Origin of the sequence: Humidesulfovibrio sp., assembly GCF_031082295.1 — a bacterium.
GTDB lineage: Bacteria > Desulfobacterota > Desulfovibrionia > Desulfovibrionales > Desulfovibrionaceae > Humidesulfovibrio.
Window position 1 is genome coordinate 1 of sequence record NZ_JAVHLD010000012.1, and the last position, 56258, is coordinate 56258.

Annotated in this window: 51 protein-coding genes, 1 tRNA gene and 1 other RNA gene (1 of these 53 running past the window's edge); 20 read left to right on the top strand and 33 right to left on the bottom strand. The window is 64.5% G+C overall.

The annotated features are described in order from the left end of the window. Nucleotides 1-1674 (top strand): recombinase family protein (locus RDU24_RS08205; protein ID WP_308735274.1); only part of this gene is annotated, 1674 nt, incomplete at its 5' end. Nucleotides 1675-1850: 176 nt separating this feature from the next. On the opposite strand, the gene RDU24_RS08210 is transcribed toward RDU24_RS08205, so the two are convergent. Then, on the bottom strand, nt 1851-2768 hold the full coding sequence (locus tag RDU24_RS08210; RefSeq protein ID WP_305571538.1) for a hypothetical protein: 918 nt from the start codon (nt 2766-2768) through the stop codon (nt 1851-1853). A gap of 551 nt (nt 2769-3319) precedes the next feature. On the opposite strand from RDU24_RS08210, the gene RDU24_RS08215 reads away from it, so the two are divergent. The 5 genes from RDU24_RS08215 to RDU24_RS08235 all read left to right on the top strand — a co-directional run bounded on the left by RDU24_RS08215 (nt 3320) and on the right by RDU24_RS08235 (nt 7339). Then, nucleotides 3320-3766, top strand: coding sequence for a hypothetical protein (locus RDU24_RS08215; RefSeq protein WP_305571536.1), 447 nt, complete (start codon nt 3320-3322; stop codon nt 3764-3766). Between the two features lie 1371 nt (nt 3767-5137). Next, nucleotides 5138-5377, top strand: a complete 240-nt coding sequence (locus tag RDU24_RS08220) for a hypothetical protein (RefSeq protein ID WP_305571534.1) — start codon at nt 5138-5140, stop codon at nt 5375-5377. Nucleotides 5378-5379: 2 nt separating this feature from the next. Continuing rightward, entirely contained in the window at nt 5380-6435 is a 1056-nt protein-coding gene (locus tag RDU24_RS08225) for a hypothetical protein (protein WP_305571532.1), read from the top strand. A 19-nt stretch (nt 6436-6454) separates the two neighbouring features. Next, the gene (locus tag RDU24_RS08230) at nt 6455-6862 is read left to right on the top strand and encodes a hypothetical protein (RefSeq protein ID WP_305571530.1); all 408 of its coding nucleotides are present in this window, start codon (nt 6455-6457) and stop codon (nt 6860-6862) included. Nucleotides 6863-7168: 306 nt separating this feature from the next. Next, complete coding sequence (locus RDU24_RS08235) at nt 7169-7339, top strand: hypothetical protein (RefSeq protein ID WP_308735275.1); 171 nt, start codon at nt 7169-7171, stop codon at nt 7337-7339. A gap of 224 nt (nt 7340-7563) precedes the next feature. Here RDU24_RS08235 and RDU24_RS08240 read toward each other — a convergent pair whose 3' ends face one another. Both RDU24_RS08240 and RDU24_RS08245 read right to left on the bottom strand, forming a co-directional pair. Further along, on the bottom strand, nt 7564-9513 hold the full coding sequence (locus RDU24_RS08240) for a hypothetical protein (protein ID WP_305571526.1): 1950 nt from the start codon (nt 9511-9513) through the stop codon (nt 7564-7566). A 12-nt stretch (nt 9514-9525) separates the two neighbouring features. Further along, the gene (locus RDU24_RS08245; RefSeq protein ID WP_305571524.1) at nt 9526-9879 is read right to left on the bottom strand and encodes a TraR/DksA family transcriptional regulator; all 354 of its coding nucleotides are present in this window, start codon (nt 9877-9879) and stop codon (nt 9526-9528) included. 595 nt (nt 9880-10474) lie between these two features. Between RDU24_RS08245 and RDU24_RS15970 the strand changes: the two genes are divergently transcribed. Then, entirely contained in the window at nt 10475-10693 is a 219-nt protein-coding gene (locus RDU24_RS15970; protein ID WP_371133099.1) for a transposase, read from the top strand. Nucleotides 10694-10935: 242 nt separating this feature from the next. On the opposite strand, the gene RDU24_RS08250 is transcribed toward RDU24_RS15970, so the two are convergent. The 5 genes from RDU24_RS08250 to phnC all read right to left on the bottom strand — a co-directional run bounded on the left by RDU24_RS08250 (nt 10936) and on the right by phnC (nt 15068). After that, nucleotides 10936-11349, bottom strand: coding sequence for a DUF6326 family protein (locus tag RDU24_RS08250; RefSeq protein ID WP_305571522.1), 414 nt, complete (start codon nt 11347-11349; stop codon nt 10936-10938). A 207-nt stretch (nt 11350-11556) separates the two neighbouring features. Next, complete coding sequence (locus RDU24_RS08255; protein ID WP_305571520.1) at nt 11557-12573, bottom strand: phosphonate dehydrogenase; 1017 nt, start codon at nt 12571-12573, stop codon at nt 11557-11559. Further along, nucleotides 12570-13367 (bottom strand): phosphonate ABC transporter, permease protein PhnE, encoded by a 798-nt coding sequence (gene phnE / locus RDU24_RS08260; protein ID WP_308735276.1) that lies wholly within the window; start codon nt 13365-13367, stop codon nt 12570-12572. Before phnE ends, RDU24_RS08255 begins: the two co-directional genes overlap by 4 nt. Nucleotides 13368-13369: 2 nt before the next feature. Further along, on the bottom strand, nt 13370-14227 hold the full coding sequence (gene phnD, locus RDU24_RS08265; RefSeq protein ID WP_305571518.1) for a phosphate/phosphite/phosphonate ABC transporter substrate-binding protein: 858 nt from the start codon (nt 14225-14227) through the stop codon (nt 13370-13372). 40 nt (nt 14228-14267) lie between these two features. Further along, entirely contained in the window at nt 14268-15068 is an 801-nt protein-coding gene (gene phnC, locus RDU24_RS08270; RefSeq protein WP_305571516.1) for a phosphonate ABC transporter ATP-binding protein, read from the bottom strand. Between the two features lie 236 nt (nt 15069-15304). Here phnC and RDU24_RS08275 point away from each other — a divergent pair, with 236 nt between their 5' ends. The 3 genes from RDU24_RS08275 to pstA all read left to right on the top strand — a co-directional run bounded on the left by RDU24_RS08275 (nt 15305) and on the right by pstA (nt 18115). Further along, nucleotides 15305-16159, top strand: coding sequence for a PstS family phosphate ABC transporter substrate-binding protein (locus tag RDU24_RS08275; RefSeq protein ID WP_305571514.1), 855 nt, complete (start codon nt 15305-15307; stop codon nt 16157-16159). Nucleotides 16160-16288: 129 nt separating this feature from the next. After that, nucleotides 16289-17179: a phosphate ABC transporter permease subunit PstC gene (gene pstC / locus RDU24_RS08280; protein WP_308735277.1), complete on the top strand. Its 891-nt coding sequence runs from the start codon at nt 16289-16291 to the stop codon at nt 17177-17179. A 120-nt stretch (nt 17180-17299) separates the two neighbouring features. Then, nucleotides 17300-18115, top strand: a complete 816-nt coding sequence (pstA, locus tag RDU24_RS08285) for a phosphate ABC transporter permease PstA (RefSeq protein ID WP_308735330.1) — start codon at nt 17300-17302, stop codon at nt 18113-18115. A 359-nt stretch (nt 18116-18474) separates the two neighbouring features. Here the strand turns inward: pstA and phoU are convergent, their stop codons facing one another. The 7 genes from phoU to RDU24_RS08320 form a co-directional block, all read right to left on the bottom strand. Further along, nucleotides 18475-19140 carry a phosphate signaling complex protein PhoU gene (phoU, locus tag RDU24_RS08290; RefSeq protein ID WP_305571510.1) on the bottom strand — a complete coding sequence of 222 codons (666 nt, stop codon included), beginning with the start codon at nt 19138-19140 and terminating at the stop codon, nt 18475-18477. Between the two features lie 8 nt (nt 19141-19148). Beyond that, nucleotides 19149-19907, bottom strand: coding sequence for a phosphate ABC transporter ATP-binding protein PstB (pstB, locus tag RDU24_RS08295; protein WP_308735278.1), 759 nt, complete (start codon nt 19905-19907; stop codon nt 19149-19151). Nucleotides 19908-20138: 231 nt separating this feature from the next. Next, the gene (locus RDU24_RS08300; RefSeq protein WP_305571506.1) at nt 20139-20825 is read right to left on the bottom strand and encodes a response regulator transcription factor; all 687 of its coding nucleotides are present in this window, start codon (nt 20823-20825) and stop codon (nt 20139-20141) included. Nucleotides 20826-20953: 128 nt separating this feature from the next. Continuing rightward, on the bottom strand, nt 20954-23302 hold the full coding sequence (locus RDU24_RS08305) for a GGDEF domain-containing protein (RefSeq protein WP_308735279.1): 2349 nt from the start codon (nt 23300-23302) through the stop codon (nt 20954-20956). Nucleotides 23303-23599: 297 nt separating this feature from the next. Then, nucleotides 23600-24871, bottom strand: coding sequence for a magnesium transporter MgtE N-terminal domain-containing protein (locus RDU24_RS08310; RefSeq protein WP_305571502.1), 1272 nt, complete (start codon nt 24869-24871; stop codon nt 23600-23602). Between the two features lie 24 nt (nt 24872-24895). Next, a complete protein-coding gene (locus RDU24_RS08315; protein WP_305571500.1) occupies nt 24896-25075 on the bottom strand; it encodes a hypothetical protein in 180 nt (59 codons plus the stop codon). A 15-nt stretch (nt 25076-25090) separates the two neighbouring features. Then, complete coding sequence (locus RDU24_RS08320) at nt 25091-26359, bottom strand: NRAMP family divalent metal transporter (protein ID WP_305571498.1); 1269 nt, start codon at nt 26357-26359, stop codon at nt 25091-25093. 393 nt (nt 26360-26752) lie between these two features. Between RDU24_RS08320 and RDU24_RS08325 the strand changes: the two genes are divergently transcribed. From RDU24_RS08325 to rsgA, 4 genes are all read left to right on the top strand, one after another. Then, nucleotides 26753-28333 carry an alkaline phosphatase gene (locus RDU24_RS08325; protein ID WP_305571496.1) on the top strand — a complete coding sequence of 527 codons (1581 nt, stop codon included), beginning with the start codon at nt 26753-26755 and terminating at the stop codon, nt 28331-28333. A gap of 427 nt (nt 28334-28760) precedes the next feature. Next, nucleotides 28761-30065: an ABC transporter permease gene (locus tag RDU24_RS08330; protein WP_308735280.1), complete on the top strand. Its 1305-nt coding sequence runs from the start codon at nt 28761-28763 to the stop codon at nt 30063-30065. 11 nt (nt 30066-30076) lie between these two features. Next, on the top strand, nt 30077-30799 hold the full coding sequence (locus RDU24_RS08335) for an ABC transporter ATP-binding protein (RefSeq protein ID WP_308735281.1): 723 nt from the start codon (nt 30077-30079) through the stop codon (nt 30797-30799). A 441-nt stretch (nt 30800-31240) separates the two neighbouring features. Continuing rightward, nucleotides 31241-32296, top strand: coding sequence for a ribosome small subunit-dependent GTPase A (gene rsgA, locus RDU24_RS08340; RefSeq protein WP_308735282.1), 1056 nt, complete (start codon nt 31241-31243; stop codon nt 32294-32296). Nucleotides 32297-32474: 178 nt separating this feature from the next. Here rsgA and RDU24_RS08345 read toward each other — a convergent pair whose 3' ends face one another. From RDU24_RS08345 to RDU24_RS08370, 6 genes are all read right to left on the bottom strand, one after another. Next, nucleotides 32475-33692: an ABC transporter permease gene (locus RDU24_RS08345; RefSeq protein ID WP_308735283.1), complete on the bottom strand. Its 1218-nt coding sequence runs from the start codon at nt 33690-33692 to the stop codon at nt 32475-32477. Nucleotides 33693-34180: 488 nt separating this feature from the next. Further along, entirely contained in the window at nt 34181-34900 is a 720-nt protein-coding gene (locus RDU24_RS08350; RefSeq protein ID WP_308735284.1) for a hypothetical protein, read from the bottom strand. 96 nt (nt 34901-34996) lie between these two features. After that, nucleotides 34997-37885, bottom strand: a complete 2889-nt coding sequence (locus RDU24_RS08355) for a nucleotidyltransferase domain-containing protein (protein WP_308735285.1) — start codon at nt 37883-37885, stop codon at nt 34997-34999. Nucleotides 37886-37904: 19 nt separating this feature from the next. Further along, the gene (locus RDU24_RS08360; protein WP_308735286.1) at nt 37905-38243 is read right to left on the bottom strand and encodes a P-II family nitrogen regulator; all 339 of its coding nucleotides are present in this window, start codon (nt 38241-38243) and stop codon (nt 37905-37907) included. 37 nt (nt 38244-38280) lie between these two features. Then, nucleotides 38281-39486 (bottom strand): ammonium transporter, encoded by a 1206-nt coding sequence (locus RDU24_RS08365; protein WP_308735287.1) that lies wholly within the window; start codon nt 39484-39486, stop codon nt 38281-38283. Nucleotides 39487-40201: 715 nt separating this feature from the next. Then, on the bottom strand, nt 40202-41383 hold the full coding sequence (locus tag RDU24_RS08370) for an SEL1-like repeat protein (protein ID WP_308735288.1): 1182 nt from the start codon (nt 41381-41383) through the stop codon (nt 40202-40204). Between the two features lie 335 nt (nt 41384-41718). Between RDU24_RS08370 and RDU24_RS08375 the strand changes: the two genes are divergently transcribed. Further along, nucleotides 41719-41976, top strand: a complete 258-nt coding sequence (locus tag RDU24_RS08375; RefSeq protein WP_308735289.1) for a hypothetical protein — start codon at nt 41719-41721, stop codon at nt 41974-41976. Between the two features lie 89 nt (nt 41977-42065). On the opposite strand, the gene RDU24_RS08380 is transcribed toward RDU24_RS08375, so the two are convergent. Both RDU24_RS08380 and RDU24_RS08385 read right to left on the bottom strand, forming a co-directional pair. Continuing rightward, entirely contained in the window at nt 42066-42437 is a 372-nt protein-coding gene (locus RDU24_RS08380) for an Hsp20/alpha crystallin family protein (RefSeq protein WP_308735290.1), read from the bottom strand. A gap of 28 nt (nt 42438-42465) precedes the next feature. Next, nucleotides 42466-42909 carry an Hsp20/alpha crystallin family protein gene (locus RDU24_RS08385; protein ID WP_308735291.1) on the bottom strand — a complete coding sequence of 148 codons (444 nt, stop codon included), beginning with the start codon at nt 42907-42909 and terminating at the stop codon, nt 42466-42468. 535 nt (nt 42910-43444) lie between these two features. On the opposite strand from RDU24_RS08385, the gene RDU24_RS08390 reads away from it, so the two are divergent. The 5 genes from RDU24_RS08390 to RDU24_RS08410 all read left to right on the top strand — a co-directional run bounded on the left by RDU24_RS08390 (nt 43445) and on the right by RDU24_RS08410 (nt 47991). Further along, complete coding sequence (locus RDU24_RS08390) at nt 43445-43810, top strand: hypothetical protein (protein ID WP_308735292.1); 366 nt, start codon at nt 43445-43447, stop codon at nt 43808-43810. 31 nt (nt 43811-43841) lie between these two features. Beyond that, entirely contained in the window at nt 43842-44966 is a 1125-nt protein-coding gene (locus RDU24_RS08395; RefSeq protein ID WP_308735293.1) for a DUF362 domain-containing protein, read from the top strand. Nucleotides 44967-45058: 92 nt separating this feature from the next. Next, entirely contained in the window at nt 45059-45592 is a 534-nt protein-coding gene (locus RDU24_RS08400) for a CBS domain-containing protein (protein WP_308735294.1), read from the top strand. A 69-nt stretch (nt 45593-45661) separates the two neighbouring features. Further along, on the top strand, nt 45662-47008 hold the full coding sequence (radA, locus tag RDU24_RS08405) for a DNA repair protein RadA (RefSeq protein WP_308735295.1): 1347 nt from the start codon (nt 45662-45664) through the stop codon (nt 47006-47008). Nucleotides 47009-47046: 38 nt separating this feature from the next. After that, nucleotides 47047-47991: an ACP S-malonyltransferase gene (locus RDU24_RS08410; protein WP_308735296.1), complete on the top strand. Its 945-nt coding sequence runs from the start codon at nt 47047-47049 to the stop codon at nt 47989-47991. Between the two features lie 335 nt (nt 47992-48326). On the opposite strand, the gene RDU24_RS08415 is transcribed toward RDU24_RS08410, so the two are convergent. The 10 genes from RDU24_RS08415 to RDU24_RS08460 form a co-directional block, all read right to left on the bottom strand. After that, nucleotides 48327-49211 carry a radical SAM protein gene (locus RDU24_RS08415; RefSeq protein ID WP_308735297.1) on the bottom strand — a complete coding sequence of 295 codons (885 nt, stop codon included), beginning with the start codon at nt 49209-49211 and terminating at the stop codon, nt 48327-48329. Nucleotides 49212-49215: 4 nt separating this feature from the next. Next, nucleotides 49216-50478, bottom strand: a complete 1263-nt coding sequence (ispD, locus tag RDU24_RS08420) for a 2-C-methyl-D-erythritol 4-phosphate cytidylyltransferase (RefSeq protein ID WP_308735298.1) — start codon at nt 50476-50478, stop codon at nt 49216-49218. Nucleotides 50479-50555: 77 nt separating this feature from the next. Further along, nucleotides 50556-50938, bottom strand: an RNA gene (gene rnpB / locus RDU24_RS08425) — RNase P RNA component class A. Nucleotides 50939-50947: 9 nt separating this feature from the next. Next, nucleotides 50948-51676, bottom strand: a complete 729-nt coding sequence (locus RDU24_RS08430) for a zinc ribbon domain-containing protein (RefSeq protein ID WP_308735299.1) — start codon at nt 51674-51676, stop codon at nt 50948-50950. Nucleotides 51677-51733: 57 nt separating this feature from the next. Then, nucleotides 51734-52774: a Nif3-like dinuclear metal center hexameric protein gene (locus RDU24_RS08435; RefSeq protein WP_308735300.1), complete on the bottom strand. Its 1041-nt coding sequence runs from the start codon at nt 52772-52774 to the stop codon at nt 51734-51736. Nucleotides 52775-53004: 230 nt separating this feature from the next. Beyond that, a tRNA-Ile gene (locus tag RDU24_RS08440) sits at nt 53005-53080 on the bottom strand. A gap of 88 nt (nt 53081-53168) precedes the next feature. Then, on the bottom strand, nt 53169-53675 hold the full coding sequence (rfaE2, locus tag RDU24_RS08445; RefSeq protein WP_308735301.1) for a D-glycero-beta-D-manno-heptose 1-phosphate adenylyltransferase: 507 nt from the start codon (nt 53673-53675) through the stop codon (nt 53169-53171). A 4-nt stretch (nt 53676-53679) separates the two neighbouring features. Then, a complete protein-coding gene (locus RDU24_RS08450) occupies nt 53680-54465 on the bottom strand; it encodes a YkgJ family cysteine cluster protein (protein WP_308735302.1) in 786 nt (261 codons plus the stop codon). After that, nucleotides 54462-56213 carry a glycosyltransferase gene (locus RDU24_RS08455; RefSeq protein ID WP_308735303.1) on the bottom strand — a complete coding sequence of 584 codons (1752 nt, stop codon included), beginning with the start codon at nt 56211-56213 and terminating at the stop codon, nt 54462-54464. The genes RDU24_RS08450 and RDU24_RS08455 overlap by 4 nt, the downstream gene beginning before the upstream one ends. After that, nucleotides 56198-56258, bottom strand: partial view of a glycosyltransferase gene (locus tag RDU24_RS08460; protein ID WP_308735304.1) — the final stretch only. 2123 nt of this gene lie beyond the right edge of the window; 61 of the gene's 2184 nt are visible here — the last part of the coding sequence; its start codon lies beyond the right edge, outside the window; its stop codon occupies nt 56198-56200. Before RDU24_RS08460 ends, RDU24_RS08455 begins: the two co-directional genes overlap by 16 nt.

Sequence of the window (56258 nt, forward strand, 5' to 3'; positions counted from 1 at the left end):
GCCAAAGCATACGCTTACATCCGCCTCTCCTCGCAAGCGCAAGCCGCTGGCGACGGCGAACGCCGGCAACGTGAATCCGCGCAGCAGTTCGCTGGTCGGCACGGGTACGAGGTTGTCGAGTACCTCCAGGACATCGGCAAGTCCGCGTTCCGCAGTTCGAATGCCTTACATGGCGAATTGGCCGAGTTCCTCAAGATAGCGCAAAAAGGTACACTCGAGAAGGGAACGCTCCTGATTGTCGAGTCGGTGGACCGCCTGTCGCGAGACGAACTTCAACCCTCCATACGGCTTTTACTCAACATTTTCGACTACGGCCTTTTGCTCGGCATCATCTCCGAGGACAAAATCTTCAGCGAAATCAACTTCGATGATTTCCTGCAACTGCTCAACGACATGGCGCGCTCAAACAAAGAGAGCGCCATGAAGTCCGTGCGATCCCTCGAAAATTGGAAGACAAAGCGGGAGAAAGCCAAGAAGGGAATCCCTGTCACCAAACAATGTCCTCACTGGATGAAAGTCAAAAACGGCAAGTTCAAACTGATCCCAGAGCGCGTCGAGATCGTCAAACGGATATTCGCCTGGTACTCGGAGGGCAAGGGGCAGGGCAAGATCGCCGACCTGCTGACGGAGAATGGCGTGCAGGCTTGGAACAAACGCAAGCCCGTCTGGCACCAAAGCTACATCTTCAAGTTGCTTCATAACCGGGCTGTCATCGGCGAATACCTGCCAGAAGTGACCACAGCGGGCGGCAGGAAAATCATCGAGACCATCGAAGGCTACTACCCGGCTATAATCGATAGGGACACATTCGAGTTGATCCAGGATAAAACCCGGCTTCGGCGTGAGAACCACGCCGGGAGGAAGGGCAAAAAATACGCGAATCTTTTCCAAGGCATGACCCGCTGCGATGTATGCGGCGCGCGGATGCGCTACCTTAACCATACAAAAGATGTCACGAGGAAAAGTGGTCTGCGGCCTTGGGCGCTCTATCTGGCATGTTCAAGCTCTCTCAAGAAAAGCGGGTGCAAGAACAAACAGTACTACAGCTACTTGCATATGGAAAACTTCATCCTGTCCGGCGTCCTGTCCGATATCGACATCATCGAGGCCGCCGGTATGCACGTCGAGCGGCAGAAGCAGAATCAGGAGCGTGTGAAGGAGCTGGACGCGCAACTCATCCGGGTAAAGGCCACCATTGGCCGCATGATCGAGACGCTGGAGAACGACGACCTCGGGGACATGCCCGAACTCATTCAGGCGCTAGCGAAGAACCGCAAGCGGCGCACAGAACTGGAGGAGCAGCTTGCTACGGCGCGCGCCGGCGCGGCTGAAGCTCGCGAGGCCGCCCAATCTGCGGGTCTGTTCCGCCTCGTGGAGGAAGCCTACGGCGAGAAGATGCCAGAAGGCATCGACATGTCTGAAGAGGCCGTCTACTCCCGCCGGGTGCGCATCGCGGATCAGATGCGCGCTGTCATCGAGGATGTCGCGTTCCACGAGGATCACATGATCCGCATCAAGACACGCGCTGGCACCGTCTACGAGCTTGTGAAGCGCGAATGGACGCGCATCGAAAAGAGCAAGCGCATCGGCGCCAAGGGCACCCTGACTGCCCGAAGCTACGCAGGCCGCGCCGTCATGCAGCTTGGAACCGAAGATGACGAGGAGGCAAAGTAGCCACTAGCCTCCTTTCCTTCTCCATTTCCTTGTCCCGTCCTTTGCCTTCGCTTCCTTCTTTCTTGCCCCCATTCCTTGCTTCCTTGCATTGTCAGGCTCCCAAACGTAAGCCGCCGGACAACAAGCCCGGCGGCAACACTTCGCAACGCCCCGTCCGGGTCGTCACAATTTCCCTGCTATCGCACCGTCAGCGACGCGGAGTTCCCGCAGTCCTTGGTCACGAAAAGGTGCCGGAGGCCGGGGTCGTCGTTCGAAACCAAGACTCCAGAGCGGTTGTGACCATTGCGCCAGCGAGGCGATCCGGCGGGATGCCAGATGGCGCAGTCGTGCCACCATTCGCCCAAGTCTTCGACGGGCTTCGTCTGCGCGGCTTCGCGAAGAAGCTCGGTCGTAAGCGGCACATGGGGCCGCGGCTTGTACTGCGCAGCCATAAGTTCCGCGGAGCGACGGTTCGCGTCTGTTGGTGCTTCGGGCTCCCATGCTTCGCCCCATGCCGTTCTGTTGCGGACGATGACCTTGGCGGCCAACTCGAGCGGATACTTTGCTGCGAAGAGCACGCCGGGGCGGCGGGCAAACGACAGCACGAGCGAGCCGCTTGGCCTCGCGAAATCGCCGTGGGGCCACAAATGGCCTATCTGGCGGAACGGCGGAATGACGGAGTCCGTCGCCGAGATGAGCATGCCACAAATGGGACGCAGCATGGCTGTGATGTCACCGCTGGGCGACGGCCACGCGCCGATGAGTTCCACCGCATCCCTGCTGCCAAGTGAAACGAAGGTGTAGGGTGAGCCGGAGCCGTCAAGGGAGAACGCAGCGGGCGGGAGCGCATCGAGTTCGCGCCAGACGCGGCCCGCGCCGCCCAGCGCTTCCGCGTGAAGGACGAGTCGACGTTGCACGGAGAGCACGTCTCGGACCGTCGTGCGGTGCACACGGCCCTGCGAGTCCAAACAGCCGACCAAGTGGGGGTTGCCCGCCGCTTCGGCGAGCAGCAACTGCCGGGTGATGGAGGAACGGCACGGCTTGCCGGTCCTCCGCGACAAGCAAGGCAGCACTATTGCTTGGGCCAGTGTTGTGAGCGTGAGTCTCGTGGTCATGATCCCTCCTGGTTTTGGTGAAAGGGATCACGATCTCTCGAATTCTCGCTGAAAAATCTAGATCAGAAATTTGCGAAATGACGATTTCAAAGTCTTGACTTCAGCATCGTGCCACAGCGGTCCAGGCAATAAATTTCCTTCATTCCTTCGGCTAGACCATCGCTACACGCACGTTAGCACGAGCGCGCCGTGCGGCAAGGCGACCCCATTCGGGGGCGGCTACGCCGCGCCTTGCCCCACGCCGCTTGCTCGTGCAGCGCACAGCTATGGGGCGACGGTCGAAGATGTCTCGCCGCCGGTGGGGGGCTCGGGTCATAGATGTTGTAGGGAGGGCGTACCGGCCCGCTTTGAAAGGGTGAGGTCATCTTCCTCAAGGTTTGTGAGCGCTGAAAGGCAGCGGAGTACCTACGCGCTTGCGCCCAGTTCTGGACGGCTAGCCAACTCGTACACGATTTTCATTAAACACCTGAAGTCGATCACTTTTTCCTGGGCTCTTCTCTCGGTTTGTGCTATAGATTGATTCCCAAAACGCACAAAACCAAGGAGAAAATATGGACGGAATCTTCATCTGCACAGCGCTGCTCATCGCCATCGTGCTCCTGCGTCAGCGTGGGCAGGAGTCGGACGCGTTAGCTTACGCGCCGGTTCGCGTGGCCCCGGACGACACCGCCACCGCTGCTGTCATCTGCGGCAGCGGCCTCATGACGCATGAGGGCTCGCTCCTCTTCAGCGACGACGACTGGCCGACAAACAGCGCGACGGACGACAGCACCATATCCTTCGGCTACGAGTCGGATACGAGCCGATGGACTGACCCGACGTATGCGTACGAGCTGGATAATATCTATCACGGTACGCTCGTTGACCCGACGTACCATGACGACAGCTTCACCAACTCATCCACCTTTGACGACTCGTTCTCATCGAGTAGCTTCGATGACAGTTGTTCAAGTAGCAGCTTCGACGATTCCTTCTCATCTAGCAGCTTCGACGACTAGCTGACAGAGACTCTTGCCGTACCGAGACGGCACAGCAAAAGGGGGCCTTGCGGCCCCCTTATCATTTGATGATCCATGATTCGGAATCCTGCCTTGACCGACCTAGTCTCCTTTGCCCGGACGCATTTCCTCGTCCCGTCTGCCCTTCGCTTACAGCTCGGTAGCCAACCGATACCTGCCACGGATTGTTTGTCCGTGGTCGGGCGCAGACGTTGCCTTTGCAGGGGGTTACTATGAGACCTCTGTGTCCTGCACGCCGAATCGGCGTACAGGGTACATCCTCGATTCCATTGAAACGGCACTTTCCAAGCCAGTTGATAGCCAGCTAGTATCTTGTCAGTACGCCGCCGTGGGCTTTTACCCCACATGCCGATATCAACCGCCTTAGGCGCTATCTGTGCTCATGATTTCACCGCCAGGGCATTCTTCCTGGCATCTGCTTCTTTCGGCCCCCGAGGTGTCACAGCGGGGCGGTACTCCAAGGCTAGTACATGAGTTTTATAGCGATAGTTCCTCTCGTCGCCGTAGCGGTGCGGGTCGGGCTTTCGCCCTTTAGCATGGCTGCTCTAGCCGCATCGTGCTTATTTCCGGTTGCCAGCCGGTTTCGTCACGCGCAGCCGCCATGCCCCTTCCACGTCACGATCCAAGCCCGTGAGGGCGTAGGTGTCGTCCCGTGACCTGGGTTTCCCAGGTTTGCAGCATTCAACGTATCCAAGCGCACCAACTCGTTGATAGCCATGATCTCAACGACACTTCACACCTTCTGCTAACGCAAAAGTAGCTTGTGCCGCTGGATCCCGAACCGTACAGGCGCGTTTCCGTCGCATACGGCTCTCCGGTTGCGAGCAAACTTGATGAGACCGTCGCTGGCTAGACGATGGCTACTGGTTGGCTACCAGAAGTTTGCTCTCGATCAAAACGGCAGGGTTAACGATTCCGATTGGCATGGCGAAGACGAGCGCCTGGATTGGGAGCGCACGTCTCCTGGTCTGTTGTTCCTCCTCTGTACGGGTTTGCGCATCCCTTCTTGCGGCACGTGAGTGACGTCCACTGCGGGCCGTGTCGGTGTGAGGGCCGACGGGGTAGAATGCGGGGCTGCGCACAGCATACCACGTCGGTGCCGGCGATGCGCAAGGGCAGCGGGCAGGAAAGGCTCGAAGTCAGTCCACCTCAATGATGAAGCCATTTACACTTTATGTTTCAGAATATTGCGTGTCATCGAATGCGCTAGACGCGGCATGCCGGCCGCGATTGTGAAAAAAGTAATTTCGACCAACCCCGGATTTCACGTTGACGGATTTCCCTCAAGCAGTCAGCCGTGATTTGATGGCCCCCCTTTCCGCAACCTTTAACCCGTATACGGAGGTATACATGGCCATTATCAAAAAGGCGACGAAGTGCGACAAGCAGCTCAACATCAAGATTACCGTGCAGGTTCATGCCCGCTATGAAGCGGTCAAGAAGGCTTGCCTAGCGAAGAGCTGGGTGTTCACTCTCCAGCCGGACTTCGAGTCTTGGTTGAACACGCAGCTTGACGGTGCGGAAAAGGAGCTTGCCGCTCACGACAAGACGTTGGCGAAGCAGGCGACCGAGACCGGTGTCGGCGCGTAGCCGTGGGCATCATAAAGGAATACCAGCGGCCCGGGCCGGGGGACGTTGCGCTCGTGCGCCGAGCGCAACGCTCCCTTGCCTTGGCTGGCCGACATCACGATCTGATGCGGTACCTCGAGCGTGACAGTTTCCAGAATGTCGCCGGGGCGCTTGTCGAGCGCTACATGCCGCGCTCCAGCCGGAAGCAGCTTGAGATAGCCGAGGTCTTCGGTGAGCTCTACGCTGTCTGGTTCGTGCTCGCGCCCATCGCCAATGGCGCACAAGGCTACTGGCGCCCGTGGTGGTGCCCCGGCGTCTTCACAAGCTGGATGCGTATCGAAGCGAATCGCTTTCACCGTTGCTGGCTCGGGCATGTCGGCTACGACTGGACAACCACGCAGATAGCGCCCGGTGCGGCGGCGGCACGAATCACCGACGAGGCGTTCATCGCCCACGTGCAGTGTCTGCTTGACCATGCGGCCGGGGGTACGCTGCGCGCCAGCTTCGCCCGGTACGTCCTGGGCAGCCTTGCTTGGCGGCATCTGGCAGAGACTACTCTGTCCGTAGCCCGCGAGTACCGTGCGGGCATGATGTGGAACGAAGACGGCTGTTGGCTCATGTCGGCGAAGCCGTTCGAAGGTGTCGGCGCGGTGTGGACCGACCTGCGCGAGCAGCCGGCGAAGGTTCTCGCTTGGGAAGCGCACGTAGCCAAAGGCTTACTGTACGCTAGGATGCATGACGTGTCCGTGCAGCGCCTGAAAGAGAGCGTGCGCACGGCGCTGGCCTCCGACGCCTCTCCCGAGCACAAACTCCGGCGCATCAACGCCGCGGCGCGTAGCTTTTACCACTTCGCGCGCTACGCGTTTGACGCTCGGCAACAAGCGCAAGAGCTTGAGGCCTGGATATGGCGGCGCGTGAACCGGCACATCGTTCAGACTACGCCGCCGCTTACCGGCCGGTACTTCAATCTGCGCCACGTCCCCTGGGACACGCGGCTGCACTTCGAAAGGAAGTCGTATCTGCTGGATAAAGACGTGTCCGAAGAGCAGTGGATCAACCTGTGGAACCCGCACCGGTAGCGGGAAGGTAGGAGTATAGATGTCGCTCACGTACGACAAGGATGGCTTCAAGCTCTCCATCACCGCCGGTGTCGCAGACGAGGCGAAGGGCAAGCGACGCTGGACTAGGGTGGCAGCCAACTTCATGGGGTATTCATGCTCTGATCTGGAGAGCCTGGCCACGCTCAAGGCATGTCTCGACTGCTTCCGTCGGGGCCAGCTCGCCCGTGGCAAGCCGCAGCCATGTCTGGGGACGGAAGCGGATGGCGTACTGTTCGCCGTTCGGCAAAAGGACAAAGTGCTGTACCTGCAGATGCAGCGCATGGTCGACGGGCGCATGACCGAGGAGACATATCTCGCGCAGCTCGACGCAGCCCGGCTTGAGATAGCCGTCGGAAAAGCCTTTCAGGCCCTGTCGCCCGTAACCGTGTGGGGACCGGAGCCATAACAACAAGCAAAGCAACAGGGGCGGACACGCAAAACCACTCACAGTGCATCCCACTAACCTGCTACTAAGTCTGGTGGGTACGGTTCAGCTAACGGATGGCACATTCAGCAAATTTGAGGAAAACATGATGAAGAAACAGATGCTTGTCATGCCCACTTACACTACAATCTACAAGGATGGCAGGTAGCTGCGGCTCCCTGCTGCTGTGGAGAAGATCGGCTTGCCTCTGCGCACGTTCCGTGCTTGGCGCAATAAGTACCGCTTAGATTCCAATAGCTCGGGATTGTTCGCGAAGTCGACAAGTTCGTGTTTTTCGATCTGAACGCCTGGGCTCGCTATCTTGAACGTATCCAGATGGCGGCTGTCAAGGATGCGAAGGCGCGGCAGAACCGCTTCTGCCTCGTCCTTTTCTTTCCTGCCGCAGCCATCGCGATGGCCATCGCCGCAGCGTTGCTCCGAGACGGGTGCAAATGTTAACCGGCGAGTTCCTTCTTCCTTTGTCTTGGCATGAGATAGATGCGGGAAATCATCAACCCAGCGGCACTTCGGCTCTTCGTTACCATAGGGGCCAATCAATGATCAGAGCAAGTCTGGCGACGGCCAAGAAGGCCTTCTCATTTGCCTTCACAACAGTCCCCACTCTTTGCCAGTGCCCAGCACGGAACTCTCCTTCGGAAGACGCATCAAACACGAACACACGGCTAGGCAGCTGAGCGCAACACAGCGGGCTTGAGCGAAGCCACATCCTTGTCGCCGCGGGCATGCTCACCCGGATCTTCGCCCGCATCCGCGCGGATCTCGTCCACGATGCCCGCGAGGTTGCGCGCCTGCTGGGCCAGCTCGCTCACGGCCCGGGCGCTCTCCTCCATGACCTGGCTCGTCTCCTCGCTGATGCGCCGCATGTCCTCCATGGACTGGCTCACCTCGCGCCCGGACTGGGCCTGCTCCCGCGCGGACTGGGCGATGCCGCGCACCTCCCCGGCGGCGCGGGAGGCCAGCTCCACGATCTCCGCCAGGGCGTAGACGGGAATCTTCAGGATGCGGGCGATGGCCAGCCCGGCCAGGCCCATGGGGCCCGGCGTGGCCGTGAGGATGCAGTCGAAGTCCTGCTCGAAGCACCAGGCCAGCATCTTCAGGAACGGCGGATAGGCCAGGGTCAGCTCCGGATATTCCGGCATGGCGAAGGAGCCCACGGGCTCGAAGTTCTTGGCCCCCTCCATCGGCGCGCCCCTGGTGCAGGTCACGCAGGTCATGTCCTTGCCGTATTTTTTGGCCAGGGCGATCTGCTGCTGGATGGTCAGGGCCACCCCGTTGATCTCTGCGAAGGTGTCCGTAAAATGCGCCACCCGCAGTTCGCCGCCGCTCCGATTCTGCCGACGCACGCCGAAGGTCTCCATGCACATGCCGGTGAAGCTGCGTTCCCTGGCGAACAGTTCGCTTGAGAGGAAATAGGGCGAGAGCAGCGCGTAAAGTGAGCCCGCCGAGGCCACGTCGTGGAACAGCTGAAAGATGTTGGCGCTGCGCACCGAGGCCAGCATCTTGTCGGCGAAGCGCGACAGGAGCCGGTCCGAAACGCGCCGCACGAAGCGCCGCCACAATTCCTCGGGCGGCACGCTGCGGGTCACGCTGCCGCGCGCAGCGGCGGCCAGCTCCGGGTCGGCCTGGATGGTGCGCGTGGCCTCGGAGAGCAGCATGGCCTGGGGCGAATCCTTGTCGGCCAGGCGCTCGTACAGGGCGGTGCGCACCCGGTCCTTGAGGCGCTCCAGAGGTGTGGCGCGGACCTCGCGCCCGGCCCTGGCGGGGTCGAGCAGAATGTCCGCGAGGCGCATGCAGGCGTGGCTGCGGGGCAGCCGTCCGGCGCGGCTTTTGTAGAACTGGTAGGCGATGCCGTAAAGATTGTGGGCCATGGCCCAGGGCGTGGCCGTGCCGCCCAGCACCCGGCCCCGGCCTTCGCGGATGCCGTCAAGCAGGTTCGCCAGCGTGGCCGGGCCGTCGAACTCGGTGTGCCTGCGGGCGATGGACAGAGACGAATGGTCGTCGCTGCCGCCCACCAGGCTCTTGATCCAGGGCGCCGGACCAGAGGGCTCGATGCCATGCCTTTCGGCAAGACGCTCAATGTCCGCAGGCCGCAGCGCCTCCACCACCTGGCGCAGGAAGGCGTTCTGGGACTCGTCGCGCGAGCCGTTCAGCTCGAAGATGTTGAACAGCAGCAGGCACTGCTCGAAATGCGCCGGGGTCAGACGGTCATTGACCGCGAACAGAGGATGCGCCAGCACGTGCACGATGCCTTCCTCGCGCAGGTAGGGCACAAGGTCGAAGACGTTCTCGCGCAGGCGCTGGAACTCCGCGTGCTGGGCCTCGGTGATGTCGTAGGCCAGCACGTGCAGCTTGCAGCGGTCCTCGGGAAAGTATGTGGTGATCTCCTCGCTGACGAAGGCCCCTGGCAGGTGCGCGATCTCAAGCGAGCCGCTGATCGTGTTGTGGTCGGTTATGGTGACCATGCCCATGCCCCGGGCACGCGCGATCTCGTAGATGCGCATGGGCTCGGTGAAGCTTTCCGGGCACCCCATGCGCTGCAGGATCCATTGGGAGGGACGCGTTGAAAACTTGGAGTGGACGTGCAGATCGATACGAAAGGCGTCTGGGATCACAGAGCCTCCTGGTCATGCGCAACGGCGCAACCGGCCGCGTTCATTGTCGGCCTGGCAATGCACGCAAAGCTGGGCGGTAGGGTTGGCCATGAGCCGCGCAAGGCCGATCTCCTCGCCGCATTCCTCACAGTCGCCGTAGCAACCGGTGTCCATCCGCTTGAGGGCGGCCTCAATCTCGCCTCGGCGCTCCTCCAGCCTGCGCCGCAGGGCGATCTGCATGCCCACCTCCACCACGCGCGAGGCAAATTCGTTCTCATCGGCGCAGGCGTCGAGCCGGGGTTGCTCGTCCAATTCGGCGTCGGGGCAGGGCCGCACGCGGCAGCCATCGAGGGCATCAAGCAGGCGTTTGCGCAACATCTCCAGCATGGTCTCCTCCGTAGGTAGCGGTTGAGCCGGTCTTTTCCGGTGTGCAGAGAATGTCTAGCATGACGTTTGCGCGGGCAGGTTTCCTCTGTGTGACGCCAGCGGAACAAATTGTCCTCTTTATGGGGGCACCGAATAGTGAGGGGCGGCTGAAATGAAGTTTGCCGAGCCAAGAACTTATCCGTAATCAAATGGCACTGTATTCTTTTTTTCCTATAATTCAGAGCGGATGTGCATCATGGAAAGTCCGTTCATGGCGAGGTGTCTGATGAGTTCTGGGGGCATGTTGGACCGCTGATGCCTGCGCGTAAGGGTCTGGACGAGGGAAGCGACAATCGCAGGCAAGACGGGGAAATAGTCGATGGACCCCCGTAAAAGGCATGAGGGCATCGTGTTCGTGTTTCGCAGAAGGCTACCAGTAGAAAGCTCCTCCCAAGGAGCAGTTTGGCAACGCAAGTTCGGTGCGCAAACACTTCCGAAAGTAGCTCAACGCTGGATTATTCTTGCAGCTCTGGCAAGTTGGGCTAGCAGAGTACGACGACATGGAAAGTGTCGCCAGGGTGTGGCAAAGCATCAAAGGCTCAATGGTTAGGCTCTTTTGGCTCAAGAATCCGTCGGGCGAAATCAAAGGACCGGGTGGAGAAATGGAAGCAAGCGGCAGGTGTTGGTGGACGAGAGTGGAACCCCACTGTCGATCATCGTAACCGGAGCGAACAGGCATGAAGTAACCCAGCTTACACGACTGATGGTAACGGTAATTTTAACTACGGCAGGCAAAGGCATGGTATGCCTCTATGCCGACAAGGGCCACGATTGAGATCCAGCGCAAAGAGCAATCGCTGAGAGGGGATTCATGCCATGTTTCTTCTGGAAGAAACATGGCCTGGGCGTTCGTGAAAGAATCGATGTTGGGTGTTCGAGGTGACGCACTCTTGGCTCAATCGGTTCAGGAAGCTCCTGGTTCGATGAAAATAGTTAGCGGATAGCTTCGAGGCCTTGCTTCACCTGGCCGCAGCAAAAACTTGGTGGGGAAAAGTGACAGCAATTTACGGTTAGGTTCTAGGTCTGCGCCGTCTGGCACTGGTCGGGCTCGCGCCACGACCACGCCAGCCAGACGATGAATACTGTGCATGCGATTTCGATGGCGCTGAAGAAGATATAGTAAAGAGAAGGTGTCGTCCCAGTAAAGAGCGTCGCAGACTGGACGCCGGTCATAAGCGTCCCGGAGAAGAGGTTGGCTAGGCGGTTCATCTTGTGCCGCATAACTTTCGTCAGGATGGTCATGGCGATGGGGATCTCCATCAATATGGCTGCCCCGAACAGGAATTCCCTGGTGATTGGCGTTCCGTCAACACGGCCAGATAAAAACTGCTTCAGGATGTCATTGTCCATAAGCATCACAACGTCGCAATAGAGGTAATTGAACATTACGAATATCCACAACCCCGAAAGAGTTGATTCCACGCTTCGCATCTGCTGCCCTCGCGATACAGGGTTGGTGGTTCAGATAAATACTGTCGCACTGTGCCTGATGCGATGTGACGAGGCAACATATTGTACGCACTGAAAATGACGGAGGTGGCGAAAAATGCGCCAAGTTCCCAAAAGCCCCCGGCATTTCTTCACCTGGCCGAAGCAATCGTTTGGTTGAGAAATGTAACAACTATTCACGGATAGGCTCTAAGCCCCGACAGACACATGTATGGGGGAATTGACCGCGCCGTGGGGTCTGAGGCCTTGAAGGGCCTCCACAATATTCTCAGCCGCCTCCATGGCGATTTCCAGGCGGACATGCTCCACGGCCGAGCCAAGGTGCGGAGTGAACACTGTTCGCAATTCCGAATCAAGTAGGGCCAAGTTCACTGCATTTGGACGTCCCGGCAGAGCCCAGTCCTCGAACTCAAAGACGTCCGCCGCGTATCCCGCCAGTCGGCCTTGGCGTAGCGCCGCCGCCACAGCGGCCTCGTCCACGCAGGAGCCTCGTCCGGCGTTGATGAGCAGACAGTCTGGCCGCACAAGGGCAAGCTTTTCCGCGCCGAGCAGGTGCCGCGTACCAGGGGCCAACGGGGTAAGCAGAACGACGAAGTCCGACCTGCGCAGCAAGTCATCCAGCCCGGTCTGCTCCACGTGGAGCTCCGCAGCCCGGTCCGGCCCAAGAGGGCAGACATCGTGCCCCAGCAGCCGGGCACCCCAGCCCTGGAGCCGCCCCGCCACAGCCTGCCCGAGCCTGCCCATCCCAATGAGGCCGACGGTTGATCCCTGTATCCCTGTGCCGTAGAGAGTGGGCCGCCAACCGTGAAAGTTCCCGCCCATGACTATCTGGTCCCCTTGACGGAAATTGCGTCCAAGCGAGAGCATGAGCCCGATGGTCAGCTCCGCTGTGGGCACAGTAAGCAGGTCCGGCACGTTGGTGAGCCATACACCGCGCTCGGTGATGGCCTCCACGTCGTAGTTGTCAAAGCCTTTGAGCGCCGCCCCGATGACCTTGAGTCTTGGGGCGTGGTTTAGGAGCTCCTGGTCCACCCAGTCAGGCATGAACATCATGGCTGCATCCGCTTGGGCCAACCGCAAGAACAATTCCTTTCTGGGTAGGCTTTCGCGGGTGTCGTTCAGCAGGAGGCGGCAGTGTTGCGTCAGATACTCGGTCACTTCGGGGTGTATCCAGTGCGTGATGACGGTGAGCGGTTTTTCCTTCATGCGAATTTCCCCCTGAGCCAAGAGCCCAGCGCATCGACAAGTGTCACCATGACAAGCATGACAAGCAAGAGCGCGGCCACCTCCTGGTACTGCATGAGGCGCAGCGAACCCATGAGCTGGAAGCCTATGCCCCCTGCGCCGACCATTCCCATGACCGTAGACGCCCGAAAGTTGTATTCCCAGCGGTACACGGCAATGTCGGCCATTTGGGGCAGCACCTGCGGAAGCATGCCGTGGAGCATGACCTGCATGGGAGTGGCGCCTGTGGCCCGGATGGCCTCCACCGCACGCTTGTCGCAGTGCTCCACGGATTCGGCAAAGAACTTGCCCACCATGCCCACGGAATGTAGCCCCAGTGCCAGCACACCCGGGAGCGCCCCGAACCCCACAGCCGCCACGAACACGATGCCCATGATCAACTCCGGCACTGAACGCAGGAAATTAAGCACCCCCCTGGCGAGGCGGTGGACCACGGGATGCGGCGAGGCGTTTGCGGCCGCCAGAAAGCCCAGGGGAATCGACAGACACACGGCCAGGAAGGTCCCGGCCACGCTCATGGCCAGTGTGTCCAGCAGCGGCATGCCCCAATTCGCCCAGTTGCTGAAATCCGGGGGCATCATTTCGCCCAGGAGGTCCGCCAAGGCCGGGCCAGCCTCCATGAGCCTTTGGGCGTCGAACAGACCGGAATGCGCAAGGCAAGCCCCAACCGCCAGCATGCCCAGTCCGGCCTTGGCGAGGCTTGCCAGGTATTCCCGCCTCAGTTCACCGATGGTGAATTCATATGTTTTGGACATTGCTACATCTTGGCCAGGTCGAGGTTGAGAATCTTGGCCAGGTCACGCACCACATCGTAGTCTTTGTCCGTGATGGCAACGAACCCGTCAGCCTTGAAGGGCTTGAGCACTGCCGGATCGTTCAAGCCGGTGAAGGCGGCCCTGATCTTTTCCTTGAGGGCGGGGGCAAGGTTGGAGCGCATGACCCAGGGGTATTCGGGAAACTCCTTGGACACGGCCAGCACTTTGACCTTCTTCAAGGAAATGGTGCCCTTTTCCACGAGCATGTTGAAGATGGACTCGGAGAGCCCGCCCGCCTGGGCGTTGTTGTTTTGCACGTTCAGGGCCACGGCATCATGGCTGCCCAGGAAGTGCTCCTCATAGTCGCGCTTGGGCTCCAGTCCCTTGGCCTTGAGGATGGACTTGGGGATCAGGTGCGAGGACGTGGACGCGGTATCCCCGTAGGCCATCTTCTTGCCCTTGATGTCCTCGATGCTGTTCACCCCGGAAGCGATGCTGCCAATGACCACGCCGCGATAGGTGGCCTTGCCTTTCTTCTGCATGGCCGCGAAGGGCTCGATGTCACTCTTGGATTTGGCCAGAACATAAGACAGGGGACCGAAGAAGCCCAGGTCGAGGCGGCCGTGGCGCATGGCCTCGATCATGGAGGAGTAGTCGGTGGTGACCACCAACTCCACTTTCTTGCCCAGACTCTTCTCCAGATAGTCCTTGAGGGCCTGGTTGTTCTTGATGATGGTGCTGGGGCTTTCGTCCGGCAGCAGGGCTACCTTGAGCGTTCCCGGATCAGGGTTGGCGGCAAAGGCATGGGTGCCAAGGATGAGGCTCATGCCGACAAGCAGAAGCGATGCGATGCGTTTCATGGATTCCCTCATGGCTTGCTAGAAGGTTTCGGATGGTGGTTCAGGCAGCCTTGGCCTCAAGGACGGCAAGCTCGTTCTCACCGGTCTCTTCCTCGGGCTGTGACGAGACATCACCGCCAGAAGTGTAGATCTCTTTAAGAGCGCTTTCGCTCAACTCGTTTGGCGGAGCATCGAACACAACCCGCCCGTCCTTGAGGGCAATGACCCTGTCGGCGAACTTCCGGGCCAGGTCCACCTGATGCAGGCTCACCACCGTGCAGATGCCATCCTCCCGGCAGATCTTCAGGAGCAGTTCAAGAATCTCCTCTGACTTGGCGGGATCCAGGCTGGCCACAGGTTCATCAGCCAGGATGATGCGCGGCTTCTGAGCCAGGGCGCGGGCGATGCCTACGCGTTGCTGCTGGCCGCCCGAGAGCCTGCCGGCGCGCGTGAGGGCGAAATCCAGTAGCCCTACGCGCTCAAGGCACCCAAGAGCGTCGGTGACATCCTTGCGCGACCAGGGGAGCAGGCTCCTCCAAAGCGGCGTGCAGCCAAGGCGACCGTTAAGGACGTTGGCCAGGGCCGTCTGGCGAAAGATGAGTTGGTGCTGCTGGAAAACGAACCCTGTCATGCAGCGCAGTGCGTGACGCTTGGAGGCGGTGTCGATAGACCCTATCCCCTCAATCTCCACCGTTCCGCCAGTCGGAACGGTGAGCTGATTCAGGCACCGCAGCAGGGTTGATTTTCCGGCCCCTGAGGGACCGAGGAGAACGCTGAAACGGCTGGCTTCAAAGGTAAGATCCGTGGGATATAGCGCCGTGTGCGCCTGGTAGATTTTGGTGAGGCCTTGGATCGTGAGCATATGGAAGCCCTCCTTGCATGGGAGGATCCCTAGCATCTGAACTCCAAGGAGTCATGACGGCAGAGTCACAGGCATGTGACAATAGCAGCAGACCTGTTCAGAGGAGCCAACAAGAATAATACGGCCGTCTTTCCTGCGTCACCCACCTTTTGCCGGGCCGTCACACAACCGTCACATGGCGGGGCTTTATGATGTTCCGTGCAAGCGTAAACATCAACCCCTTCGGAGGCTCATCCATGAAACGTCTTCTTTCCGCCGCACTCGCCGCCCTGGCCGTGCTCGGCCTCGCCGCCGTCTCCTTCGCCGGCGACCTCCCGGTCAAGGGCTCCACCACTGTCCAGCCCATCATGCAGAAGGCCGTCGAGGCCTTCATGGCCAAGAACAAGGGCGTGTCCATCTCCATCTCCGCCTCCGGCTCCGGCGACGGCGCCAAGGCCCTCATCGACGGCAGCACCCCGCTGGCCATGATGAGCCGCGAGATGAAGGAGTCCGAGATCAAGCAGGCCAAGGATAAGGGTGTGAACCCCAAACAGATCATCATCGCTTACGACTGTCTGACCCCCATCGTGCACCCCTCGAATCCGGTGAAGAACCTGACCATGGACCAGCTAAAGGACATCTACACCGGCAAGATCACTGACTGGAAGGACGTGGGCGGCGCAGCCGGCCCCATCTCCGTGGTCTCCCGCGACTCCTCCTCCGGCACCTTCGAGTACTGGAACGAGCACGTCTTGAAGAAGGAGCGCGTCTACGCCCGCGCCCAGATGCAGGCCTCCAACGGCGCCGTGGCCCAGACCGTGTCCAAGCAGAAGTCGGCCATCGGCTACGTGGGCCTGGCCTACACCCAGAACAAGGGCCTCAAGGCCGTAACGGTGGAAGGCGTCGGCGGCAGCGTGGAAAACACGCTCAACGGCACCTATCCCATCTCCCGCGGGCTGTACCTCTACTCCAACGGCGAGCCCACCGGCGACGTGGCCAAGCTCGTGAACTACATCCTCTCCGACGAGGGCCAGAAGATCGTTGCCTCGGTGGACTATGTGCCCCTGAAGGCCGCCAAGGCCGCGAAGGCGGACAAGAAGGCCAAGAAGTAACAACGCTTCCCCGAGCGCCAAGACCGTTTCGACCTTCCTCCTTTGGGACCCCTCCTCCCAGCCCGGCCCGGCCCATCCGGACCGGGTTCGGGCGGAGGGGTCGAAACGCAAGAGACCGGAGATTCGCCCATGCGCCGCAGCACCAGGGAAATCCTCATCAAACGGGCCTTCATGGCCACGGCCGTGACCTCGCTGGCCGTGCTGGCGCTGATCATGGTCTTTTTGTTCATGGAGGGCCTGCCCGCCTTCAGCTTCGTCAGCGTGAAGGGCTTCCTGCTGGGCATGGACTGGTACCCCACGGACGAGGCCAACCCGGCCTACGGCATCCTGCCGCTCATCGTGGCCAGCGGCGCGGTGACGGCCCTTTCTTCCCTGGTGGCCATCCCCCTTGGCGTCATGACCGCCGTGTACCTGGCGGAGATCGCCTCCCCACGCGTGCGCGCCGTGGTCAAGCCCATTGTGGAGATGCTGGCGAGCCTGCCCTCGGTGGTCATCGGCTTCTTCGGCATGGTGGTCATGGCCCCGTTCCTCCAGGACTATTTCGACATCCCCGTGGGCCTGAACCTGGCCAACGCCGCGCTCATGCTGGCCTTCATGAGCGTGCCCACCATCGCCAGCGTCAGCGAGGACGCCATCTACGCCGTCCCGCGCGACCTCAAGGAAGCCAGCTTCGCCCTGGGCGCCACGCACCTGGAAACGCTTCTGCGCGTCACCATCCCGGCCTCGCTCTCCGGCATCGGCACGGCGGTGATCCTGGGCATGAGCCGGGCCATCGGCGAGACCATGGTGGTGCTCATGGTGGCGGGCGGCGCGGCGGTGATTCCGGACTCGCTCTGGAGCCCGGTGCGGCCCATGCCCGCGAGCATCGCGGCGGAGATGGCCGAGGCGCCGTTTCGCGGCCACCACTACCATGCGCTCTTCGCCACGGCCATGGTGCTCTTCCTGGTGACGCTCTGCTTCAATATCCTGGCCGACTACATCTCCCACAAGCACAGCCAGACCGGCTCGGCCAGCCTGTAAAGCGAGGCGAACATGAACGTTGACGCGACCGTCTCCCTGCCCACGCCCCCGCGCCGGTCCCTGTCCGTGACCACGGGCCGCGACCGCGTGCGCAAGACCAAGCAGTGGCTGGCCTTCCTGATGCTGCGCGGCGCCATCCTCATCGTGGCCGCAGCCCTGGCCGTCATCATCGGCTTCCTGCTGGTCAACGGGCTGTCGTCCATTTCGTGGAGTTTCCTGACCGAGGTCCCGCGCAACAACATGACCGAGGGCGGCATCTGGCCGTGCATCGTGGGCACGGTGCTGCTGTCGCTGGGGGCCATGGCCGTGGCCCTGCCCCTGGGCGTGGCCAGCGCCATCTACCTGCACGAGTACGCCCAGCCGGGCAGGCTCATGCGCGTCATCCGCCTGGGGGTGAACAACCTGGCGGGCGTGCCCTCGGTGGTGTTCGGCCTGTTCGGCCTGGGACTGTTCGTCACGGTGCTCGATCTCGGCGTGTCGCTCCTGGCTGGCTGGCTGACGCTGGGCGTGCTGTGCCTGCCGGTGATCATCGGCACCACGGAGGAGGCCCTGAAGAGCGTCCCGGCCACCTACCGCGAGGCCTCCCTGGCCCTTGGCGGCACCAAGTGGCAGACCATCTGGCGGGTGGTGCTGCCCAGCGCCCTGCCGGGCATCCTCACCGGCTCCATATTGGGCATCAGCCGCGCCGCGGGCGAGACCGCGGCCATCATGTTCACGGCGGCGGTGTTCTACACCCCGAAGATGCCGACCTCCATGTTCTCCGACGTCATGGCCCTGCCCTACCACATCTACGTGCTGGCCACCGCGGGCACGGAGATCGAGAAGACCCGGCCCATCCAGTATGGCACGGCGCTGGTGCTCATCGCCCTGGTGCTGGGCATGAACCTCTTCGCCATCTTCCTGCGCGCCTGGCTGCAGAGACGGGGGGAGCGGTAACGGGCAAAACAAAGAGGCTTCAGCCGTACAGCCATCAGGCTTCCCACTGCCAGGGCAGATGCCCCCCCGGACACTTCGCTGACAGGCTCTCTGCCTGCAAGCTGCGCATCCTCGGGTTGGTCCAAGCTGCCTCCCTCTCATCTTCGGCATAACTGCGGCCAGCATCTCCACCACGCACAAGGTGCGAAACTGTCCACCAATGTGCCTTTGTGCGGGTGCAAGAAGCTCTGCGCCTCCTGTTCCTCGTCATGGGCAACAAGATGCTCCATGCCCTACCAAGTCTGCACGACAAGCGGCCTGGCCCAGAGTTGACGCTCCAGGCCAGGCCGCTTGAATGTAGTTTGACCGGAGGGACTTCTCTAACCCTTGCACCTGTGTTTCACGTTCTGGCCTTCCTTGATGAAGATGACGGCCTCGGCAAGGTTGGTGGCTAGGTCACCGATTCGTTCCAGGTGCCGTGAGGCCATTATGACATGCACGCTGCGCTCCACGATCCGTGTCTCCTCGACCATGGTGCTGATGGCCTCCTTGAGCACCTTGAGGGACAGTTCGTCGGCGGTGTGGTCCATGGCGCAGATCTCCCCGGCCAGCACCGTGTCTTCGTCCACAAAGGCACGCACGGCCTTGGTCAGCATATCCTGCACATGGGCGCAGAGCCGCTCCATGCGAGCATTGGCTGGCAGGGGCGGCCGAGTGGACAGAAACAGGGTGCGGTGGGCCAGGTTCACGCATTCGTCGCCGATGCGCTCCAGGTTCACGGTGAGGCGCATGGAGCCGATGATGAGGCGTAGGTCTTTGGCCATGGGCTGGTCCAAGGCCAGCAGTTCCAAGTTGAAGGTGTCGATGGCGTCTTCCATGTCGTTGACAGCCGCATCGTTCATGACCACGCTCTCGGCCAGGTCGGTGTCGTTCTCCAGATAGGCGCGGGTGGCGTCGTGCACGGCCTTCTCGGTGAGGGCGGCCATGCGGATGAGCTGCATGCGCAGTTCGTCGAGCTTCTGGGTGAAATGGATGCGCTGCTGCATGTGTCCCCCTAGCCGAAGCGGCCGGTGATGTAGTCTTCTGTCTGCTTGTTGCGCGGGCGGGTGAAGATGGTGCGAGTGTCGCCCTCTTCGATGAGTTTGCCTAAATAGAAGAAGGCCGTGCGGTCGGACACGCGCGCGGCCTGCTGCATGCTGTGGGTGACGATGATGATGGTGAGGTCGCGCTTGAGCTCGTGGATCAGGTCCTCGATCTTCTGGGTGGCGATGGGGTCGAGCGCGCTGGCGGGCTCGTCCATGAGCAGGACCTCGGGCCGCACGGCCAGGGCGCGGGCGATGCACAGGCGCTGCTGCTGGCCGCCGGACAGTCCCAGCGCCGAGGACTCCAGGCGGTCCTTGACCTCGTCCCAGAGGGCCGCGCCGCGCAGGGAGGACTCCACGCTCTGATCGAGGACGCGCTTGTCCTTCACGCCGTTGACGCGCAGGCCGTAGGCCACGTTCTCGTAGATGGTCTTGGGGAAGGGGTTGGGCTTCTGGAATACCATGCCGATGCGCCGCCGCAACTCCACCACGTCCACGCCGGGGGCGTAAATGTCCTCGCCATCCAGGGTGAGCCGGCCGTCGACCCGCGCGCCGGGGATGAGGTCGTTCATGCGGTTGATGCAGCGCAGGTAGGTGCTCTTGCCGCAGCCCGAGGGGCCGATGAGCGCCGTGACCTGGTGCTCCTCAAAGTTTAGGTCCACTTGGTGCAGCGCCTGGAAGGCCCCGTAGTGGAAGTCCAGGGACTGTGAAGCAATCTTTATGTTGGGCATGGGCTCTCCGTGCTCTGCCGGTCAGGGCCAAGCGGGACACTTTCCCGCCAAGCCGTTGCCTGCGGGGTGAAGATACTCTTTGGGCGCAACATCAGGGACACGAGAATGTGACAATTCGGTGACGAAGCACAGGGAGCAAGGTCCCGCAAGCGTTGATCTTGAGTACCAGCCACTCATGGCGCACGGCGAGGGAGGAGAGAAGGGCGCAATAGTTGCTGGCGGGAATGCATTTCAGTCTTTGAACCGGTATCCCACGCCGCGCAAGGTCTCGATCCAGTCGGCATAGTGGCCCAGCTTGACCCGCAAGCGGCGCATGTGCGTGTCAATGGTGCGCGAAGTCCCTTCGAATTCCGTATTCCAGACCATATCCAGGAGCCTGTCTCTGGAGAGCACGCGGCCCCGGCTCTGCACGATGGCCTTGAACAGCTTCTGCTCGGTGGCAGTCAACACGCGCTTTTCGCCGTCCACTAACATTTCATGAGCAGCAAAGTTCACCATGAGCCCTTCGCGCTGGAAAGTGTCCGAGTTTTCGTCATGTTCCGAACTTGTCCTGCGCAGCACGATCTTGATACGCAGAAGGAGTTCGCGAGTGCTGAAGGGCTTGAGCACATAGTCCTCGGCTCCAAGCTCCAGACCCACAACGCGGTCCACCTCATCGGTGCGCGCGGTGAGAAAGATCACCGGCACCGCGCTTAAGGAAGGGATCTGCTTGAGCGTGCGGCAAACTTCAAAGCCGTCCATTTCCGGCAGCATCAGGTCGAGCAGCACGAGGTCAGGACGCCAGCGGTCCATGACGTTTAGAGCCTGTTTTCCGTCCAGCGCCGTGCGCACTTCAAAGCCTGCCGCGGTGAGATTGTAACGCAAGAGCTCACACGTTTCCGCATGATCCTCCACCACCATGACTCGCCGCTGTTCCATGAGCTAAGCTCCCCGTTATGAATGAGATGAAAGGCAGCGTTACTTGCAATTGCGTTCACCTTAGACCCCTCCGGGGCGCCCATTGTTACCTTGGCGTTACGTCGGGGCAAAGGTTCCGCAACACCGGATCAGGCTGCAGAGTCTTCCTTGAGCGGGGCAGGTTCGGCGCAGACTCCCTGACCGTTTCCGGGCAGTTGTTCGGTGCCCAGCGGTTGCCTGCGATCCCTCGCGTACACATTACCGGGCAGGGACTTGGCGTATTTCTTCACATACGCGGCGCGTTCGCCGATCTCCTGGAGACTGCAGGGTCCGCCGATCTCCAGGATGCCGATGCTGAGCGACACCAGTGGATAGGTTCGCTCCACGCCGTCGCGGCCCGTGGCGATGACCTCGCCGCGCGTGCGGTCCTCCAGACAGTAGCAGCCCCGGATGAGGCGCTTGAAGCTGCGCGTAGTGGCCTGGCAGATGCGCTCCACGTGTTCTGGCTTGCTCATCAAAACGAAGTCGTCCCCGCCGATGTGAAAGAGCTTTGCCGTGGCGTCACCATAGCGGCGCACGCTGTGGTCCAGCAGGTCTGCGGCCAGCTTGATGACCCGGTCGCCGTTCTTGAAGCCATAGGTGTCGTTGTAGACCTTGAAGTTGTCCAGGTCGGCGTAGGCGATGGAAAAGCATTTCCCGGCCGCCACGCTGGCCTCGACCTCCTGCTCCAGGGTCACGTTGCCGGGCAGGCCCGTGAGCGGGTTGGTGCCCTTGGCCATCTCCACCTGGACGCTCGCCAGGGTGCTTAGAAGCCGCTGCACGGTGACGATGCCCAACACCCGCCCCTGGCTGGTGACGATGATGTCATCGTAGGCCTTGATCTTCTCGCGCTGCATGGCGGCCTTGGCCGTTTGCTCCACGGGCGTTGCCTCGTCCACGATGAGCGGGCTGCGGTCCATGATGGCCTCCACGGGCCGTTTGGCATACAGGGCCGAACCGAACTGCCCGGAGAGCTGCCGATTGAGCTGGTATTCCATGACCAGGCCGATGGGCCTCTCCTCGTCCACAATCACGATGCTGGTATGTTGGCGTGTGGACTCGAAGCACTGCTGGGCGTCGGGCACGAGCATCCCGGCCGGGCGCACCTGCGCGGCCTCCACAAGATTGCCGATAGGCATGAGGCAGGAGGTGCTGATTCGCGTCTGCTCCTGACGGGTCCGCAGATAGGTGGTGTCGAGCGCCAGGGAGGGCTTGGGCGTGGCTGGCTTGGCCAGGTAGTAGCCCTGACCGTAATGCACGCCGATGTCGATGAGGCAGGCGGCCTGGGCCTGTGACTCGATGCCCTCGGCGATGATCTTGGAGCCGATCTTGTCGGCAAAGGTGACGAAGGTTTCGATGAGCGCGCGCTTCACCGGATCCTTGTCGATGCCCTGGATGAGGCTCATGTCGATCTTGATGAAATCCGGCCTGATCTGGGCGATGGAGGTGAGCCCGGAATACCCGGCCCCGGCGTCGTCGATGGCCACCAGATAGCCCTGGCTGCGGTAGTGGTCCAGCGTGCGGTGGAAGAGGGCGAACTCTGTGATGCTGTGCCGCTCGGTGATCTCAAAAACAATGTTCTCCGGGGCGAGCCCCACGGTTTCGAGCAGCTCCAGCGTTTTGCCGTGGGTGAAATTCGGGTCGGCCATGGTCTTGGGATGGATGTTCAGAAAGAGCTTTTGCCCAGGGGCTATGAGTCCCAGGGTGCTGATGGCCTTTTCGCGGCACAGGCGTTCCAGGGCGAAGAGCTTGCCGGACTGCTCGGCAAAGTCAAAGAGCATGGCCGGGGACTGAAAGGCCGTGCCCTCGGGGCCGCGCGCGAGGGCCTCCCAGGCCAGGATGGTGCCGGTGGTGAAGTCTGCGATGGGCTGGAACACCGCGCGCACGTCCCGGTTGTGCAAAATGGCATTGAATTCGGTGGACAGGGAGAGCTGGCTTAAATCCAGGCGCATTTTGGCGCGCAGCCGGGCCTCGTTCACGGCCTGGAACAGCCGGGCCTCGCGGTCCTGGCCTTTGGCTACGGTGTGGCGAGCGCAGCCGAATCCCAGGTCCAGCTCACGCCCGGCCCAGCGCAATAGGTGCGCGTTGGCCTCGCGCTGAGCCAGGAGTCGGATCTCGTAAGCCGTGTCGTGCTGAGTGCGCGGATCATCTCCTTGGCTGGGCCAGCCCAGCAGGTATTCGCCAGGTTCAAGCGTCATACAAAATGGCACCACATGCAGGCGTTCGCTGACGGCCCGGCGGAGCACGGCAGTGAGCTGCGCCTCGACCTCCTGAGCCAGGTCGTTGCCGTAAAGTTCGCGCAACAGGGGGAAGTCGCGCACGTTGATGAGCAGGATGTCGAAGTCCTGCCCATTGCGCACGAGTTCACGCAGGCGGTTTGTGCGCAGGTCAGGAGCGCCAGTGTCGGCTGCTGGCGCATGCTTGCCATTGCGTAGCAGGTGCAAAACGGTTTTGATCATTGCGGACCTCGGGGGATCTGGCTGTGTGGTGTATGTGACGTGTATGTCTCGCGTGGAGATAGTTATGTCCCGACGACGGTTGTGTGACGCCCTTGTGACAACCTGGAAAGCATTGGGTACAGAAAATATGGAAAACGCCCGGAGAAACATGTCCGTCCGGGCGTAGGTGGAGCGCGAAGCTTGCGGCTAGCGGTAGTGCCGGTTGCTCCCGCCCATGGCCAGGAATACCTGGGGAGGGATGATCTGTAGGAGTTGACCTAATGCGAGAGGGCTACATCAGCACCGCGTGGCCGCTTGCTATACATAGGTATGCTTAAGCTTCATGACGTCTCGGTAGGGAACCACGCCCTGGATCACATCCTTTTCGTCCAGGACGGGAATGGCCCGAAAGCCATAGCGCTCGAACATGGCTGCGGCGTCCTTGAGGGTGTCCCCAAGGGCCAAGCTCTTGACGCCGGTGGTCATGATGGCGTCCAGCCGCTGGGAGGGCTCTGCGCGCAGAATCGAATGGTAATTGACCACTCCGAGCAGACGGTTGTCGCCGGAGAGGACGTAGACGTACCAGATGACGTCCTTGTCGCGGGCGACCTCGCGGAATTGCTGAAAGACCTCGTCGACCTTGGTCTCGGGCGGAAAGGTGATGATGCTGTCCGTGGCGAAGTCGGCGATATCCTTGTCGTGGTCGTCCATGAGCGACTCGATCTTTTCGACATGGTCCTTTTCGTCCATCAGGGCCAGGATGTCGTCGGCATCGGAGGCCGGCAGGGCCGAAAGCACATCCGCAGCCTGGGCCGGGGTCATTTCGTCAATAAGGTCGGCGGCCATCTCGTCGCCGATGCTTTCGATGATTTCGCGTTGCACGCGGGGTTCGATCTCTTCCAGGGTGTCGGAAGCTTTTTCCAGACCCAATGCGTTGAAGATGGCTAGGCGCTGATCGTGCTCCATCTCCTCCAGGATGTCGGCCAGGTCCACAGGGTGGATCTCATGGATCTTGTCCTTTAGGATGTTGAGCTTGAGGCTGCCAGTGAAACGGCCCAGCTCATGTGAGAGCGGCTGCACGAATTTCCAGGGAATGGGCTCATCCTTGAGGGTGGCCGCCAGGTCGCTGATGAAGCTGGCCAGGCGGCTGAGGCCGATGCGGCGTAGGAAGCTCTGGCGCGAGCAGTCCACGCCGCTGACAAACAGTTTGCCACTGCGGCCGCACAGGCGCACGTCGTAGACCACCTCGACCTCATGGTCCTCAAGGTCTACGATTTTCTTATCCAGGATGTGATCCTGCAAAAGCACCAGGCCGTCGAAGTGGTCCTTCTCGCGGCTTTCAATGCTTTCCAGGCTCACCGCGACCTCCCGCTCCCCGATCTCGACGTCGGACCACGGGACCAACAGCGACTTGTAGCCAAAGGAGCGGCGGACGATGATGTCGGTGATTTCCGGCAAGACCTCAGTCTCACGGATGACCATATCGTCGAGCTTGCCGATCTTCTTGCCGTTCCATACGACCTTCAGGCCGAGGAGGTCAGAAAGGGAATAGGCCTGCTCGGTGCAGGTAGAATTGTTCTGCTGGACCATGATGTTCTCCCTTATAATGCTGGGCTACGCCGTCAGCACAGTGATGAACTTGTACAGAAGCAGGCCCACCAGCAGCAGCAGGTAGCAGCGCAGGAGCAACAGACAGACCTTGACCGGGCGGGACATGACCAGGCTCGGCGTGGCGTATTTCTCGTTGATCTCGTTGATCTTCCGGAAGTGTTTGCGCATGAAGTTCTTGAACATGGTCAGCCTCCCTGGCTAGCCGAACAGGCTCGGAAACAGCGCGCTGGCCGCATAGAGCGAGGAGAGCACGACGATGACCGAGACAATGCCGATGTTGACGATGTTTTCAAAGAGCGTGTTCTTGTATGCACCCATGGTCTTTTCGTCGTTCAAAAGCAGAATCAGGAAGACCAGGGCGGCGGGCAGAAGCGTCACCGCCACCACCTGCACGAAGAGCGTGATGAGCACCAGCGGGGCACCGGGGATAAGCACCACGCCGCCGGCGGTGACAAGGGCCAGAAAGTAGGCGGCATAGAACCAGGGAGCTTCCTTGATCTTGTTGTTGAGCGAATGCGCCCAGCCGAAGATCTCGCCCAGCGCCCAGGAACTCGCGAGGGAGATGCAGATGGCGCCGAGGAGCCCTGCGTCGAAGAGCCCGATGGCCATGAACGTTCCGGCATAGCCGTGGGTTCCCATGAGCATTTTGGAGGCCTGGGCTGCGTCGTCAATCTCCATGCCCGGCAGCACTGTGCCCACCACAATGATGATGAAGGCCGCCACCACCACGGTCAGGATGGAACCAAGCAGGGTGTCGAACTTGCCGAAGGGGATATCCTTTTCCGTCATGCCCTTGTCCACCACGGCGCTCTGCTGGAAAAAGATCATCCAGGGCGCGATGGTGGTGCCTATGTTGGCCATGAGGAAGAAGAAGAGCTGGTTGTCGAACTTGCCGCCAGGAAGATTGGGAATGACCCCTGCGAGCACGGCGGAGGTGTCCGGCCGCACCCAGAAGGCCGCCGGGATGTAGATGAGGTTCAGCAGGCAGAAGCCCATGGTGATTTTTTCCCAGGTCCAGTAGCGACCGTTCAGCACCATGAAGCCCATGATGCCGATGACGCCGAGGATGGTCAGCCAGGGGGGCACCCCGAAGATGCCCATGGCTGCGGTCATGCCGATGAATTCGGTGATGAGCGTCAGCCAGTCGCAGAAGACGAGGTCGATGAGCGAGAACCAGCCCCAGAAGGCACCGAAGTTCTCGAAGATGGCCTCGGCGTGCCCGCGCTTGGTCACCGCACCCAGACGTACGGTCATCTCCTGCACGAAGTAGGCGACGGGCACCAGCGCGATGAGAAACCAGATGAAATTGTAGCCGTACTTGGCGCCCGTGGCGGCATACGTAGTGATGCCGCCGGCGTCGTTGTCGGCAATCATGACCACGAGGCCAGGACCGGAGAGTATGAGGAAGAGCCGCAGGGCCTTCCAACTGCGGCGGAACATGTAGAAAAGCTTGGTGAAGATGTTCATGAGAACCTCCATGTGCCACCCCTGGCCGCCAGTATTCTTTGTCGGTGGGGCTCGTGGAAACGGGACCGGTTAGGCGGTCCAGGGCCTGGCCTGGGATCTCCACCAAGGGGAGCGGGCGGTTCCAAGGCGTTCAAGGATTAGGCCTCGACCGCGCGGAGCGTCTACTGTCTTTGTGCAACATTTCCGTGACGAAAACGTGCCGACCGCAGGTGGACGGTGGCTCCGCCGCTGGCGAACGTTTGAAGACCAAGTCGGTCCGAAGGAACAGGCCAGCTATCCCTGCACGGGCGGCTGGTCTTCACCGTCATGCACTTTTCACCCTCCCGTCACACTGGCGCCCTGTTGCGGGGCTAGCATGCTTCGGAACACCGCTAGACCACGGAGGAGCCGGATATGCGTGAAGACACACAGCAGGACGGACTGAGCAGACGCGAGTTGCTGCGGCTTTTGGGAACAGGAGTGCTTGCGGCGCTGGCGCCGGGCATGATGCTCGGGCAGGCCCAGGGCGCGGGCAAGACGGCGGGAGACGGCTTCGAGCGCGCGGCGGGGCCCGGCGTCATCTTCGTGGTGGGCGACGGGATGCCCCTGGGCGTGGTGCGCGCCATGCACGAAATCCGCACCGGGGTCTTTGGCCGGGCGGACTCCAATCTGTATGCCCGCCTGCGCGATCCCAAGTCCTCCGTGGGCTACATGGCCACGGCCAGCCTGTCGAGCATCGTCACGGACTCGGCTCCGGCCTCGGCAGCTTGGGCCACCGGGGTCAAGACGGTCAACCATTCCTTGTCCGTGCTGCCAGACGGCCGCCCGCTTACGACCATCTTTGAGCTGGTGAAGCCGCGTGGCGTGGCCACAGGCCTGGTCACCACCACCCGCGTGACCCACGCCACCCCGGCAGCCTGGATCTCACATCAGCCTGACCGCGACAGTGAGGACGCCATTGCAAGTGAGATGCTGGCCTTCAACCCCGATGTGCTCCTGGGCGGCGGCAGCACCCACTTCGACGCCAAGAAGCGCAAGGACGGACTCGACTTGCTGGCTGGATTCGCCAAGGCTGGTTATGACACCGTTACCGACCGGGCTTCGCTTCTGGCCGCGCCAACGCACGCCAGGCCTCTGGTGGGTCTGTTTTCTCCCTCGCACATCGCCTACCATGTGGACCGCCTGAACGACTCGGCGCTTAGCTCCCAGCCCTCCCTGCCAGAGATGACTGCTGCGGCCCTGAAGCGCCTAGCCAAGAATCCCGACGGTTTCCTGCTTCAGGTGGAGGCCGGGCGCATCGACCACGCCAGCCACTCCAACGATGCCTGGTCAGCCATCATGGACACTATCGAGTTGGATGACACCCTGGGCGTCATCGACGCCTTCCTCAAGGTCAACCCGCGAACCCTGGTCATCGTCACCTCGGACCACGGGAACTCCGGCTGGGGCGTCAACGGAACCGGGCCGGAGTATAACGACGCCACCAGCGCCCTGCGCTCCTACCGTGCCGGCAAGGCCTCCTTCGAGGCCACCATCAAGCGCATGAAGGACAAGAGCGTGGGCGAGATACAACAACTCGTGGCCGAGATGTCGGGCTTTCCCATCAACTTGGACGAGGCGCGGCTCATCCACGAATCCATGCAACCTGGTTACAAACCATTCCCTGGCGACTTCATCTACCAGCCTGACGCCACTATCGGGAAAATCCTGGCCCACAGCGCATACCCGTCCAAAGGCGCGCCGTCTTTGCGTCGGGGCAACGTGGGCTTCACCTCCTGCAACCACACTGCCGAAGACCAGCTTCTCCTCGCTTACGGCCACCAAGCCAAGGAGCTCGGCCTGGACCGTCTGGTGGACAACACAGCACTCTTTGACGTCATGTGCCGCGCCTTCGGCGTGACCCACAAGAACCCCACCATGTCTCTGGCCCAGGCGCGGCCCCTCATCTTGGCAAAAGTCAAAGGCGTGGGCATGTTCCGTCGACATATTGTGTAGAGGAAAGCGGCCGGGTGGCCATCCCGTGCCTCGCCACGATTGGTTCACTCATGTGGACGTCTCTTGTGGGGATGGGGCGTGGTGACTTCCTTGGAGGGGGGCGGCATTGGTGTAAGGTTGAATAAACCCGTTTCGCACTGCTTCAAGTCGCTGTTCAACCATCATATGTGTCCCGCGCATGCAGGGACTATCGACATGGCAAGTTGACAATAGCCCTGAATTAAATGTGATATTTCTATACCGGTCTACACTCAAAGGGGAATCATTGGTCTTGAGGTAGCTCCATTGCGTCAACTTGAGCCAACAGCCATCGTCTCACGCGCTATACCGATGCAATAACCACCTAACACTCAGTCATAGAGCATTTTTTAATAAATCTTTGAGCCGGGGTCAAGGGGCAGCGCCCCTTGCGCCGGAGGCATCCTTCATGAACATCCTGACCATCGCGCTCCGCAACGCCCGCAAGAAGTGGGTCCGCACGCTGTTGTTGCTGCTTGTGTTCACGCTCGGCGTGGTCAGCATCGTCTCGCTCAATTTCGTCTCGCGCGTGGTGGGCGAGGGCCTGGAGAAGAAGCTGGTGAGCTTCGGCGCGAACATCCTGGTTTCGCCCAAGAGCGAGAAGCTCACGGTGAGCTATGGAGGTTTCGCCCTGGGCGACATGCTCTTCGACGTGACCTACCTTGACGAGAAGGACACCATCGCGCGCGTCGACGCCATCGAGTTGCGCAAGAACATTTCGGTCATCGCGCCCAAGCTGGTGGTCATGGACCGCGTGCAGGGCACGGCGGTGGCCATCGTGGGCGTGCGTTTCGCGCAGGAGAAGCTGCTTAAGGGCTACTGGATGGTCGAGCAGGGCGCCATCCCCGGCGAGGAGCCCGCGCCCATGAGCGCCAAGCCCAAGGGCTCGGGCATGCATGCTCCTTCGGCCCCGGCCCCCGCGGCGGCCAGCCCCACGGGCCTGCCCCAGGCCGCCATGGCCCCGCTGGGCGTTCCGCTGGACACCTACAAGGGCAACGGCGTTCTTGTTGGCAGCGCGGCGGCGGCCAAGCTGAACCTCAAGCTCGGCTCCGAGATCCCCCTCGGCAACACGCACATGGTGGTGACGGGCATCCTGGCCCCCACGGGCAGCGAGGACGACAACGTGCTGCTGGCCGACCTCACCTTTGTGCAAAACGCCGTGGGCCGTCCCGGCAAGGCCAATTTCGTGGAGGTGGCGGCGCTGTGCTCCGGCTGCCCCATCGAGGACATAGTGCACCAGCTCGCCACGGCCCTTCCGGGAGTGGAGATCAAGACCCTCAGGAACATCGTGGAGCAGCGCATGTACTCGGTGCACTTCGTCAAGCAGCTCATCCTGTCGGTGAGCCTGGTGATCCTGCTCACGGGCTGCTCCATGGTGGGCATCTCCATGCTCTCCGCCGTGAACGAGCGCAAGAAGGAGATCGGCATCCTGCGCTCCCTCGGGTTCTCGCGCCGGGCGGTGTTCTCCATCTTCTGCGCCGAGGCCGCGAGCATCGGCCTGCTGGCTGGGCTGGCGGGGTACGTGACGGGCTACGCGGTGAGCTTCCGCATCCTGGCGGTGCTGGACATGGCCGAGGGCGCTGTCCTGTCCTTCGAGCCCCTGCACCTCGCCGCCACGGTGCTGATCCTGGCGCTCCTGACCTCGCTCGCCTCGCTTGTTCCGGCCTGGAAGGCCGCGGCCATCGAGCCCAGCGAAGCCCTCGTGACCCTTTAGGAGGACACGGCATGAACGCAACCGAAACCACGCGGCCCGCCGCCTTCGCCGCCCCCATGGCCGGAACCCCGCTGCTTGAAGCAGTGGACGTCACCAAGTCCTTCACCCAGGACGGCACGCCCACCCAGGCGCTGAAGGGCGTGTCGCTCTCCGTCGCGCCGGGCGAGTTCGTCTCCATCGTGGGCCGCTCCGGCTCGGGCAAGAGCACCTTCCTCTCGGTGCTGTCCACCCTGCTCCGGCCCGACTCCGGCCAGCTGACCTACAACGGCCAGGACCTGACCCGGGCCACCGAGGCCGAGGTCAACGCGCTGCGCCACGGCGACTTCGCGGTGATCTTCCAGTTCCACTACCTGCTGCCCTACCTGACGGCGCTTGAGAACACGCTGCTGCCCTTCATGCGCGGGCTTCGGCCCGTCTCCGGCGCGCAGCGCAGGCGCGCCCTGGAGTGCCTGGAGCGCGTGGGCCTGGCCGACAAGGGCCACCGCCTGCCGGGGCAGCTCTCCGGCGGCGAGCAGCAGCGCGTCGCCATCGCCCGCGCGCTGGTCAAGGACGCCCGCGTGCTCTTCGCCGACGAGCCCACGGGCAGCCTGGACTCCGCCACCGGGGCCACGGTGATGGAGCTCCTCAGCCAGATCCACAAGGACGGCCTCTCCGTTGTCATGGTCACGCACAACGAACAGTACGCGAGCCTGTCCGACCGCGTGGTCAGGATGACCGACGGCCTGATGGCCTAGGTTCCGGGAGGCGGGAGAAGGTCCGGGCCGCACCCCGGCGCGGAACTTGACGCGTGCCGCCCCCGCGGGTATCATTCGGCATCAAACGTATGATTCAAAGAGGTTTTTTTGAGCAGCATCACCCTGGACATTGCCTCCCCGGTTGCTGGCGAGAGCCACGGCCGGTAAGCGCCCCCAGCGCCTGAGCCGCCCTTTCCCAAGGCGACGGCTCCCGTTGAGGCGCTTTCTGTCCCGCCCATCCTGATCCCGCCCGGCATCGCCCGGCCGGTCATCTCGACGTTCGTCCAGCAGCCACCCACCCCTTGCGTACCCGAGGCACCCTCTGGTCGCGCGCGCCGCTTGCCCTTGCGCACATGCCGCAACAGCCGTCGCCGCCGCGTCCAGAACACCGACACCGCAACAGCGGGCGTTTGGTCCGCCAGACGCCTGCGGGGAATGACAATGACGCTGCAAGAACTCGGCTACAACACTTGGTTTGAACAACACGCAGCCCTCCTGAACACCGGGGGCTGCGCCATCGCGCGCATCACCGCCGTCGACCGCGGCCTCTGCCTGGTGCGCGACGCGCTGCGCGAAGTGCCCGCGGAATTGTCCGGCCGGATGTCCTTCGGCATCGACAGCCCGGAGGAGCTGCCCTGCGTGGGCGACTGGGCGCTGGTGCGCCACTGCAACGACGACACCTTCGCCATCATCGACGGCCTGCTGCCGCGCAGGACCTTCCTCCGCCGCAGGGCGCCGGGGACGGGGGCGGGCTGCCAGATGATCGCCGCGAACATCGACCTCGCCCTCATCGTGCAGTCCTGCCAGTTCGACTTCAACCCGAACCGCCTGGAGCGCTACCTCGTGATGGCGCTGGACGGGGGCGTGGAGCCCCTGGTCCTGCTCACCAAGACGGACCTCGTCCCGGAGGAGGAGGTGGAGCGAAAGCTCGGGGTGCTCCGCGCCCTCGCCAGGGGCAAGGCGTTGCCCCTCAGCAACGTCACCGGCAGCGGGCTGGAGGAGCTGCGGCAGCGCCTCGCCCCTGGGCGGACCTGCTGCCTGCTCGGCTCGTCCGGCGTGGGCAAGACCACCCTCGTCAACCGCCTCATGGGCCGGGAGGCCTTCGAGACGCAGTCCGTGAGCGGCACGGGCGAGGGCAGGCACACAACGACGCGCCGGCAGCTCTGCGTCCTGCAGGGCGGCGCGCTGCTGGTGGATACGCCCGGCATGCGGGAGCTCGGCATCGTGGGGGCGGAGGAAGGCCTTGAGGCCGGGTTCGAGGACATCGCCGTCCTCTCGGCCCAATGCCGCTACGCGGATTGCCGCCATGGAAACGAGCCCGGCTGCGCCGTCAGGGCCGCCCTCGAGGGCGGCGAGCTGGCCGGGGAACGCTATGCGCACTACCTCAAGCTCAGGAAGGAGTCCGAGTACAACGCCCTGTCAGCCCTCGATAAGCGCCGGAAGGACAAGGCCTTTGGCCGGTTCGTCAAGTCGGTCAAGAAGCACATGAGGGATTAGGTCCGGCATCGGACAGCGGCCACGGAGCGGCCACTGCGCCGTAACATGGACGAGCCGCTCGCGCCACTATAGACGGCGTTGGCGATCCGTTCAGCCTGGGGGCTTTGGCAGGCCAGAATACCTGCTGAAGCCCCCCAGGCCAACGGCCCTCGCCAAGGCGGCATTTCCGCCCTCGCGCCTAGGCCGACAACACGTCCAGGATTTCGATGCGCGCAGCCTGCCGCGCCGGGTAGGCCCCGGCGGCGAGCCCAAGCAGCACGGAGCCGCCAAGGGTGCCCAGCGTCAGCACGGGGTCGAACACGTACGGAAAGCCCGCCAGGGCGCACACGGCCTGGACGAGCCCCACGCTGGCGGCCGCTCCGAACGCACCGCCTGTCCCGGCCATGAGCCCGGCCTCCAGCAGAAACTGGCGGATGATGTCGCGCCTGCTGCCGCCCACCGCCCGGCGGATGCCGATCTCCATGCGCCTGGCCTGGACCATGAGCACCATGATGGACAAAATTCCCATGCCGCCCACGGCGAAGGAGATGGTGGAGGTGATGGCGCCAAGGGTCTGGACCAGGTCCAACGCCTCGCGCCGGAGCTGCATGGAGTCAGCCGCGGTGAGCAGGCTGAAGTCGTCCTTCTTGCCGTCGAGGTGGTGCCGCTGGCGCAGAATGGCGGCGGAAGCGGCCTTCACCTTGTCCAGGTCCGCGTCCTCGGCCAGCTGCAGGTACACGCCGTTGATCCAGTTCTGGTTGGCCGCGCGGCGCATGTAGGTGGACAGGGGCATGAAGGTCTGCTCGTCCTGATCCGCACCGGTCAGGTCGCGCCCCTTGGCCTCCATGACGCCGATGACCATGAACCGGGCCCGGAAGATATGCACCTCACGGCCCACCGCCGACTCGGGCCTGCCGAACAGCCGCTCGGCAATCTTGCGGCCCAGCACCACCACCTTCTCCTTGGCGTCCACATCCTGCTGGCTGATGAAACGTCCAAGCTCGGGCCGGAAACTGCGAATGTCCACATACTTGGGCCAGGTGGCAAGAATCTGGGTGGTCACAGTGGTGGAGCCGGAACGGATGGGCATGGTGCCGCTGAAGTACGGCGCAAAACCCAGCACCCCCGCAACCCCCCCGGCCAAAGCCTCGGCGTCCGGGATGGTAAAGTTGCGCACGAACCCGGAGAACCGCGCCGAGCCGCTCGCCTTGTTGAAACGCACCTGCCCGGCCATGGCCGCGAACAGGTTGGGGCCAAGCTTGGCGGCCTCGGCCTCGGCATTCTTGTACATGGCCTCGGCCACGTGCTGCACGCCGTTGAAGGACAACGCGCCCAGAAAAACGCCCAGCATCGCCAGAACCGCGCGCAGCTTGTGCGCGGAAAGCGAGGCCAGGGCTATCTTGAGGTCGAGCAACATCCACAGAGTGTAGCCCCGCCAGGGCACACAGGGCAAGCGCGGAAGCGGCCCGAGGGAGCCCAGGGGCGCAGCCCCTGGACCCCGCCGGGGGCAGCGGCCCCCGGACCCCCATTTTACGCCGAAAGGGCTGTTTCAGGATGAACCTGAAACAGCCCTTTCGGATTTCGGGGGGCCAGCCACGAGAGCGTGTCTTTGTTCTGATCTTTCGACTTGGCTTCCTAAAATTCTATTTTCAGAAATTCAGCCTGCCACCCGTCTCGTTTCGCCTCCTCTCTCAAGAGGGGGCCAACCGCGCGCAGGTATTTCGGCGTCTTCGCCGAAAACCTGCGCGCATTGCCTTCGCCCAGCCCAGCCGACGCGCCCGTCCAGGCCACCCCTGCCCAGCCCCATTGGGGGGTCCGGGGGCCTCAGGCCACCGGCGGGGGTGCCGGGGGCGGAGCCCCTGGCCGCCGGAGGCATCTCTGGCGGCCAGGCCCAGGGGGGGCCGCCTAGTTTTTCAGGTCGGCCTCAGGCGCGGGTGCTGGCGCGGGTGGCGGCGCGGGCAGTTCCTGGCGCACGATCACCTCGGGCTGTACTCCGGCGGTGGCGGGTGCAGGTGCGGGCGTCACGGCTGCGGGTGTTGGAGCGGGCGCTGGAGCCGCTGCGGGGGCCACTGCGGTGGACGGCGGCGCTCCGGGCCTGCGGGCCTTGAAGGCTGCGACGGTCTGTTCCTTGTCCGCCACGCGATTTTTGAGGTCGCGCACGAACACGTCGGTCTGGTCGAGCTTGGCCTTGAGCTGGATGCGCTCGTTTTCGTTCTTGATGCTGTCCTCGCGCAGGTCGGCCATGATTTTCTGGTTGTCTTCCTTCTTGCCGAGGTTTGCGGCGTCCACGGCGTTGATGCGCGCGGTGTCGAGCGCCAGTTCGGTCCCGGTGGCCTGGGCCTTGGCGAGCTTGGTGGCGATGGAGGCGTAGTCGTCCTGGCGGTCGGCCAGTTCTTCCTTGAGTTTGGCCAGGGCCACTTCCTCGTTGGCCACGGCGTTGTCGAAGTCGGCCTTGTCGATGGCGGCGCGTTTATCCTTGGGCACCTGGGCCACGAGTTCCTTGTCCACTCGCGAGCCGAAGAGGCCGCCCAGGCTGAAGGCCTGGCTGGGCGCGGGCGCGAGGAGCATGCTGGCGGCAAGGCCGGTGATGACGGCCGCGGCAAGAAGTGTGCGTTTCGGGTGCATGTGCGCCTCCGTGTGATATCTGGTTGATGATGCCTGCAGGCTAGCGCAAAGCGCTGTGGCTGGCAACGGTTGGGGCGAATGTCGCCGGATGGCGCGTCATTTCGAGACGGAGAGCAGGGCCTTCTTGATTTCCTCGGCCTGGGCGGGGTCGGTGATGCGCTGCCCGCCCTCGCCTCGCAGGTAGAAGGAATCGTGGATGCGCCCGGCGCTGGTGGCGATGCGCGCCACGTGGATTTCCAGGCGCAGGGAGGCCAAGGCGCGCGCCAGGTCGTGCAGCAGGCCCAGGCGGTCGGGCGCGGCGATTTCTACAAGCGTGTAGAAGTCGCTGGCCTCGAAGTCCACGCGCACCTTGCGGCGGGCCTTTGGCGCGCGCGAGGGCAGGGTGAGCGGCGAAATGCGCTTCTGCTCCAGGCGGTATTCCAACTCCAGCTTGCCGAGCAGCGTGTAGCTCACGGCGCGGCGGATGCGCTGCCACAGGTCGTCGAGGTAGAGGCCCTCCTCTGGCTCCTGCACCACGAACATGTCGAGCGCCATGCTGCCGCTGCCGAAGTTTGCGGCGGTGGTCGGCGGCAGGCTGTTCCAGGTCAGCACCTCGGCGGAGAGGATGTTCAGGTCGTGCAGGGCGAGCACCCCGGCCATGACCGCGAACAGTCCGGGCTGGTTGAGGGCAGCCAGGCTCACCTGGAAGGCCTTGGCTCCGGGCAGGGGCACGGCCTCGATCTCCACCACGCCGATGCCGGCCTTGCCCGAGGGCTTGCGCACCAGGTCCTCGTCGAGGCTTGCGCGGAAGCGCCGGGCCAGCTCCATGTGGCGCACCAGGGTGGGCGCGTCGAGCACCAGCGTGGCGCGGGCGGGCATGCGTTCCAGGCAGGCCTCGGCGTAGTCGCGGCCCAGGGGCGCGGCTCCGGCCACAGCCTTGGCGGCCAGCTCCAGGGCGGCCTCGCGGGCCTTGCGGCTCTTTTCCACGGCGTGGGGCTCGGCCAGGGGGCCGCTGGTGAGCAGGTGCCGCGCCTTGAGGGTCAGCTCGCTGAACAGGGAGGCGGTCCAGGGGTTCCAGGCGCGGGGGCCGGTGGAGCTGGAGTCGGCCACGGCGAGCAGGTGCAGCATGTCCAGGCGTTCCGGCGTGGCGCAGACCTCCGCCAGCCGCGCGGACACGGACTCGTCGGCCAGGTCGCGGCGGGTGGCGGTCTTGGGGATGAGCAGATGCTCTCGCACCAGGAACGCCACGTCCTCGACGGTGTCTTTGTCCGCGCCCAGGCGGCGCAATAGTCCTGTGGCCATGCGTGCGCCGGCGCCGGAATGGTCGCGGTCGGGCTTGGCCAGGTCGTGGGCGAAGCCTGCCAGCAGCAGGCGCTCGAAATGCGGGATGGCGCGGGCGCGCTCGGCCAGCCAGGCGTCGCCGCCGTTCAGGTCGGTGTCGGGCATGGCGGCCAGGGTGCGCACCACCTCGAGGGTGTGCTTGCCCACGGGGTGGATGTGGAAGTCGTCGAACTGCACCAGGTGCTCCACTGGCCCGAACTCCGGCACCAGGGCCGCCAGGAGCCCGGTGTCGAGCATGGACTGCAGGGCCGTGGACAGGGTCGGGATGGTGGGCGGCGGGGGCGGCTCCGGGGCTTCCCCTGGGGCCTTTGCCGGGGCGAAGAAGCCCTTCAGGGCGCGCACCAGGCCCTTCTGCGCCTTGGCCTTGCCAGCGGCCAGGGAGAGCGGCGAGCTCTCTGCGTCGCGCCCGCAGACGCGGAAAATGGCGATGAGCGCGTCCAGGATTCCCGGCAGGCTGGCGAAAGCCGCCCGCGTGGGCTCGTCGGCCAGGGCCAGGCGCGTGGCGCGCAGGGCGGGCCAGGCCACGGGCCGGGAGGCCTGGGCGGCGGCCACGTACAGGGCCAGGATCTGTGCCGGGGAGGGCTCCAGGCCGGGCTTGAAGGCCACGCCCGTGGGGGTGTCGACGATGCCCTCCGGCGCACCGGAAGGCAGGGACGGGGTGTGGTCCTTGGGCGGAAAGGCGTTGAGCCAGCAGGCCTGGCGCATGGAGCGGATGCGCGTCATGCTCTGGTGCAGGCGCGAGAGAAAGGCCTCCACCGCGAGGCCGGTGGCGTAGGGGTCGGGCTGATCACCTTCGACGTGCTCCCCCGCGTTGTCGGGCACAGGATCGGCCCCGGCAAAGCCCAGGGCGCGGGCGACCTGGGGCTGGTAGTCGAAGGACAGGCGGTCGGTCTTGCGCCGGGCCGCCAGGTGCAGGGCCGTGCGCGCGGCCAGCACGAAGGCGTAGTCCTCCTCCAGCACCGCGCGGTCGCCGGGGGTGAAGGGCTCCGCCGCCTCCGGGCGCAGGCCGAGCAGCCAATGGATCTGGTGCACGTCGCGCAGGGCGCCCAGGCCGTTTTTCAGCTCCGGCTCAAGCAGGCCGGAGGAGTCGCCATATTCGGCACGGCGCTGGGCGTTGTGGGCCAGCACCCATTGGCCGAAGGGCTCCGCCGCCTGGGCCAGCACCTTCTGCGAAAATTCCTGGCGGAAGCGCGCCACGACCGACTCGGACCCGGAGATGAGCCGGATGTCCAGAAGCGAGGTCAGGACCTGGGTGTCCTCCCGGGCCAGGGCCAGGCCGTCGGCGAGGGCGCGCACGCCGTGGCCCAGGTCCAGGCCGATGTCCCAGAGCGGATGGAACAGCCCGCGGGAGAGTTCCTCGGCGCTTGGCGGCACCGCGCCCTCGTAAAGCACCAGCACGTCCACGTCGGACGCGGGGCAGAGCTCGCCGCGGCCATAGCCGCCGACGGCAACGAGGGCAAAAGGCGGGGATGTGGCCGGGGCCTGCGGCAGCTCGGCCAGGCGGGCTCGGAAATAGGCGTCCATGAGGGCGGCGGCGGCGGCCGGATAGCCTGCAAGGTCGCCCGCGCGGGCGGCCTCGGCCAGGGAGGACCGGCCCTGCCGCAGCGCGATGGCTGAAGGCGGCAGGACCGGTCCGGTTTGTTCGCTATCGGTTTCCCTGGTCATGGACTGCGTTGGACTGGCGTTAGATGGCCGCGTCTCCGGTTTCGCCGGTGCGGATGCGGACCACCTCGTCCACGGAGGAGACGAAGATCTTGCCGTCGCCCACCTGCCCGGTGCGGGCGGCCTTGGTGGCTGCGGCGATGACGTCGGTCACGCGGGCGTCTTCCACCACGACCTCGATCTTCACCTTGACCACGAAGTCCACCTGGTACTCGGCGCCGCGGTAGACTTCCTTGTGCCCGCCCTGGCGGCCGAAGCCCTTGACCTCGCTGACGGTCATGCCCTTGACGCCGATCTCGGCCAGGGCGGCCTTGACGTCGTCGAGCTTGAAGGTGCGGGTGATGATTTCAACTTTTTTCATGATGTTTGCTCCTTCTCTACGCTTGTCTGAGGGACGACTATGCCTGGTAGCCGGTTTCGTTGTGCTGCGTCAGGTCCAGGCCGCGCTCTTCCTCTTCCACGCTTGCGCGCAGACCCACCGTGGCGTCCACGAGCTTGAAGAGGATCAGGCTGGCCACGAAGCAGAAGGCCCAGGTGGCCGCCACTGACGCCAACTGTATCCAAAGCTGCGACGGATTGCCATAGAAAAGCCCGGTAGCCTTGTTGATGCTGGCGAACAGGCCGGTGGCGATGGCGCCCCAGGTGCCGCCCACGCCGTGCACGCCGATGACGTCGAGCGCGTCGTCATAGCCGAACTTGTTCTTCAGGAGCACGCCCAGGAAGCAGAACACTCCGCCGCCCAGACCGATCAGGATGGCCGGCATGACGGTGACGAAGCCTGCCGCCGGGGTGATGGCCACCAGGCCGGCCACCGCGCCGGACGCCGCGCCAAGGGTCGTGGCCTTGCCGGAGTGGCGCCATTCCATAAAGATCCAGGCGAGGGCGGCGGCGGCGGCGGCCATGTGCGTGGTGACGAAGGCGTTGACCGCGAAGCCGTCGGCGGCCAGGGCGGAGCCCGCATTGAAGCCGAACCAGCCGAACCACAGGATGCCGGCCCCCAGCACGGTCATGGGCAGGTTGTGGGGGATGAACGGGGTGTGTCCGTGGCCCCTGCGCTTGCCGAGAACGATGACCGCAGCCAGGGCCGCGGCCGCGGAGCTCATGTGCACCACCGCGCCGCCCGCGAAGTCAAGCGCGCCCATCTCGGCCATCCAGCCCTTGCCCCAGACCCAGTGGGCCATGGGGGCGTAGACCACCAACAGCCACAGGGCGCTGAACACCAGGAACCCGCCGAAGCGCATGCGCTCGGCAAAGGCGCCGCTGATAAGCGCGGGCGTGATGACCGCGAACATGCACTGGAAGACCATGAAGGCCATGTGCGGGATGTTCTCCACCGGGCCGCCCGTGGCGTCAAGCCCGACGCCGTTCAGGAAAAGGAAGTCCAGGCCGCCGATGAGGCCGCCAATGTCCTTGCCAAAGGCCAGGGTGTAGCCGCACACGGCCCAGAGCACCGAGACCAGCCCGAGCAGGATGAAGCTGTGCATGATGGTCGCCAGCACGTTTTTGCTGCGCACCATGCCGCCGTAGAATAGGGCCAGGCCCGGGGTCATGAACATGACCAGTGCCGAGCAGATGAGAACAAATGCAGTATCCGCCGCGTTCATTGAGGGATCCTCCTTGCTGCCAGGGTCCGTTATTCGCCCCGCCGAATCGACGCATCGGCCGGGCAACTCCATTACAAATTTGTGAACAGTGCCTCTATTGTTACCGTTTCGGCAAATCCCGCCCTTCAGCTCCGCCACCCCGCATCCACTGTTGCGTGGCTTGGTCCAATCGCGAAATCCGCCCACAGACACAGGATACACATTTGTCGTCACGCTTGCGTTTTCGTGTGCTGCGTGGCCTACAAAAGCAAGAGCCGGGCCAACGCGCAAAAAACAACAGCAACATATTGAAATAAAAGAGGTTGACAAGTTTGCGGCTACACTTTTGGTGGGCCGGCATTCCACTCTAACGCAAAACAGCGCGATGCAGATAGCAAATTTGTAAAATTGGCACCTGCTGCGAGGGGGAATTGTCGCCGTTGTATCAAAAATGGACCGCGCAAAGGGGGCGCAGTGCCCGGCGAGCCTTGACGCTGGCGGATCTGGCACGCCGGGCCTGGTTTGGGAGCCTGGCCGATTCGTCCTGGCCTGTGCCTTTCGTTCGACAATACGCAGGGGGGGGTGCGCATGCCATAGCACGGCTGCGACAGTTTTATCAACGCCGCGCGCGCATTCTCCACACGACAAGAAACCGAAAGGGCCGCCCCAGGTCTCCCCCGAGGCGGCCCCTTCGGCGCATTGGCACGTCCAGAGGGCCAGAGCCCCTCTGGCGAGGCTAGCGGCCGTCGTCCTTATCATTCGCCTTGGCCTTGAAGGCGGCGACGCGCTTGGCCTGGGCGTCGAGTTGGCTGCGGGACAGCTCCTTGGCGGCCTGTTCGCGCAGGGCTTTCGCCTCGCTCAGGCCGTGCCGCGCGGCCAGCGACAGCCAGTAATAGGCCTGCTCCGGGTTGGCGGCCAGCTCCTGCCCGGAGAGCAGCAGCACGCCCAGGTTGTACTGGGCCTTGGGGTCGTCCTGCTCGGCGGCGTTGACCAGGAGGCGCTCGGCCTCGGCAGGATTCCTGTCGGGGTTGGCGTTATCAAGCATGATCAGGGCGAGGTTGGTCATGGCGCCGGTGTGGTTCCTGCTGGCGGCTTCCCGATACCAGTGCAGGGCGGCCTCATGATTCCGGGCCGTGCCTTTGCCCTGCTGGCAGTGCACAGCAAAGGAGTATTGCGCGCGGGAGTGCCCGGCCTTGGCAGCGCGCTCCAGCCAGTGGACGCTCTTGACGGCGTCCTTGTGCACGCCGAGACCCTGAGCGTACATCTGGGCCATTAGGTACTGGGCGCGGGAATGCCCGGCCTCGGCGGCCTTGAGCATCCAGCGGGCCGCCTTTGCGTCGTCGCGTTCCAGGCCATGCCCGCGGGAGTAGGCCAGGGCGAGGTTGTACATCGACTTGACGTGGCCGTGCCCTGCCGCGCCTTCATAAAGGGTGGCGGCCTGGGCCAGGTTCATGGGCACGCCGTGGCCGGAGCTCAACAGCCCGGCCAGGTTGTACATGGCGGCGACGTTGCCGTTGGCGGCGGCCTTTTCATACCAGCCCTTGGCCAGGGTCGCGTTCTGGGCGGTGAGGGAGCCCTGGTCGTAGGCCAGGCCGAGGTTGAACTGGGCCGCGGGCAGGCCCTTGTCTGCGGCCAGGGTCCACCAGCGCAGCGCCACGGCCGGAGACTTGGGGGCTCCGGTCCCCTGCGCCAGGGCAAGAGCCAGCTCATTCTGGGCGTGGGCGTCGCCGTTCTGGGCCTTGGCCATGAGGGAGCGCACCTTCGGCGAGAGCGTGCTCTCGTCCGGCTCCAGCACGGAGGGCTGGCCCGGGCTGGCCTTGCTGGCCTGGGCCGCGCCCGGAGCGCACCCGACGACGAGGGTGACGGCCAGCGCGACGGCGCAAAGAATTCTGTCAAGGCGGGGAGCGGAACTGATCACGGGCTGGAAACCTCCTGGGACTATGGCCTGACGCCGCAGGGCGGGCGCCCGACTGCATGCGCATACTAGGCCCGCCTGGAGCGGATGTCTACACCCCGCGCGGAACGCGCAAAGAGTTTTGGCGCCCTGGCGCTCCTTTCACTATTGCAACGAGCACTGGCGCATGCATTGCAAAAACTTTTAACGTAGAAATTATGCCCATGGAACGCAAATAGGCCATTCTATACGATAAAAGTAGAAAAAGTGCTGGACTCTGCAACTTTTGCTGGAATAGATATCGCAGGAACTATTTCACGGAAGCTGCAGCAGCGGCTCCAAGAGCACGGAGGAGCATCATGCATTGCATCATTCTGCTTCCTGACGCCACAGGGCAGATGCCCACGGCGGAAGAACTTCGGCAAAGAGGTTTCGCGGTTTCCGCGGCAGTGGCGTCACCCTGCCGCAAAGCGTCTGATGGCGCCCCGCCCGCCTCCCTCTCCATCAACGGGGTCGACGCCGCAAGACCGCAACGGACAACCTCGTCCCTTGCGCCCCCGCAGGCCCTGGCCGCGGAAGAGCCTGCGCCCTATGGCGGCCGGGTACAGCCCGAGTGATGGCGCTCGTCGCGAACGCGAAAGGGGCTCCCCCGGCCTGTTGTCGACCGGAGGAGCCCCTGCTCATGCCTTTCGCTTGGGCGGCGCTTCTAGGCGGTCTGCACGGGGATGCGGCGCGGGGCCAGCTTCTCCAGGCGCGGCAGGTGCACGGTCAGCACACCGTCCTTCAGGTTCGCCTTGATGCGCTCGCGGTCCACGCGGTCCGACAGGGACACGGCGCGAACATATTCGCCAGGCCCGAACTGCACCTCCAGGAAGGACTCGGCCTCCGAGGCCCCCTGCAACGCGCGTCCGGTAACGGTCAGCTCGTTCTCGTTGATGTCGATGTTCAAGTCCTCGCGCTTCACCCCGGGCAGGTCCATGAAGACATAGAAGCCGTCTTCGCGCTCGAGGATATCCGTGGCCGGACTCACGCGGGGCAATGCCTTGCTCTCGTTGCTGTTCTCGGTGTTCTTGCTCATCTTGCTTCCTCCTGCTTCTCGGCGCGGCTTACGCCACGTCGATGCTGATCTTCCTGGGAACGCAGCTTTCGCACTTGGGCAGGACCACGGTGAGCACGCCGTCGGCCAGTGTTGCGCGCACCTTGTCGCGATCCACGGGCACGTTCAGCGCCACCACGCGCTGGAAGAACCCCGCCGGGCGCTCCTGGCGATAGTACTTGCCCTGCTCCGTGGGCCTCTCGCCGCGGATGACCAGGCTCTTTTCCGTCAGGGTCAGTTCCACGGCGTCCATGGCCAGGCCGGGTATCTCGGAGCGCACATAGTAGTTGGCCTCGTCCTCGCTCAGATTGAGCGGCGGAAAAGCCATCCTGCGCCCCTCTCCGGGCTGGGGCCTGAAGAAGTCCTCGATGAGCCGTTCGAAGCGGCCGGGGTAGTAGATAGTGTTGAAGTCGAGCACCATGATGCCTTCCTCCTTCTTGGTGTTGTGACGCAATGATAAATCCGGGTCATGGACAGTCAAGAGGAGGAGGCGCAGGTTTTAAACACGCAGTGCACAGCTGTGGAGAACGGGCGCCTCGGCTTCAACAGGGCTGTGGGAAGATGGCGAGATGACGGGTCGGGCAGATACGGTCTTGGAGGGGGGATGCGCTCATCAAGTGTGTGCGCCGCTTCCCGGTTCTCCCGGGTGGACTCCGGCCCCCTTTTGTCCGGGCCTGCGGGTCACGCTTGCGGCGCACTGTGCTCTTTCGTGGCGTGGGGCGGCTCAATCCGCCATTCTGTCAGGAGATGCTGGGGGTCTATTCGTGCACACCCTCCGTTGGCGTTAACGCCATGAACTGCACCCCGGACCTTCCGAAGGAGTCCTTGCTTCAAATACTAGCCACGCGCCGGGCAAAGTAAAGGACTATTTTCGGTCCGCCTGCCTGTGGAAAGCCAACCCCCCAGCGCGGCGTCATATTTTTCTTGCAAGCCGCCAGCGGATGCGGGAGAAGTGGCTATCACGATGGGCTTCAGGAGGCCTGCCGCACATGTCGCACCTTGCGCCCCGAACATCCGTTTTCCCGGTGGCTCGCTTGGCCTTCAGCGCGGCCCTGGCCCTGGCTTTCTGCTTGGCCCTGCCGCCCGCGCCAGCCCGCGCCGCCAGCCTCGACTGCCCTGCCCTGTACGAGCTCTACCGGGTCTGCCACGCCCAGGGCCGTGAGGCCGACAGCGGCAGGATATGCCTGGAGGCCAGCCGCATGGCCATGACCAGCGCCCTGGCCAAGACCCTGCGCAAGTCCCCGCAGACCGCCCAGGCCCTGGTGGACCTCGTCTGCGGCACCGGCTGCGAGGACGGGTTGAGCCAGCTGCCCCTCGCCACGCGCCAGGAGTTCACCGAAGCCTTCTGCGACTGAGCCCGCCCACCGAAACCGCAAGGAGACCGCCATGGCCAGCCAAGTCTATTTCTGGAACCTGCGCGCCAGCATGAAAGCCCCCTACGCCGAGCGCATCAAGAAGCTGCTCGGCCGCACGGGCTTCGCCGCGCACGTCGCGGACGGCGACCTCGCGGCGGTGAAGATCCACTTCGGGGAGCGCGGCGTCACCGGCCATGTGCAGCCGCTCATGGTGCGGCCCATCCTCGACGAGCTTTCCCGCGCCGGGGCGCGCCCCTTCCTGACCGACGCCAGCACCCTCTACGTGGGCCAGCGCGGCGAGGCCGTGAGCCACGCCATGCAGGCCGCCCGCCACGGCTACGACCCGCTGCTCCTGGGCGCGCCGGTCATCATCGCCGACGGCCTCAAGGGCGGCTCCCAGGTGGCCCTGCCGGTGCCCGGCGGGAAGCACTTCGCCGAGGCATACATCGCGGCGGACATCGCCGAGGCCGACCTGCTCGTCTCCATCAACCACCTGAAAGGACACGAGCTGGCTGGGTTCGGCGGCGCGCTCAAGAACATCGGCATGGGCGCTGCCAGCAAGCAGGGCAAGATGCTCCAGCACCTCACCACCGGCCCCCTGGTGGATGAGGCCGCCTGCAAGGGCTGCGGCGCCTGCGTGGGCATCTGCGCGGCCCAGGCCCTGGCCCTGGCCGACGGCCTGGCCGGGAAAAAGCACGTGCTGCTGAACCTCGACGCCTGCCGGGGCTGCGGCGCCTGCTTCCTGGCCTGCAAGAACGGAGGGCTCACCATCAACTGGCAGACCGACGTGCAGGCCTTCCTGGAACGCATGATGGAATACGCCGCCGCGCTCCTGCTCTCGCGCCGCAAGCCCAGCCTGCACATCACCTTCGTCACCTCTGTCACCCCGGACTGCGACTGCATGGGCTTCTCCGACTCACCCATCTGCCCGGACATCGGCGTGCTGGCCTCCTTCGACCCCGTGGCCATCGACCAGGCCGGCATCGACCTAGTGAACAAGGCCGAGCCCCTGTGGCCAAGCCACCTCCCGGCGGGGCTCAAGGCCGGGCAGGACAAGTTCCTGGCGCTCAGGCCCAGCCTGCCGCCCTCCATGGGCCTGGACTACGCCGAATCCCTGGGCCTGGGCAGCAGGAAATACGAGCTCATCGCCCTGTAGCCGCTCTTGACGCGTTCGCGCTACTGGCGCAGAATACGGACACAATCGGCCCTCCCCCCGGGCGCGATTCGCAACACTGGAGGTGTTCCGCCATGCGAATCGAACAGATCATGCGCCACGACCCCACCCGCGTCGGCCCGGACGAGCCCGTCTCGCGGCTCATCGAGTGGTACGCCAACCCCGGAAACCGCTCGCGCTACACGTACGTGGTCGACAAGGACGGCGTGCTTGTGGGGGTCGTCACCATGCTTGAACTGCTCGGGCTGTTCCTGCCGCCAGAGCTGGTAGACAGCCATGAAAACGGCGCGCTGAGCGAGCCCGAAGTCATCCACAAGGTCAAGGACATCCTCCAGACCAACAAGAGCCGGCCCGTGCGCGATCTCATGCGCACCGACCTGCCCACCGTGCGCGCCTCAAGCTTCTTCCTCGACGCGCGCCTGCTCCTGCGCGGACGCGGCGTCACCGCGCTGCCCGTGGTCGACGGCGCGGGCGTGCTCGTGGGCGAAGTCACCCGGCGGGTGCTCATCCGCCTGCTCGACAACATCCTGCGCGACCCCGACCTGTTCGAACTCAAGAAGGACTCCAAGCAACTCTTCGAGACGTCCAGCGAATTCTTCATCGGCTAGGCCGCGGCAGAATTGCCCGGGATGCCCCCCACGTTGTCAACGCGGCGCAAAGCGGGCATAAGGCTGCGCATGGCGAAACAACGCGAGGAATTTGTCTGCACGGCCTGCGGGGCGCACAGTCCGCGCTGGACGGGCCAGTGCGTGGGCTGCGGCGAGTGGAACACGGTCAAGGCCGCAACTCCGGTGGGCGGCTTCAGCGCGCGCGGCGGCGGTTCGCGTTCCCGCGCGGCGGCCCTGGCCGGGCCGGAGGCCCTGGAGGATCTGCGCGGCGAGACGGCCAAGGCGCGGCCCACAGGTATTCCGGCGCTGGACGGCCTGCTCGGCTCCGGCCTGGTGCCTGGCGCGGCGCTGCTTCTGGGCGGCGAGCCCGGCGTGGGCAAGAGCACGCTGCTGCTGCAACTGGCGGCGCTCCAGGCCTCCCAGGGCAACCGGGTGGTGTACGTCTCGGGCGAGGAATCGCTGCCGCAACTGCGCGGGCGGGCGGAACGCCTGGGCCTGCTGGGGCCGGGGCTCATGGCGCTTGCCACCAACAACGCCGACGAGGCCCTTGCCGCCATCGCCGACATGGGCAGCGCGCCGGGCCTGATCATCGCCGACAGCGTGCAGACCCTGGCCAGCCCCCGCGCCGAGGGCATCCCCGGCAGCGTGAGCCAGGTGCGCACGGTCTCCGGCGAGCTGGTGGAGGCGGTGAAGCGCTCCCAGGCCACGCTGGTGCTGGTGGGCCACGTCACCAAGGACGGCCAGATCGCCGGGCCCAAACTGCTGGAACACATGGTCGACACCGTGCTCTACCTGGAGGGCGACCGCCGCGACTACTCGCGCGTGCTGCGCGTGCTCAAGAACCGCTTCGGCCCTTCCGACGAACTGCTCGTGTTCACCATGGAGGAGAAGGGCCTGTCCGTGGTGGACGACCCCTCGACGTTCTTTCTGGGCGCGCGCGACGCCAGCCTCTCCGGCGCGGCGGTCTCCGTGGCCATGGACGGGCGCAGGCCCTTCGCCGTGGAGATCCAGGCCCTGGCCACCAAAAGTTTCCTGGCCATCCCGCGCCGCGCCGCGCTCGGGTTCGACAACAACCGCCTGCACCTGCTCTTGGCCGTTCTGGAAAAGCGCCTGCGCCTGCCGCTGGGCTCAAACGACATCTACGTAAAGCAGGGCGGCGGCCTGGCCCTGCGCGACCCCGGCCTGGACCTGGGCCTGGCCGCGTCGGTCCTGTCCTCGTTCTACGACGCGCCGCTGCCCGAGGGCGCGGCCTTCTGGGGCGAACTGGACCTGAACGGCCACGTGCGGCCCGTCAGCGGCCACGACACGCGACTGAAGCAGGCCGGACGGCTGGGCTACGGCCCGCTGCTGCACTCCGGCACCTGCAAGACCTTGGAAGACCTTCGCCGGGCCCTGTTCGGCAAGGCCCAAGGCTGATCCCCCTTCCAACTACCCTCATTCGCAAGGAGACACGCATGCTTCCCACCGCCTTTCTGTTCCCCGGCCAGGGCTCCCAGGAGCTGAACATGGGCCGCGACGTGGCCGAGGCCCAGTCCTCCGCCATGGACCTCTGGAAACTCGCCGAGAAGATCTCCGGCATCAAGCTGCGCGAAATCTACTGGGGTGACGAAGGCGCCACCCCGGCCCCGGAGATGAGCGACACCAAGGCGCTTCAGCCCGCGCTCACCGTCGTCAACGTGAGCCTGTGGCTGACAGCCAAGCCCAAGACCGCCGCCTACCCTGTCATCGGCGCGGCGGGCCATAGCCTGGGCGAGTTCGCCGCGCTGGCCGCAGCGGGAGTGCTCGGCGTGGAGGATGTCATCAAGGCCGTGTGCGAACGCGGCACGCTCATGGCCGGCGCGGGCAAGGAAGGACACGGCATGGCCGCCGTGGTCAAGCTGCCCCTCGACACCGTCGAGCAGATCGTGGACAAGGCCGCAAAGCAGTCCGGCGCCTTCCTGCGCATCGCCAACCACAACTCCCCGGCGCAGTATGTGCTCTCCGGCGAAAAGCCCGCCCTGGACGCCGCCAGCGCCCTGGTCAAGGAAGCCAAGGGCCGCGCCGTGCCCCTGGCCGTCAGCGGCGCGTTCCACAGCCCGCTCATGAGCGAGCCCGCCAACGCCTTCGCCAAGGTGCTGGACGACCTGCGCTGGCAACCCGCGCAATTCCCAGTGTGCATGAACGTCACCGGCCAGCCCGAAAGCGACCCCGGCATCCTCCAGACCCTGCTCAAGGCGCAGATGACCTCCTCCGTGCTCTGGACCACCACCATGCAGTCGCTCTACGCCGCTGGCGCGCGCCGGTTCGTGGAACTCGGACCCAAGAACGTGCTCACCAAGCTCGCCCCGCAAAACCTCGAAGGCAAAGACGATATCATCGCCCAAAGCGCCGGCAACATGGACAGCGCCACGGACCTGTAAATACTGCACCCCAGGGGGCGTTGCCCCCTGGACCCCCACCTGAGGGCCTGAGGCCCTCAGGACGCCCCATTGCGCCGAAAGGGCTGTCTCAGGAGGAACCTGAGACAGCCCTTTCGGCTTTCGGGGGGTCAGCCACGAGAGAGTGCCTTTCTCTCTCAAGAAACGGGGCCAACCGTGCGCGGGGCTTTTTGTCGTCTTCGACAAAAAACCCGCGCACATTGCCGACGCCCAGCGCAACCGAGGCATCCGCCCCAGCCACCCAGGCCTAGGCCCTACGGGGGGTCCGGGGGCCTCAGGCCCCAGGCCGCCGGAGGCATCCCAGGCCCGGCTTCCGGCTACAGTCGGCGGTAGGCGTGCGGGACGAGGGGTGTTTGTCCGGCGAGGGCGTTGTGGATGAGGGAGAGTCCGGCCTGTTTGTCGCGTGGGAGGCGCAGCTTGAGCCGCAGGGGGTTGGAGGCGTGGTTGGAGAAGAACAGGCCGCTGGTGAGGTTGGTTGTTTCGAGTAGCCAGGCGAGTTCCTGCAGCAGGCCCTGGTCGTTTTGCGGGGTGAAGTCGCCTGCGAGCAGGCGCTGGTGCAGGGGGGTGCCGGGCACGATCATGAGCGCCAGGGCGGCGGCCTGTTCCGGGTCCATGCGCGAGAGGGCGCGGCCGGTGGCCTCGGCGTGTTCGCGGGCGCGGGTTTGGCCGCCCAGGCCGAGCAGCACGGTGACGGAGAGCTTCAGGCCCGCGGCCTTGGCTTTGGCGGCCTGGCGCAGGTGTTCCTCGGCGTCGCCCCATTTGTGCATGCTGGCGAGGGTTTCGTCGTCGCCGGACTCCAGGCCCAGGTACAGGGTGGAGAGGCCCAGGGCGCGCAGGCGGGCCAGTTCGGCCTCGGTCTTGCGGGAGAGGGCCTTGGCGTTGGCGTAGGTGCTGATGCGCGTGACTTGCGGCAGGCGCTGGCGGATGTCGGTCAGCAGGTCTTCCAGGCGTTCCTGGGGCAAGATGAGGGCGTCGCCGTCGCAGAGGAACAGGCGGCGGACATCGGCAAAATGGTGCGCGGCGTAATCCAGGGCGGCGCGAATTCGTTCGGGGGACTTGATGGCGAAGCGTTTGCCCTTGTAGGCCGGGCAGAAGTCGCACTTGTTGTGGGAGCAGCCCAGGGTGACCTGAAGCAGGATGCTTTCGGCCTCGGCCGGTGGCCGGATGACCTGGCCTTCGAGGTCTTCGCCCAGGAGCGTCATGCTGTTACCCCGGCAGGGCGGTGACGATTGCGGTGGCTTTGATGCCGCGCTTTTCGCCGGTGAAGCCCAGGCCTTCCTCGGTGGTGGCCTTGACGTTGACGGCGCTGGCGGGAAGCTCCAGCAGCTGGGCTATCTGCGCGGCCATGCGGGCCTTGTGGGGCGCGAGCTTGGGGACCTGGGCGATGACGGTGAGGTCGGCGTGGACGGGCCGGTAGCCCAGGGCGCGCACGCGACGCAGGGCCTCAGTGACGAACACGGCGCTTGGCATGTTGTCGAAGGTGTCGTCGGTGTCGGGGAAGAGCTGGCCGATGTCTCCGGCGCAGGCGATGCCGAGCAGGGCGTCGGTGAGGGCGTGCAGGAGCACGTCGCCGTCGGAGTGGGCGATGACCTGGGGCGCGCCGGAGATGCCGATGCCGCCGAGCATCATGGGCCGCGCCTTGGCGAGCACCTTGGGGGAGGCCTCGCCGGGGGCGAGGTAGCGGTGCACGTCGTAGCCCCAGCCGGTGCGCGGAGGCTTCGCCTCGTTCATGGGGGAGGAAAGCAATGCCAGGTCCGCGGGGTTTGTGATCTTCACGTTGCGCTCCTCTCCGGGCACGATCAGCACCGGGTGCCCGCAGCGTTCCATGAGGGCCGCGTCGTCCGTGACCTCCCAGGCCTCGGCCTGTGCGCGGCGGTGGGCTGCGGCAAGCGGCGCGAGCAGGAAGCCCTGGGGAGTCTGCACGGCGCGCAGGGTCGCGCGGTCCGGTGTGTCGACAACAACGTTGTCGTGGTCCACGGCCTTGATGGTGTCGGTGACGGCGAGGCCGGGTATGGCCGCCTGCGCGCCGTCGGTCAGGGCCTGGGCCACTCGGCGGGCCAGGGCGGCGGTGGCGAAGGGCCGGGCGGAGTCGTGCACGAGCACGGCCTTGCAGTCGGCGGGCAGGGACTCCAGCCCCAGGCGCACGGAGTCCTGGCGGCGCTCTCCGCCGGAACAGGCGAGCCAGGGCAGGCCCAGGGGTTCGGCCGCGTCCAGTTCGGCCACCAGCTCGCCCATGCGCTCCAGGTCCTGGGGCGGAAAGACGAAGACGAGGCCCGTGACCGCCTGCACGCGCGAGAGGGTGCGGGCGCTCTGCCAGAACAGGGGCGCGCCGTTCAGGTCGAGATACTGCTTGCGGACGGGGTCGCCGCCTTGCTGCGTCAAGGCCTGGGCCAGGCGGGTGCCGCTGCCTGCGGCGAGCAGAACGGCCCAGAGCGGTGCGGCAGAGTTATGCGGGCTGTTGCTGGGCATGGCGGCGGCCTTTCGCTGGGCGGTGTTGCGGGAAAGAGGCCGGGGGAGGTTGCGCCTCCCCCGGTTCATTGTCGGCTTGCCGGAGCCGGACTGTAAGCCGGGTTTTGTGTCCCCCCCTGTCCCTTTCGGGACGGAGGGGCGACCGTCATTCCTCTAGGATGGCCGTTACCGACCACCTCAAGCGACCTACCCGAAGGCAATAGCCGGGCCAGCCTGCCTTCCTATTTGGTCTTGCTCCGAGCGGGGCATGCCTAGCCGGGCGTGTCGCCACGCCCGCTGGTGGGCTCTTACCCCACCGTTTCACCCTTACCCCGCGCCCCCGAAGGGATGCGTGGCGGTCTGCTTTCTGTTGCGCTTGCCGAGGATCACTCCTCCTGGGCGTTACCCAGCGCTCTGCCCTGCGGAGCCCGGACTTTCCTCCCCGTCCCTTGCGGGCCGCGGCGACGGTCCGTCCAACTCCGGCTGAAACCTATTCCTGAATCGTGGGGGAATGTTCCACCCAGAAAATGATGCGCTGACAGTTGGGGCAGCCGAGGATCTGCTTGCCCTTCTGCAATTCGTTGTACGACTGGGGCGGAATCTTGATGTGGCAACCGCCGCAGATGCCCTCGGTGACCGGGACGATGACCGGGTGCTCGATGCGCGAACGGATGAATTCGTAGCGGCCCAGGATGGGGGGCGGCACGACCTTTCCGGCCTTGTTGCGGCGCTTGCCCAGGGCATCCAGGCGGGACTGAGCCTTGGCCAGGCGCTCGTCCAGGGTGGCCTTCTTGGCGTCGTAGCCCTCCATGAGGCCGTCCATCTCGGCGGCCAGCTCCTGCATGGCGGTGTCCTGGCGGGTGAACTCCTCCATCACCGCGATGCGCTCTTCCTCGCGCAGGCGGTTCAGCTTCTCCATGGAGTCCATCTCGCGCATCATTGCGTGATATTCCTTGGAGTTGCCCACAGCCATGAGCTTGTTCTTGCTCTTCTTGATCTTGTGCCCGTCGTCCTCGATCTCGCCCTCAAGGCGCTTCTGCTGCACTTTCAGCAGGTCGAGGCGTTCCTGAACCTGGGCCTGACGCTCCTTGAGCTGGGCCAGGCGGCCTTCAAGTTCCGAGAGCTCGAGCGGAGCCTGCTTGACCTCGACCTCCAGACCCTTGATTTCATCATCCACGGTCTGCAGGACCACCAACTGCTCGATCTGTTTCTGATACATGGGCACCTCTTAGTGTTGCAATATTGTGACGCCGCCAGGCCGAAAGGACTGCTGGCCTTAAGCCAGCACCCGATAGCCGAACGGGCTCTTTCCCTCGAAAAATTTCACGTCCACGCCGGACAGGGCCGCGCCGAGCTCCCCGGCGAAGAGCCGCATCATCTCTTCCTCCAGGATGAAGTGGCCCACATCGAAGACCAGCCCCGGCGTCTCCATGGCGGGGTGGTGCTTCACGTCGCCGCAGATGAACACGTCCGCGCCCGCGGCAAAGGCCGCCGGGATGAGCGAGGCCCCCGAACCCGTGGTGTAGCCCACGCGGCGGATCATCTCCGGCCTCGGCCCGCACTCGGCCCAGGCGAGCCCCTTGGCGCTGCCGCCAATGACTCCGGAGGGCCGCTGCACGCTGAACAGGGCCTTCTCCAGCAGCTTGGCGAAGTCCTCGTAGGGCAGGGGCTTGGGCAGGGAGCCCAGCTGGCCGAAGCCAACGCGCTCCAGCGGGGCCTCCAGGCGGCGCACCAGGAACTCCGGGCGCTTGCCGAAGATGCCCACAAGCCGCTCGGCGATGTCGTCCCAGGCGCGCTCCTCGCAGATGACGCGCACTTCCCCGGCGCTGCTCTGGGACACGGCGATGACGCCCGGGGCGTCGGAAAGGGGCCGGGCCTCGCGCTCGGTGATGCGCGCCGGGGCCTGGAAGAAGACCTCCCGCGCGGGGAAGGACTGCACTGGCTCGATGCTGGCGCAGTCGCTCAACTTCAGGGCGCGGCCAAGCCAGAAGGCCGGGCCGTCGGGCCTGCAGTCCAGGCTGGTGTGCGCGGTGTAGAGCCAGGCCCCGGCCTTCATGAACTGGCGCAGCACGGTGAGGTGCTGTCCGTCCTGGGTGGGCGCCTGGGCCTTGAAATACAGCGGGTGGTGGGTGATGACGAGGTCCGCGCCCCAGGCCAGGGCCTGAGCCATGTTCGCGGGGTGCGGGTCCAGGGTCACGGCGAGCTTCTTGATCTCGGGCCGCTCGCCCTTGATCTGCACGCGGGAGTTGTCCCAGTCGGCGGCGAAGGCCTCTGGAGCCAGGGAACGTATGGTGCTCAAGACTTTATCGGCGTTCATGCGACCCCCTCAAAACGCAGATGCTCCCGTAGGGATTCCCCCTGGGAGCATCTGCTATCGCCTGCACAAGTCCGGGCGGCAAGTTTCAACGTCTTCGCTGCTGCGCGTATGGTCAATGTCAATCCTTGCGATTTGGCCAGTCTGTTCTGGCCTTGCGCTGAAGCCGGTGTCGCGGCCCGCTTGGCCCGCCCGCGCCCCTGGGGTTGTCGCCCGGTGGCCTGTGGTCTGACTGGTGGGCCAACCAGGGGTCGAACCTGGGACCATCCGGTTATGAGCCGGGGGCTCTACCAACTGAGCTATTGGCCCGTGTCCGTCCGAGCAGACTTATATATCCGAAGCGCCGAGCGCCGTCAAGACGCAATGCCGCAGCCTCCGGCGCCGTGGTCCTGCGCGGTCAGCGCGCGCTTTTGATGATGCGCTCGATGAGTCCGGTGGTGGAATAGCCCTGCAACAGCGGCAGGCTCATGACCTGGCCTCCGGCGTTTTCCACGACCTCGCGGCCCACGATGCTCTCCTTGCCCCAGTCGCCGCCCTTGATGAGCACCTGGGGCTGTACGGCGCGGATGAGCTCAAGCGGCGTGTCCTGGTCGAAGATGACCACGAAGTCCACGGCCTCCAGCCCCGCCAGCACAAAGGCGCGCGCGGCCTGGCTGTTCAGCGGGCGCCTGGCGCCCTTGGCGTCTTTCTTGATGCGCTTGACCGAGGCATCGGAGTTGAGGCCCACGATGAGGCCGTCGCCCAGGGCGCGCGCGCGCGCCAGCAGGTCCACGTGGCCCGGGTGCAGCAGGTCGAAGCAGCCGTTGGTGAACACCAGCCGGTAGCCGGCGGGCAGCACCCGGCGCATGGCCAGGAACTCTTCCAGGGTCATGAGTTTCGGGTGGAACAGGTCTTCGTCGTTCATCGGTCTACCTCTTGGAATTTTTTGGCTGCAAATGCTCGGTGTGGCCCATGAGCGAGAGCTCCAGCCAGTCGTAGCCGAAGTCGAGGCAGGCCTCCTCGTCGCCCAGGACATCCTGCTTGCGGGCCTCGGTCATGTCCAGGCGGTCCATGAGCCCGGACTGGGCCAGGAAGGGCTGGAACTCGTCAGGCTGGTACAGGGCCAGCCCCGCCATGCCGAGCTGCTTCTGGCCAATATGTCGGCCGGTGAGCGTCTCGAAGGCGCGCAGGTCCTCGGCCAGGGCCATATAACGGTCGTTGGCCTGGTTGTATGGCTCAAGGCCCTGGTCGTGCATCCAGGCCGCGGCGTCGAAGTCCGTGCCTTCGTCGAACCCGTGGCAGTGGGCCTCGCGCGCCATGAAGATGCGCTCCACCACGTTCCCCTCGGCGTCGCGCTGGGTGGCCCGGCCAAGCGGATAGGTGCGGCAGGCCGAGGGCCTGTCCTGGTACACGGCGCAACCTGTTTCGCGCTGGAAGGGACAGTGGTGTCGGGCGTCGGCCAGCATGCGCATGTGCAGCATGGGCAGGCCCACCTCCGGCATGGCCATCAGGTTGGCGAAAAGGGTGATGAACTCACGCGAGGTCTGGCCCGTGGTGTGGCGGAGGCGCAACGCGTCGTAGGGCGTGAGCATGAGGTCCAGCGCCGAGCAGCAGGCCCCGAAGCAGGACACGCCGGGGTGGCAGGCGAAGCGGAAGCACTCGCCCGCCTTGAGCTCCTGGTGCTCGTTCAAGAACTGCTGGCTGGAGTCGGTCATGCGTCTGGTCCTTCGGAATAGGTTGTGTCGAGCAGGGCCAGGCCCGCCGTCAGGTGCGCTTCCAGCCGCTGGGCCTGGGCCTCGATGTGCCGGGCGATCTCCTGGCGCGGGTGCATGCACTGCATCTTGTAGCGGTTGCCCGCAGCGCCCGCGCCCGCCGCTTCGGCCTGCGACGCGAGGCCCGAGCGCTTGCGGTGGCCCACCCTCAAGTGCCCCGTATACACGGCATTGGAGCCGGAATCCAGCATTCGCAGGTCACGCTCGAAATCATCGTACTGCGAGGGGCCGAGGGCCAGGGAGAAACCGCCGCCAGCGGCGTTCGGCGCGTGGATCGCCTCGCGCCGGAACAGGTGGCAGCAGCCCGTCACCGAGGCGCAGGGGCTCACAAAGTCGAACAGGCCCCAGTCCGGGCCTTGCAGATGCGCGTCGCAAAGCCGGAAGGGGTTGGGGGTCAGGCTCTGGAAGTCCAGGTCCGGGCGGTCGCCGTTTTCATCGCAGGGGGCGTCCGCCGGGATGACCAGGTGTCCGGCGACGTTCTGGAGCAGGTGCGGGGCGTGGTGGTCGGCCACCTTGCAGCCCACGACCCCGGCCTCCGGGTGCCGCCGCAGGGCCGCGCCCAGCCGTCCCAGCCAGTCGCGGGACAGAGCGACGTCGTCGTCTAGGTAGATGAGAACGTCGGCGGCCTTGGCCTCGGGCGTCGCGGCCAGCCAGTTGCGGGCCGCCGGCGCGCCGATGTTGATGGGCAGGGTCACGCGCAGCAGGTTTTCCCCCGCGCGGTTGGCCCAGGCGTCAAGCACCTGGGGAGTGGCGTCCGTGCTGCCGTTGTCCAGCACCATGACCTTGGCGCCGTGCAGATCGGAATGAAGCAGGCTCGCCAGCGTGGCGTCCAGGTCCGCCGCCTTGTTCCAGGTGTACAGCATGATGAGCGCAGGCCCGGGCAGGGGCGCGAGCTCCCGGCGCAGGCCGCTTGCCGCGTCCGCAGCCACCTGTGCCAGATTGGCCTGCCAGGGCGCGGCCTTCAGGGCGCGCAGCAGGGGCGCGGCGGCGGCGGGCTCGTCGCCAGCGGCCAGCAGCGCAAGACCCGCGCGGGCGGGCGCGAAGCCCGGGCCGAAGAGTCCGTCGAGCGTGCGGAGGGAATCCAAGCAGGCGGCGGTGTCGCCGCGCAGGAAGGCCGCCTGGGCCTTCAGCGTTCCCGCCACGGGCGCCAGGGCGGGGGCCGCGTCCAAACCGCCCAACGCCGTGGTCTCCAGGGCCGCGCGGACATCCGGCTCTGCGGCGTAGAGCGCCAGGGCCAGGGCCTTCTCGCGCCAGAACAGCGCCGTGGGGGCCTTCTGCACCTGCACGGCCAGGAAGTCGGCCAGCTTCTGCGTGTCGCGCTGCTTGGCCAGGCGCTCGAAATAGGCCAGGCCTCCGTCCTTGGCTTCCGGCACGCGCCAGTTGTCCGCCACGGCGGCGAGGCCGGCGCGGGAGGCCTCGGGCAGCGGCAGCTCCGGGGCGGACAGGATCTCCGCCGCCAGCGGGCCGCTGAGCGGATTCTCGCCCCAGGCCCACAGCACCAGCTCCGCCGCCAGGGCGGTCAGGCGCGCGTGCTCGGACGGCTCCCCGGCCCCGCGCGCCAGCCCCAGGCACAAGGCCCCGGCCTGGGCAAGGTGCCGCCAGCCCGTGGACGAGAGCGCCAGCCGCCGCCGCACGGGCTCAGGCAGGGCGTCCCAGGCCCCGGTCAGGCTTTGGGCTAGCGGTGCTGACATGGCGCGCCTTCCTCAAGGCCTGACAGGGACATCTCCGCCGCCACC

What these genes read in the sequence shown, in the direction of transcription:
- RDU24_RS08210 (WP_305571538.1), bottom strand. Translation starts at nt 2,768, where the DNA reads ATGACCACGAGACTCACGCTCACAACACTGGCCCAAGCAATAGTGCTG.
- RDU24_RS08215 (WP_305571536.1), top strand. Translation starts at nt 3,320, where the DNA reads ATGGACGGAATCTTCATCTGCACAGCGCTGCTCATCGCCATCGTGCTC.
- RDU24_RS08220 (WP_305571534.1), top strand. Translation starts at nt 5,138, where the DNA reads ATGGCCATTATCAAAAAGGCGACGAAGTGCGACAAGCAGCTCAACATC.
- RDU24_RS08230 (WP_305571530.1), top strand. Translation starts at nt 6,455, where the DNA reads ATGTCGCTCACGTACGACAAGGATGGCTTCAAGCTCTCCATCACCGCC.
- RDU24_RS08245 (WP_305571524.1), bottom strand. Translation starts at nt 9,879, where the DNA reads ATGCTGGAGATGTTGCGCAAACGCCTGCTTGATGCCCTCGATGGCTGC.
- RDU24_RS08250 (WP_305571522.1), bottom strand. Translation starts at nt 11,349, where the DNA reads ATGCGAAGCGTGGAATCAACTCTTTCGGGGTTGTGGATATTCGTAATG.
- RDU24_RS08255 (WP_305571520.1), bottom strand. Translation starts at nt 12,573, where the DNA reads ATGAAGGAAAAACCGCTCACCGTCATCACGCACTGGATACACCCCGAA.
- phnE (WP_308735276.1), bottom strand. Translation starts at nt 13,367, where the DNA reads ATGTCCAAAACATATGAATTCACCATCGGTGAACTGAGGCGGGAATAC.
- phnD (WP_305571518.1), bottom strand. Translation starts at nt 14,227, where the DNA reads ATGAAACGCATCGCATCGCTTCTGCTTGTCGGCATGAGCCTCATCCTT.
- phnC (WP_305571516.1), bottom strand. Translation starts at nt 15,068, where the DNA reads ATGCTCACGATCCAAGGCCTCACCAAAATCTACCAGGCGCACACGGCG.
- RDU24_RS08275 (WP_305571514.1), top strand. Translation starts at nt 15,305, where the DNA reads ATGAAACGTCTTCTTTCCGCCGCACTCGCCGCCCTGGCCGTGCTCGGC.
- pstC (WP_308735277.1), top strand. Translation starts at nt 16,289, where the DNA reads ATGCGCCGCAGCACCAGGGAAATCCTCATCAAACGGGCCTTCATGGCC.
- pstA (WP_308735330.1), top strand. Translation starts at nt 17,300, where the DNA reads ATGCTGCGCGGCGCCATCCTCATCGTGGCCGCAGCCCTGGCCGTCATC.
- phoU (WP_305571510.1), bottom strand. Translation starts at nt 19,140, where the DNA reads ATGCAGCAGCGCATCCATTTCACCCAGAAGCTCGACGAACTGCGCATG.
- pstB (WP_308735278.1), bottom strand. Translation starts at nt 19,907, where the DNA reads ATGCCCAACATAAAGATTGCTTCACAGTCCCTGGACTTCCACTACGGG.
- RDU24_RS08300 (WP_305571506.1), bottom strand. Translation starts at nt 20,825, where the DNA reads ATGGAACAGCGGCGAGTCATGGTGGTGGAGGATCATGCGGAAACGTGT.
- RDU24_RS08305 (WP_308735279.1), bottom strand. Translation starts at nt 23,302, where the DNA reads ATGATCAAAACCGTTTTGCACCTGCTACGCAATGGCAAGCATGCGCCA.
- RDU24_RS08310 (WP_305571502.1), bottom strand. Translation starts at nt 24,871, where the DNA reads ATGGTCCAGCAGAACAATTCTACCTGCACCGAGCAGGCCTATTCCCTT.
- RDU24_RS08315 (WP_305571500.1), bottom strand. Translation starts at nt 25,075, where the DNA reads ATGTTCAAGAACTTCATGCGCAAACACTTCCGGAAGATCAACGAGATC.
- RDU24_RS08320 (WP_305571498.1), bottom strand. Translation starts at nt 26,359, where the DNA reads ATGAACATCTTCACCAAGCTTTTCTACATGTTCCGCCGCAGTTGGAAG.
- RDU24_RS08325 (WP_305571496.1), top strand. Translation starts at nt 26,753, where the DNA reads ATGCGTGAAGACACACAGCAGGACGGACTGAGCAGACGCGAGTTGCTG.
- RDU24_RS08330 (WP_308735280.1), top strand. Translation starts at nt 28,761, where the DNA reads ATGAACATCCTGACCATCGCGCTCCGCAACGCCCGCAAGAAGTGGGTC.
- RDU24_RS08335 (WP_308735281.1), top strand. Translation starts at nt 30,077, where the DNA reads ATGAACGCAACCGAAACCACGCGGCCCGCCGCCTTCGCCGCCCCCATG.
- rsgA (WP_308735282.1), top strand. Translation starts at nt 31,241, where the DNA reads ATGACGCTGCAAGAACTCGGCTACAACACTTGGTTTGAACAACACGCA.
- RDU24_RS08345 (WP_308735283.1), bottom strand. Translation starts at nt 33,692, where the DNA reads ATGTTGCTCGACCTCAAGATAGCCCTGGCCTCGCTTTCCGCGCACAAG.
- RDU24_RS08350 (WP_308735284.1), bottom strand. Translation starts at nt 34,900, where the DNA reads ATGCACCCGAAACGCACACTTCTTGCCGCGGCCGTCATCACCGGCCTT.
- RDU24_RS08355 (WP_308735285.1), bottom strand. Translation starts at nt 37,885, where the DNA reads ATGACCAGGGAAACCGATAGCGAACAAACCGGACCGGTCCTGCCGCCT.
- RDU24_RS08360 (WP_308735286.1), bottom strand. Translation starts at nt 38,243, where the DNA reads ATGAAAAAAGTTGAAATCATCACCCGCACCTTCAAGCTCGACGACGTC.
- RDU24_RS08365 (WP_308735287.1), bottom strand. Translation starts at nt 39,486, where the DNA reads ATGAACGCGGCGGATACTGCATTTGTTCTCATCTGCTCGGCACTGGTC.
- RDU24_RS08375 (WP_308735289.1), top strand. Translation starts at nt 41,719, where the DNA reads ATGCATTGCATCATTCTGCTTCCTGACGCCACAGGGCAGATGCCCACG.
- RDU24_RS08380 (WP_308735290.1), bottom strand. Translation starts at nt 42,437, where the DNA reads ATGAGCAAGAACACCGAGAACAGCAACGAGAGCAAGGCATTGCCCCGC.
- RDU24_RS08390 (WP_308735292.1), top strand. Translation starts at nt 43,445, where the DNA reads ATGTCGCACCTTGCGCCCCGAACATCCGTTTTCCCGGTGGCTCGCTTG.
- RDU24_RS08395 (WP_308735293.1), top strand. Translation starts at nt 43,842, where the DNA reads ATGGCCAGCCAAGTCTATTTCTGGAACCTGCGCGCCAGCATGAAAGCC.
- RDU24_RS08400 (WP_308735294.1), top strand. Translation starts at nt 45,059, where the DNA reads ATGCGAATCGAACAGATCATGCGCCACGACCCCACCCGCGTCGGCCCG.
- radA (WP_308735295.1), top strand. Translation starts at nt 45,662, where the DNA reads ATGGCGAAACAACGCGAGGAATTTGTCTGCACGGCCTGCGGGGCGCAC.
- RDU24_RS08410 (WP_308735296.1), top strand. Translation starts at nt 47,047, where the DNA reads ATGCTTCCCACCGCCTTTCTGTTCCCCGGCCAGGGCTCCCAGGAGCTG.
- RDU24_RS08415 (WP_308735297.1), bottom strand. Translation starts at nt 49,211, where the DNA reads ATGACGCTCCTGGGCGAAGACCTCGAAGGCCAGGTCATCCGGCCACCG.
- ispD (WP_308735298.1), bottom strand. Translation starts at nt 50,478, where the DNA reads ATGCCCAGCAACAGCCCGCATAACTCTGCCGCACCGCTCTGGGCCGTT.
- RDU24_RS08430 (WP_308735299.1), bottom strand. Translation starts at nt 51,676, where the DNA reads ATGTATCAGAAACAGATCGAGCAGTTGGTGGTCCTGCAGACCGTGGAT.
- RDU24_RS08435 (WP_308735300.1), bottom strand. Translation starts at nt 52,774, where the DNA reads ATGAACGCCGATAAAGTCTTGAGCACCATACGTTCCCTGGCTCCAGAG.
- rfaE2 (WP_308735301.1), bottom strand. Translation starts at nt 53,675, where the DNA reads ATGAACGACGAAGACCTGTTCCACCCGAAACTCATGACCCTGGAAGAG.
- RDU24_RS08450 (WP_308735302.1), bottom strand. Translation starts at nt 54,465, where the DNA reads ATGACCGACTCCAGCCAGCAGTTCTTGAACGAGCACCAGGAGCTCAAG.
- RDU24_RS08455 (WP_308735303.1), bottom strand. Translation starts at nt 56,213, where the DNA reads ATGTCAGCACCGCTAGCCCAAAGCCTGACCGGGGCCTGGGACGCCCTG.